54 protein-coding genes, 1 tRNA gene and 1 pseudogene (1 of these 56 running past the window's edge) are annotated in these 57671 nt (G+C 66.9%); 34 read left to right on the top strand and 22 right to left on the bottom strand.

Annotated features, from left to right (window positions below):
* Positions 1-166 precede the first annotated feature (166 nt).
* Positions 167-364: a Flp family type IVb pilin gene (locus WEE69_13530; GenBank protein MEX1146314.1), complete on the bottom strand. Its 198-nt coding sequence runs from the start codon at positions 362-364 to the stop codon at positions 167-169.
* A 33-nt stretch (positions 365-397) separates the two neighbouring features.
* Complete coding sequence (locus WEE69_13525) at positions 398-592, bottom strand: Flp family type IVb pilin (GenBank protein MEX1146313.1); 195 nt, start codon at positions 590-592, stop codon at positions 398-400.
* A gap of 277 nt (positions 593-869) precedes the next feature.
* Here WEE69_13525 and coaE point away from each other — a divergent pair, with 277 nt between their 5' ends.
* From coaE to WEE69_13475, 10 genes are all read left to right on the top strand, one after another.
* A complete protein-coding gene (gene coaE, locus WEE69_13520) occupies positions 870-1571 on the top strand; it encodes a dephospho-CoA kinase (GenBank protein MEX1146312.1) in 702 nt (233 codons plus the stop codon).
* Positions 1510-3528, top strand: a complete 2019-nt coding sequence (uvrB, locus tag WEE69_13515; protein MEX1146311.1) for an excinuclease ABC subunit UvrB — start codon at positions 1510-1512, stop codon at positions 3526-3528. Before coaE ends, uvrB begins: the two co-directional genes overlap by 62 nt.
* A gap of 45 nt (positions 3529-3573) precedes the next feature.
* Positions 3574-4590: a hypothetical protein gene (locus WEE69_13510; GenBank protein MEX1146310.1), complete on the top strand. Its 1017-nt coding sequence runs from the start codon at positions 3574-3576 to the stop codon at positions 4588-4590.
* Between the two features lie 129 nt (positions 4591-4719).
* The gene (uvrA, locus tag WEE69_13505; GenBank protein ID MEX1146309.1) at positions 4720-7575 is read left to right on the top strand and encodes an excinuclease ABC subunit UvrA; all 2856 of its coding nucleotides are present in this window, start codon (positions 4720-4722) and stop codon (positions 7573-7575) included.
* Positions 7576-7580: 5 nt separating this feature from the next.
* Positions 7581-8294 carry a class I SAM-dependent methyltransferase gene (locus tag WEE69_13500; GenBank protein ID MEX1146308.1) on the top strand — a complete coding sequence of 238 codons (714 nt, stop codon included), beginning with the start codon at positions 7581-7583 and terminating at the stop codon, positions 8292-8294.
* A 95-nt stretch (positions 8295-8389) separates the two neighbouring features.
* Positions 8390-10006 (top strand): hypothetical protein, encoded by a 1617-nt coding sequence (locus WEE69_13495; protein MEX1146307.1) that lies wholly within the window; start codon positions 8390-8392, stop codon positions 10004-10006.
* Positions 10007-10052: 46 nt separating this feature from the next.
* A complete protein-coding gene (locus WEE69_13490) occupies positions 10053-11369 on the top strand; it encodes a sugar transferase (GenBank protein MEX1146306.1) in 1317 nt (438 codons plus the stop codon).
* On the top strand, positions 11366-12682 hold the full coding sequence (locus WEE69_13485; GenBank protein ID MEX1146305.1) for a hypothetical protein: 1317 nt from the start codon (positions 11366-11368) through the stop codon (positions 12680-12682). The genes WEE69_13490 and WEE69_13485 overlap by 4 nt, the downstream gene beginning before the upstream one ends.
* Positions 12682-13437, top strand: coding sequence for a glycosyltransferase family 2 protein (locus WEE69_13480; GenBank protein MEX1146304.1), 756 nt, complete (start codon positions 12682-12684; stop codon positions 13435-13437). The genes WEE69_13485 and WEE69_13480 overlap by 1 nt, the downstream gene beginning before the upstream one ends.
* Positions 13434-14369 (top strand): glycosyltransferase, encoded by a 936-nt coding sequence (locus WEE69_13475; GenBank protein ID MEX1146303.1) that lies wholly within the window; start codon positions 13434-13436, stop codon positions 14367-14369. The genes WEE69_13480 and WEE69_13475 overlap by 4 nt, the downstream gene beginning before the upstream one ends.
* Here WEE69_13475 and nadA read toward each other — a convergent pair.
* A complete protein-coding gene (gene nadA, locus WEE69_13470) occupies positions 14366-15490 on the bottom strand; it encodes a quinolinate synthase NadA (GenBank protein ID MEX1146302.1) in 1125 nt (374 codons plus the stop codon). The genes WEE69_13475 and nadA overlap by 4 nt on opposite strands.
* A 278-nt stretch (positions 15491-15768) precedes the next feature.
* On the opposite strand from nadA, the gene uvrC reads away from it, so the two are divergent.
* The 12 genes from uvrC to WEE69_13410 all read left to right on the top strand — a co-directional run bounded on the left by uvrC (position 15769) and on the right by WEE69_13410 (position 28775).
* The gene (gene uvrC, locus WEE69_13465) at positions 15769-17634 is read left to right on the top strand and encodes an excinuclease ABC subunit UvrC (GenBank protein ID MEX1146301.1); all 1866 of its coding nucleotides are present in this window, start codon (positions 15769-15771) and stop codon (positions 17632-17634) included.
* Positions 17631-18503, top strand: a complete 873-nt coding sequence (gene rapZ / locus WEE69_13460; GenBank protein MEX1146300.1) for an RNase adapter RapZ — start codon at positions 17631-17633, stop codon at positions 18501-18503. Before uvrC ends, rapZ begins: the two co-directional genes overlap by 4 nt.
* Positions 18496-19572 carry a gluconeogenesis factor YvcK family protein gene (locus tag WEE69_13455; GenBank protein ID MEX1146299.1) on the top strand — a complete coding sequence of 359 codons (1077 nt, stop codon included), beginning with the start codon at positions 18496-18498 and terminating at the stop codon, positions 19570-19572. Before rapZ ends, WEE69_13455 begins: the two co-directional genes overlap by 8 nt.
* A gap of 25 nt (positions 19573-19597) precedes the next feature.
* A complete protein-coding gene (gene gap / locus WEE69_13450; GenBank protein MEX1146298.1) occupies positions 19598-20626 on the top strand; it encodes a type I glyceraldehyde-3-phosphate dehydrogenase in 1029 nt (342 codons plus the stop codon).
* 85 nt (positions 20627-20711) lie between these two features.
* A complete protein-coding gene (locus tag WEE69_13445; GenBank protein MEX1146297.1) occupies positions 20712-21893 on the top strand; it encodes a phosphoglycerate kinase in 1182 nt (393 codons plus the stop codon).
* Between the two features lie 40 nt (positions 21894-21933).
* Positions 21934-22683, top strand: a complete 750-nt coding sequence (tpiA, locus tag WEE69_13440; protein ID MEX1146296.1) for a triose-phosphate isomerase — start codon at positions 21934-21936, stop codon at positions 22681-22683.
* A 15-nt stretch (positions 22684-22698) separates the two neighbouring features.
* Positions 22699-22935 (top strand): preprotein translocase subunit SecG, encoded by a 237-nt coding sequence (gene secG / locus WEE69_13435; protein MEX1146295.1) that lies wholly within the window; start codon positions 22699-22701, stop codon positions 22933-22935.
* Between the two features lie 166 nt (positions 22936-23101).
* Positions 23102-24718, top strand: a complete 1617-nt coding sequence (locus WEE69_13430) for an ABC transporter substrate-binding protein (protein ID MEX1146294.1) — start codon at positions 23102-23104, stop codon at positions 24716-24718.
* 61 nt (positions 24719-24779) lie between these two features.
* On the top strand, positions 24780-25748 hold the full coding sequence (locus WEE69_13425; GenBank protein ID MEX1146293.1) for an ABC transporter permease: 969 nt from the start codon (positions 24780-24782) through the stop codon (positions 25746-25748).
* A complete protein-coding gene (locus WEE69_13420) occupies positions 25745-26770 on the top strand; it encodes an ABC transporter permease (GenBank protein MEX1146292.1) in 1026 nt (341 codons plus the stop codon). Before WEE69_13425 ends, WEE69_13420 begins: the two co-directional genes overlap by 4 nt.
* Positions 26767-27792, top strand: coding sequence for an ABC transporter ATP-binding protein (locus WEE69_13415; GenBank protein ID MEX1146291.1), 1026 nt, complete (start codon positions 26767-26769; stop codon positions 27790-27792). Before WEE69_13420 ends, WEE69_13415 begins: the two co-directional genes overlap by 4 nt.
* Entirely contained in the window at positions 27789-28775 is a 987-nt protein-coding gene (locus WEE69_13410) for an ABC transporter ATP-binding protein (GenBank protein MEX1146290.1), read from the top strand. Before WEE69_13415 ends, WEE69_13410 begins: the two co-directional genes overlap by 4 nt.
* On the opposite strand, the gene WEE69_13405 is transcribed toward WEE69_13410, so the two are convergent.
* A complete protein-coding gene (locus tag WEE69_13405; GenBank protein ID MEX1146289.1) occupies positions 28742-29533 on the bottom strand; it encodes a glycosyltransferase family 2 protein in 792 nt (263 codons plus the stop codon). The genes WEE69_13410 and WEE69_13405 overlap by 34 nt on opposite strands.
* A 58-nt stretch (positions 29534-29591) precedes the next feature.
* Here WEE69_13405 and WEE69_13400 point away from each other — a divergent pair.
* The 5 genes from WEE69_13400 to WEE69_13380 all read left to right on the top strand — a co-directional run bounded on the left by WEE69_13400 (position 29592) and on the right by WEE69_13380 (position 33134).
* Positions 29592-29675 (top strand) — tRNA-Leu (locus WEE69_13400).
* A 21-nt stretch (positions 29676-29696) separates the two neighbouring features.
* The gene (locus tag WEE69_13395; GenBank protein ID MEX1146288.1) at positions 29697-30731 is read left to right on the top strand and encodes a hypothetical protein; all 1035 of its coding nucleotides are present in this window, start codon (positions 29697-29699) and stop codon (positions 30729-30731) included.
* Positions 30732-31271: 540 nt separating this feature from the next.
* A complete protein-coding gene (locus WEE69_13390; GenBank protein ID MEX1146287.1) occupies positions 31272-31754 on the top strand; it encodes a L,D-transpeptidase in 483 nt (160 codons plus the stop codon).
* A 442-nt stretch (positions 31755-32196) separates the two neighbouring features.
* A complete protein-coding gene (locus tag WEE69_13385; GenBank protein ID MEX1146286.1) occupies positions 32197-32445 on the top strand; it encodes a hypothetical protein in 249 nt (82 codons plus the stop codon).
* 95 nt (positions 32446-32540) lie between these two features.
* Positions 32541-33134 carry a nucleotidyl transferase AbiEii/AbiGii toxin family protein gene (locus tag WEE69_13380; GenBank protein ID MEX1146285.1) on the top strand — a complete coding sequence of 198 codons (594 nt, stop codon included), beginning with the start codon at positions 32541-32543 and terminating at the stop codon, positions 33132-33134.
* 151 nt (positions 33135-33285) lie between these two features.
* On the opposite strand, the gene WEE69_13375 is transcribed toward WEE69_13380, so the two are convergent.
* The 7 genes and pseudogenes from WEE69_13375 to WEE69_13345 form a co-directional block, all read right to left on the bottom strand.
* Positions 33286-33588, bottom strand: coding sequence for a DUF2442 domain-containing protein (locus WEE69_13375; GenBank protein MEX1146284.1), 303 nt, complete (start codon positions 33586-33588; stop codon positions 33286-33288).
* A 12-nt stretch (positions 33589-33600) separates the two neighbouring features.
* Positions 33601-33798 (bottom strand): annotated as a pseudogene (locus tag WEE69_13370) (DUF4160 domain-containing protein).
* 65 nt (positions 33799-33863) lie between these two features.
* Entirely contained in the window at positions 33864-34382 is a 519-nt protein-coding gene (locus tag WEE69_13365; protein ID MEX1146283.1) for a hypothetical protein, read from the bottom strand.
* A 209-nt stretch (positions 34383-34591) separates the two neighbouring features.
* Positions 34592-34966: a Fic family protein gene (locus WEE69_13360; GenBank protein ID MEX1146282.1), complete on the bottom strand. Its 375-nt coding sequence runs from the start codon at positions 34964-34966 to the stop codon at positions 34592-34594.
* Positions 34963-35100 (bottom strand): hypothetical protein, encoded by a 138-nt coding sequence (locus tag WEE69_13355; GenBank protein MEX1146281.1) that lies wholly within the window; start codon positions 35098-35100, stop codon positions 34963-34965. Before WEE69_13355 ends, WEE69_13360 begins: the two co-directional genes overlap by 4 nt.
* A gap of 115 nt (positions 35101-35215) precedes the next feature.
* Positions 35216-35887 (bottom strand): class I SAM-dependent methyltransferase, encoded by a 672-nt coding sequence (locus WEE69_13350; GenBank protein ID MEX1146280.1) that lies wholly within the window; start codon positions 35885-35887, stop codon positions 35216-35218.
* 659 nt (positions 35888-36546) lie between these two features.
* Positions 36547-39912 carry an AAA family ATPase gene (locus WEE69_13345; protein ID MEX1146279.1) on the bottom strand — a complete coding sequence of 1122 codons (3366 nt, stop codon included), beginning with the start codon at positions 39910-39912 and terminating at the stop codon, positions 36547-36549.
* Between the two features lie 269 nt (positions 39913-40181).
* Here WEE69_13345 and WEE69_13340 point away from each other — a divergent pair, with 269 nt between their 5' ends.
* A complete protein-coding gene (locus tag WEE69_13340) occupies positions 40182-40982 on the top strand; it encodes a hypothetical protein (GenBank protein ID MEX1146278.1) in 801 nt (266 codons plus the stop codon).
* A 101-nt stretch (positions 40983-41083) separates the two neighbouring features.
* Here WEE69_13340 and WEE69_13335 read toward each other — a convergent pair whose 3' ends face one another.
* The 7 genes from WEE69_13335 to WEE69_13305 all read right to left on the bottom strand — a co-directional run bounded on the left by WEE69_13335 (position 41084) and on the right by WEE69_13305 (position 47922).
* Positions 41084-42508, bottom strand: coding sequence for a hypothetical protein (locus tag WEE69_13335; GenBank protein MEX1146277.1), 1425 nt, complete (start codon positions 42506-42508; stop codon positions 41084-41086).
* A gap of 162 nt (positions 42509-42670) precedes the next feature.
* A complete protein-coding gene (locus WEE69_13330) occupies positions 42671-43141 on the bottom strand; it encodes an SRPBCC family protein (protein MEX1146276.1) in 471 nt (156 codons plus the stop codon).
* Between the two features lie 122 nt (positions 43142-43263).
* Entirely contained in the window at positions 43264-44286 is a 1023-nt protein-coding gene (locus WEE69_13325) for a zinc-binding dehydrogenase (protein MEX1146275.1), read from the bottom strand.
* A gap of 128 nt (positions 44287-44414) precedes the next feature.
* Positions 44415-45446, bottom strand: coding sequence for a carboxypeptidase regulatory-like domain-containing protein (locus WEE69_13320; protein ID MEX1146274.1), 1032 nt, complete (start codon positions 45444-45446; stop codon positions 44415-44417).
* A 47-nt stretch (positions 45447-45493) separates the two neighbouring features.
* Complete coding sequence (locus WEE69_13315; GenBank protein MEX1146273.1) at positions 45494-45841, bottom strand: carboxymuconolactone decarboxylase family protein; 348 nt, start codon at positions 45839-45841, stop codon at positions 45494-45496.
* On the bottom strand, positions 45838-46746 hold the full coding sequence (locus WEE69_13310; protein ID MEX1146272.1) for an NAD(P)-dependent oxidoreductase: 909 nt from the start codon (positions 46744-46746) through the stop codon (positions 45838-45840). The genes WEE69_13315 and WEE69_13310 overlap by 4 nt, the downstream gene beginning before the upstream one ends.
* Positions 46747-46749: 3 nt before the next feature.
* Positions 46750-47922: an amidohydrolase family protein gene (locus WEE69_13305; GenBank protein ID MEX1146271.1), complete on the bottom strand. Its 1173-nt coding sequence runs from the start codon at positions 47920-47922 to the stop codon at positions 46750-46752.
* A gap of 100 nt (positions 47923-48022) precedes the next feature.
* Here WEE69_13305 and WEE69_13300 point away from each other — a divergent pair, with 100 nt between their 5' ends.
* A complete protein-coding gene (locus WEE69_13300) occupies positions 48023-48433 on the top strand; it encodes a nuclear transport factor 2 family protein (protein MEX1146270.1) in 411 nt (136 codons plus the stop codon).
* Between the two features lie 15 nt (positions 48434-48448).
* Here the strand turns inward: WEE69_13300 and WEE69_13295 are convergent, their stop codons facing one another.
* Entirely contained in the window at positions 48449-49981 is a 1533-nt protein-coding gene (locus WEE69_13295; protein MEX1146269.1) for an amidase, read from the bottom strand.
* 68 nt (positions 49982-50049) lie between these two features.
* Here WEE69_13295 and WEE69_13290 point away from each other — a divergent pair, with 68 nt between their 5' ends.
* From WEE69_13290 to WEE69_13275, 4 genes are all read left to right on the top strand, one after another.
* Complete coding sequence (locus WEE69_13290) at positions 50050-50454, top strand: nitroreductase family deazaflavin-dependent oxidoreductase (GenBank protein MEX1146268.1); 405 nt, start codon at positions 50050-50052, stop codon at positions 50452-50454.
* 173 nt (positions 50455-50627) lie between these two features.
* Positions 50628-51644: an aldo/keto reductase gene (locus tag WEE69_13285; protein ID MEX1146267.1), complete on the top strand. Its 1017-nt coding sequence runs from the start codon at positions 50628-50630 to the stop codon at positions 51642-51644.
* Between the two features lie 52 nt (positions 51645-51696).
* Complete coding sequence (locus tag WEE69_13280) at positions 51697-53646, top strand: ATP-dependent DNA helicase (protein MEX1146266.1); 1950 nt, start codon at positions 51697-51699, stop codon at positions 53644-53646.
* A 22-nt stretch (positions 53647-53668) separates the two neighbouring features.
* Positions 53669-54427 (top strand): aspartyl/asparaginyl beta-hydroxylase domain-containing protein, encoded by a 759-nt coding sequence (locus WEE69_13275; protein ID MEX1146265.1) that lies wholly within the window; start codon positions 53669-53671, stop codon positions 54425-54427.
* A gap of 15 nt (positions 54428-54442) precedes the next feature.
* On the opposite strand, the gene WEE69_13270 is transcribed toward WEE69_13275, so the two are convergent.
* Genes WEE69_13270 through WEE69_13260 form a run of 3 tightly spaced genes read right to left on the bottom strand, consistent with a single transcriptional unit; the run spans position 54443 to position 57558 of the window.
* The gene (locus WEE69_13270) at positions 54443-55645 is read right to left on the bottom strand and encodes a pyridoxal phosphate-dependent aminotransferase family protein (GenBank protein MEX1146264.1); all 1203 of its coding nucleotides are present in this window, start codon (positions 55643-55645) and stop codon (positions 54443-54445) included.
* The gene (locus tag WEE69_13265; GenBank protein ID MEX1146263.1) at positions 55642-56556 is read right to left on the bottom strand and encodes a hypothetical protein; all 915 of its coding nucleotides are present in this window, start codon (positions 56554-56556) and stop codon (positions 55642-55644) included. The genes WEE69_13270 and WEE69_13265 overlap by 4 nt, the downstream gene beginning before the upstream one ends.
* Positions 56557-56604: 48 nt before the next feature.
* A complete protein-coding gene (locus WEE69_13260) occupies positions 56605-57558 on the bottom strand; it encodes a lytic transglycosylase domain-containing protein (GenBank protein ID MEX1146262.1) in 954 nt (317 codons plus the stop codon).
* Positions 57559-57631: 73 nt separating this feature from the next.
* Between WEE69_13260 and WEE69_13255 the strand changes: the two genes are divergently transcribed.
* A protein-coding gene (locus WEE69_13255) for a poly-gamma-glutamate hydrolase family protein (GenBank protein ID MEX1146261.1) crosses the window boundary here: on the top strand, positions 57632-57671 show its start. It continues 560 nt past the right edge of the window; only the first 40 of its 600 coding nucleotides appear in the window; the start codon lies at positions 57632-57634; its stop codon lies off the right edge, out of view.

The following is a 57671-nucleotide window of genomic DNA, read 5'->3' as shown; positions in this document are numbered from 1 at the left end:
GGCGGCGACCATACCGTCACGGTCCCGCGGTGCTCCGTGTGGGTCGGCATGAGTCATCCTCGGCACCGCGCGTCCGCCTCGAGGCGTCACCACGCGACCGGTAGACGCGAAGAAGGCCGGGGGCTTGCGCCTCCGGCCTTCTTGCTGACTGCTCGTCGCAGCCGGGCTACGGGTTGGGCGTGTTGCTCAACCTGCTGCCGGCGTTGTCGAAGGATCCCGAGAGCTCGCCGCTCATGAACATCACTGCCGCAATCACGGCCAGTGCGATGAGGCTGACCAGGAGGATGTACTCCACCAGGTTGGCCCCGTGTTCATCGCGGGTGAGGCTCGCCGAGAGCCAGCTTCGGATCATGAACAGGTTCACGAGGAAACCCCTTTCGACCTAGGTCAGAAGGGGTCAGTTCCCGTTGCTGCTCAGCTTGCTGCCGGTCTCGTTGAACTTGTCGCTCACCTGACCACGCAGGAAGACGACAGCCGCGATTACGGCAAGGGCGATGAGAGCCACCAGGAGGATGTACTCCACCAGGTTGGCGCCCCGCTCGTCCTTCGTGAACCTGGACTGAAGCCAGGTCTTGAGCACGAAGAGGTTCATGATGCCCCTTTCGGGTGTTGGAGGCCGGTGCCCAGTTGAACCGACCAGGAGCAATATCGGCACTCTTTGTGGTCGCGCTTGAACACCCTCCGTGAACCTTTACCTGACCTCCCCTTTACCTTTCCGCTTCGATGGCTCGCTGTGGGCCGGGAACCAAGCCATCGGGCGACTCCGCAGACTCCGTCGCCTGGGTGCCGAGCGGCACAGCCCCTCGTCGCCCGGTCCCACGGGGGCTCGCTCGCTGACCGCCCTCCTGAAGGCCCGTAGCCTCACAGGCGTGCTGCTGGTGGGGCTGACGGGGGGGATCGGATCGGGCAAATCTACGGTCGCCGAGCTCCTGGTCGCCCGGGGCGCCTGGATCGTGGATGCCGACGCCGTGGCCCGAGCCGTGGTCGAGCCAGGGATGCCTGCCCTCGAGCAGCTCGTCGATCGCTTCGGCACCGAGATCCTCGATGCTGACGGCCGGCTCGATCGGCCGGCGCTCGGGCGGATCGCCTTCGCCGACGAGCAGTCGCGGAAGGACTTGGAGGGAATCACCCACCCGGCCATCAACGAGGAGTTCACGCGGCGCGTCCTGGAGGCGCCCAAAGGGTCGATCGTCGTGTGCGACGTGCCGCTCCTCGTGGAGTCCACGCAAGCTGGTTCTCGCGGTTACAGGGTCGTGCTGGTGGTCGAGGCGCCGCGCGAGGTGAAGCTTGCTCGGCTCGAAGCGCGTGGGATGCCCCGAGTCGATGCCCAAGCGCGGATGGAGGCGCAGGCCACCGATGAGGAGCGCCGCGAAGTCGCGACGCATCTGATCGACAATTCGGGCGACCGAGACCACCTCGAGCGCCAGGTCGACGCGATCTGGGCCGACCTCGTCCACAGGAACGCGGAGACCGGAAAGGAGCGTCGTACCCTGTCAGTACGATCATGGGGTGCCGCCTTTCGAGCTCGTCTCCGACTTCGCGCCCGCGGGGGACCAGCCGGAGGCGATTGACAAGCTCGTCGCCGGGCTCGAAGCAGGGGAGCGCTTTCAAACGCTGCTCGGCATCACCGGCTCAGGAAAGTCGTTCACGATCGCCGGAGTGATCGCGCGTGCGCAGCGTCCGACGCTCGTGCTCGCACCCAACAAGAGCCTCGCCGCGCAGCTCGCGAGCGAGTTCCGCGAGTTCTTCCCGAAGAACCGCGTCGAGTATTTCGTGTCGTACTACGACTATTACCAGCCCGAGGCATACATGCCGACGACTGACACGTACATCGAGAAGGACTCGTCGATCAACGACGAGATCGACCGGCTTCGTCACTCTGCGACCAGCGCACTCATGTCCCGCCGCGACGTGCTCATCGTTGCGTCGGTCTCCGCGATCTACGGCCTTGGTGCACCGGACGAGTACGAGCGCCAGTGCCTCATCCTCGACAAGGGTGAGCAACGAGAGCAACGCGCGATCCTCGGCCGGCTCGTCGAGCTGCAGTACGAGCGCAACGACTACGACTTCGCCCGCAACAAGTTCCGGGTGCGCGGCGACACCATCGAGGTGTTCCCTGCATATGAGGAGCGGGCGATCCGCATTCAGCTCTTCGGAGACGAGGTGGAGCGCATCGCCTCGGTCGACCCGTTCACCGGCGAAGTGGTCGAGGAGCTCGACCGACTCGTCATGTTCCCGGCATCGCACTACGTCACGTCGGAGCCGCGGATGCGCACCGCCATCGATGGGATCGAAGCCGAGCTCGCGCACCGGCTCGCCGTCCTGGAGAAGGAGGGCAAGCTGCTCGAAGCGCAGCGGCTGCGCATGCGCACCAACTACGACCTCGAGATGCTCCGCGAGGTGGGCTCGTGCTCGGGCATCGAGAACTACTCGCGCCACCTCGACGGTCGGGCAGCAGGCCAGATGCCCTTCACGTTGCTCGACTACTTCCCCGCCGACTTCCTCATGGTGCTCGACGAGTCGCACGTGGCGGTGCCGCAGCTGCACGGGCAGTACGAGGGCGACAAGTCGCGCAAGGACACACTCGTGGACCACGGGTTCCGCCTCCCATCGGCCCTCGACAACCGTCCCCTTCGCTTCAACGAGTTCACGGAGAAGGTCGGCCAGGTCGTGTTCCTGTCGGCCACGCCGAGCCCGTATGAGCTCGAGATCTCCGGGCAGGTGGTGGAGCAGATCGTGCGCCCCACCGGGCTCGTGGATCCCGAGGTGATCGTCAAGCCGACACGCGGACAGATCGACGATCTCGTCGCCGAGATTCGTGAGCGCGAGGAGCGAGGGCAGCGCGTCCTCGTCACCACGCTCACCAAGAAGATGTCCGAGGATCTCACCGATTATCTCCTCGAGCTCGACGTTCGCGTGCGCTATCTCCACAGCGAGGTCGACACCCTCGAGCGCGTCGAGATCCTGCGTTCGCTCCGACTCGGGGAGTTCGACGTGCTCGTCGGGATCAACCTGCTGCGTGAGGGCCTCGACCTGCCCGAGGTCTCGCTCGTCGCCATCCTCGATGCCGACAAGGAAGGGTTCCTGCGCTCCTCGACCTCGCTCATCCAGACGATGGGGCGTGCGGCGCGCCACGTCGACGGTCAGGTGATCATGTACGCCGACCAGGTCACCGACTCGATGCGGCACGCGATCTCGGAGACCAACCGACGCCGCAAGGCGCAGGTCGAGTACAACACCGAACACGGCATCGACCCGCAGTCGATCCGCAAGAGCGTCACCGACATCCTCGCGATGGTCCGCGCCCGTGACGGTGGCGACGATGGTGCTGCGTCGCGCGGCCGGGGGCGTCGACGTCGGTCTGCGGTCTTCGAGCTGACTGGCGTGCCGCCCGACGAGCTCGGCCGCCTCATCCAGTCACTCCAAGAGGAGATGCACGAAGCGTCCAAGGAGCTGCGCTTCGAAGAGGCGGCCCGCCTGCGCGACGAGATCACCGAGCTCAAGCGTGAGCTGAAAGCAGTCAGCTGACCGAGGTCACCGCCCGGCTCCCGCGCCGGTGGCACACTCTGCGCAATGGCGCGGCCTCGTCTCTTTCCACGCTTCTCGGTCCGTAGCGTCGATCTGGGTCGCTGCCTCGACACCTTTCTCGTGGTGGCCGTGGCGTCGGTGCTCGGGAACCGGATCTTCCTCATCATCACGGGGTATCCGCAGCTTGGCAACGGGACGCTGCACATCTCGCACGCCATCTGGGGCGCGCTGATGATGGCGATCGCGATCATCTCGGCCGTCACCTTCCTCGGGCCCGCGACCCGCAGCTTCGTAGCGTTCCTCGGCGGAGCCGGCTTCGGGTGGTTCATCGACGAGCTCGGCAAGTTCATCACCCGCGACGTGAACTACTTCTTCGAACCGACCTTCGCGCTCATGTACATCACGTTCGTGACCATGTATCTGGTGTTCCGCTCGTTGGAGCGTCGTAGGTACGGTCCCGACGAGGGTCTGCTCAACGGACTCGAAGCGCTCAAGTCGGCCGCGCTCGGCCAGCTGCGCGAGCCGCAACGCCGTGAGGCGATCGCGCTGTTTGACCGAACCGGCCCGACCGGTCCGATCGCCGACCAGGTGCGCGTGCTACTGGACGACGCCCCCGCGCTGCCGCCTCGACCTCCGTCGTGGCCAGCGCGTGTCGCGGCGGCGGTGCGGTCGCGCTATCTCTCTCTCGCCGGGCTTCGCTGGTTCCCGACCGCGATCAATTCGCTCTTCGTGGTGTTTGCCGTCATCGAGGTGACCGGCGTGGTCGAGCTCGGCCGCGACGGCCGGGGCATCGTGACGTTCGCCGAGTGGGTCACGGTCGTGAGCTCGGTCGCGGTCGCCGTGAACCTCGGCATCGGCGTGGTCGTCCTGCCCCGATCTCGTGTGGCCGCGTACCGGTGGTTCGACCGCGGCCTCCTCGTACACCTGTACGTGGTTCAGATCTTCGTGTTCGCGGAGAAGCAGCTCGCGGGGGCGATCAGCCTGGTCGTGACCCTCGCGGTCTGGGTGCTGCTCCGGAGCGCGATGCGAGCCGAGCGCGACGAGGCCGCGCTGGCCGCCTGAGCGGTCGGATCGGGAGCCGAACATCCGTTCGCCCGAGGGGTCCCTTGGGTACGCTCGCCGGATGGAGCAGTCGAGCGTCCCGCAGGGCGGCGGCGGGTATCCCGCCGCCGAGCGAGCGCGACCAGCGTGATGACAGAGCACGGTCTCGGGCACTCGATCACGATCCGAGGAGCCCGTGAGCACAACCTGAAGAACGTCGACCTGTCGCTGCCACGCGACCGGCTGATCGTATTCACCGGCATCTCCGGCTCAGGCAAGTCGTCGCTTGCGTTCGACACGATCTACGCAGAAGGCCAGCGCCGGTACGTCGAGTCGCTCTCGGCGTACGCCAGACAGTTCCTCGGGCAGATGGACAAGCCCGACGTCGACTTCATCGAGGGGCTCTCGCCGGCGATCTCGATCGATCAACGGTCGGCGTCACGTAACCCGCGGTCCACGGTCGGCACCATCACCGAGGTCTACGACTACCTCAGGTTGCTCTACGCGCGCATCGGCGTGCCGCACTGTCCAACCTGTGGCCGCGTCATCACGCGCCAGACGCCGCAGCAGATCGTCGATCGGGTGCTCGAGCTTCCCGACGACACCCGCTTCCAGGTCCTGGCACCGGTCGTGCGTGGCCGCAAGGGGGAGTACGAGGGCCTGCTCAAAGAGCTGGCATCGCAGGGCTTCACGCGCGCCCGCGTCGACGGAGAGCTCCATGAGCTCGGTGAGCAGCTGCGTCTCGCGCGTTACGAGCAGCACACGATCGAGGTCGTCGTGGACCGACTGGTCAACAAGGCGGGCATCGAGCGCCGCCTCACCGACTCGCTGGAGACGGCACTGCGCCTCGCGGAAGGTGTCGCCGAGGTCGAGATCGTGCCGCGAGCAGGCGAGGACGCGGCGGAGACGCTGACGTTCTCGGAACACCTCGCCTGCACGCACTGCGGTGTGTCGTTCGACGAGCTCGCACCGCGCAACTTCTCCTTCAACACCCCGTATGGGGCGTGCGAGCGCTGCGACGGCCTCGGCACGCGCTTCGAGGTGGACGCCGAGCTCGTCGTCCCCGACGACGACCTCTCGCTGGCCGACGGCGCGATCGCGCCATGGTCGGGGTTCCGCAGCCGCTACTTCGACCGGGTCCTCGAAGCAGTTGCCGAGGAGTTCGGTTTCGACACTGAGACACCCTGGAAGAAGCTCGGCAAGCGCGCTCGCAACGCCGTGCTCCTCGGTACGGGCGACCGCGCCGTGCACGTGACGTACCGGAACCGGTACGGACGACAACGCTCGTACCACACGGCCTTCGAAGGCGTGATTCCGTGGCTCGAGCGGCGTCACTCCGATGCCGAGAGCGACCGCCAGCGCGAGCAGATCGAGGGTTACATGCGCGAGGTGCCGTGCCCGGCGTGCCACGGCGCGCGTCTTCGGCCCGCGTCGCTCGCGGTGACGATCGCCGACAAGAGCATCTATGAAGTGGGTGAGCTCTCGATCTCGCGCGCCGCGGCGTTCCTCGGGTCGCTCGAGCTCTCGGAACGGGACCGGCTCATCGCTGAACGCGTGGTCAAGGAAGTCAACGAGCGACTCCGCTTCCTGCTCGATGTCGGGCTCGACTACCTCAACCTCAACCGCTCGTCCGCCACGCTCGCGGGTGGCGAAGCGCAACGGATCCGGCTTGCGTCCCAGGTCGGCAGTGGTCTGGTCGGCGTTCTGTACGTCCTCGACGAGCCGTCGATCGGGCTCCACCAGCGCGACAACCGCCGGCTCATTGACACCCTGATCCGTCTCCGAGACCTCGGGAACACCGTGATCGTCGTCGAGCACGACGAGGAGACGATCCGCGTCGCCGACCATGTGGTCGACATCGGCCCCGGAGCCGGCGAGCACGGTGGTGAGATCGTCGCATCTGGCCCGCTCGACATGGTCCTGGCGGAGCCGCGATCGCTGACCGGTCAGTATCTGACCGGAGCGCGCACCATTCCGGTTCCCGACCGGCGCCGACCACCCGGTGACGCTTGGCTCATCGTCCGCGACGCGCACGCGCACAACCTCCAGGGGATCGACGCGGGCTTCCCAGTGGGCTGCTTCGTCGCGGTCACGGGCGTGAGCGGAAGCGGCAAGTCAACGCTCGTGAACGACATCCTCTACCACGCGCTCATGCAGCGCATCTATCGGTCGAAGACGGTGCCGGGTCGGCACAAGACGCTTGAGGGTGCCGAACACCTCGACAAGGTCATCCTCATCGACCAGTCACCGATCGGCCGCACGCCTCGATCCAACCCGGCGACGTACACGAGCATGTTCGACAAGGTGCGCGCGCTGTTCGCGGCCACGCAGGAGGCCAAGGTACGCGGCTACCTGCCCGGCCGGTTCTCGTTCAATGTCAAGGGTGGTCGGTGTGATGCGTGCGCGGGTGACGGCACGATCAAGATCGAGATGCATTTTCTGCCGGACGTATACGTACCCTGTGAGGTATGCAAAGGCGCGCGTTACAACCGCGACACGCTCGACATCACGTTCAAGGGCAAGAATGTGGCCGAGGTCCTCGACATGTCGATCGAAGAGGCACTCGAGTTCTTCGCCAACCAACCCACGATTGCGCGCCACCTCGAGTGCCTCAACGCGGTGGGTCTCGGCTACGTGAGGCTCGGCCAGCCTGCACCCACGTTGTCGGGTGGTGAGGCTCAGCGCGTGAAGCTCGCGTCCGAGCTCGGCAAGCGCGCCACGGGTCGAACCATCTACATGCTTGACGAGCCCACCACCGGTCTGCACTTCGAAGACGTGCGTCGGTTGCTCGGCGTGCTCCAGCGTCTCGTCGACCTGGGCAACACGGTGCTCGTGATCGAGCACAACCTCGACGTGATCAAGTCGGCCGACTGGATCGTCGACCTCGGCCCCGAGGGCGGCGACGCCGGTGGGCTGGTGGTCGCCGAAGGCCCGCCCGAGCACGTCGCGAAGACCCCCGAGAGCCACACGGGCCGCTTCCTCGCGCCCCTCTTCGACCTCGACTGACCCGAGTGAGCGAGTGGGAGGAGCATGCGGGGTGGTGGCAGCACCACTTCACGGACGGCGCCGATCCCGAGTACGAGGAGCAGATCCTCCCGATCGCGGATGAGTACCTCTCGGCGGCGACGCGTGTGCTCGACATCGGATGTGGCGAGGGACAGCTCGCACGGCGTGCCGTCGCTCATGGCGCCTGGACGGTCGGCATCGATCCCACGGCCGCACAGCTTGTGACCGCGGGCGAACGCGGGGGAGGTGTGGAGTACGTCCGTGGCTCCGCCGAGGTGCTGCCCTTCGGGTCGGGGAGCTTCGATGCGGTCGTGATCTGCCTCACGCTCGAGCACCTCGATCCGTTCGAGCCGGCGGTCCACGAGGTGGCCCGGGTCCTGGCGCCCGGCGGCGCATTCGCCTGCTTCCTGAACCACCCGCTGCTCCAGGCCCCGGGGAGCGGCTGGATCGACGACCACATCCTCGAGGAGCAGTACTGGCGGATCGGGCCGTATCTCCGTGATGACGTGGCCATGGAGGAGGTCGCCCCCGGCGTGAGGTTGCCCTTCATGCACCGCCCGTTGAGCCGATACATCAACGTGATGTCGGAGTGCGGGCTCCTCGTCGAGCGCATGGACGAGCCGCCGCCCCCGTCGGGTTTCCTCGCCCAGGCGCCCGAATATCCGGAAGCGGCGACCATCCCACGACTGCTGTCGATACGCGCCCGCAAGCTGTCGTGAGCGTCGCGGCGCCGCCGCGCTGTGAGGCCGCCTCGCTTGCTCCGTCTCGGGCAAGCGGACGCTCGAGCTCGACCTTGCGCGTGGTCGGTGCAGTGTTGGCACTGCTGTGCATCTACGGCGCGCTCTCCCTGCTGAACGACCACCGAGGGACCCTCGGAACCGACACCGGCGGAAAGCTTGCGACCCTTCGAGCAATGGAGGCGCGCGGGAACCTCGACCCCGATCTCGGTTACTGGGCCGAGCGGTACGACCGCGACGGGAGCTTGCACGCGCTCTTCTCCACCGAGCGCGTCGGAGACCGGTGGGTGAATATCACGACGCTTCCGATGTTGTACGCGGCGTATCCCCTGTACGAAGTGGGCGGCCTGCACGCGATCTTGCTGCTGCCCATGCTCGGTGCAGTGCTCACAGCCCTCGGTGCACGTGCGCTCGCCCGTCGCCTCGGCGGCGGTGACGGATGGTGGGCCTTCTGGGCCGTTGGTTTGGCGACGCCCATCGCGGTGTACGCGCTCGACTTTTGGGAGCACGCACTCGGCGCGGGTTTGATCCTGTGGGGAGCGGTGATGCTCCTCGACGTCTACGAGTCGCGGGCCGGGTGGCGCGGCGGTCTCACCGCCGGGACCCTGTTCGGGCTAGCCGCAACGATGCGCACCGAGGCACTGGTGTACGTCGTAGTCCTCACGCTGCTGGTGGCATTGACCCGTGGACCCGGCGGTCACCCGCGATCTGTTCGGCGAGTCGCGTCGATCGGGACCCCGGTGGCCACGGGTCTCGTCGGAGTCCTCGTCGCGAACCAGGTGCTCGAGCGCCTCACGCTCGACACTGGCCTGCGCGCCGCGCGCGCGGGTGGCACGGCGACGCAAGCGGCCGGCGATCTCGGTGTTCGTGTGCACGAGGCAGTGACGACCACGATCGGTCTCAGCCGCTTCTCGCGTCCGCTCGACTGGATCCTCGGCGCGGCAATCGTGATTGCGCTCGCGCTCGTCACGCGCGCCCTTCTTCAGACCGGTGATCGTGCGCGACGGGTCGCAATGGTCGCTGTGGCAATCGCCGCTGTGCTGTACGCGGTGCGATTCGCCGACGGTGTTGGCTTCGTCCCCGGCCTGCTGACGGCGTCACCGTTGGCTGTGGCTGGACTGGCGCTGTGTGGGCGAGAGCCCGGCACGCAGCGGCTTGCGTTGGCCGCGGTCGCGCCACTTCCACTCGTGTGGCTCGTCCAGTTCTCGGGTGGTGCCGGTCCACAATGGGGTGGGCGGTACGTGCTCAGCACGGGGTTGCTGCTCGCTGTCGTTGGCGTGGTTGGCGCGCGCCACGCCGGGCGGGTCGCGGCAGCTGTCGTCGTTGTTGTCGGACTCGCGGTGACGGGGTGCGGCGTGGCCTGGCTCTCGGTCCGCTCACATGCCGTGGCCGACGCGATGCAGCAGCTGGTCGCCCGCCACGACGAAGCCGTGCTCTCGCAGGAGGCGCACCTGCTGCGCGAGGGCGGCGCCTTCTACGAGGGCGATCTCCAGTGGCTCACCGCGACCAACGACCAGCAGATGAACGAGGCGATCCGTGTGTTGCGGAGGGCCGATGTCACCCAGGTGGCGGTCATCACCCCCCGGGGAGGGCGCCGGCCCAACGCCCTCGGTCCCTTCCAGCGAAAAGGCTCCGAGGTGCTCGAGCTGCTTCCTGGCGTGGAGTTCTCTGTCACGACCTACCGGCACGCCTAGGCGCGAGCCCCTCAGCCTGGGGCCCCGAGAGGCCGATACCTCCTGGGTGCGCCGGCTCGCATCGCTCTCACTCGCCGCCGGCACGGCGGTCTGTGTCCTCGGCCTGAGTCGAGCCCACGCGGCCGCTCACGGCTATCCGTGGAGTGACTCCAGTCGACTTGGCTGGTCGGTCGTGTTCCTGGGCGCGCTCGTGCTCGCCGCGTACGGACTCGGTCTGCCGGACGTCAACCGTCCCCGTCGCGCAGCTCTGGCCGCGGCTGCGGGCGCCACCACTGCCGCGATCGCGGTCGTCTCCCTCGCGCAGCTCCTGGGTGGCGCCGCGCTGTTGCCCCGGGCCGTCCTCTTCGGCTCGGTCGTGATCCTCATTCCCTTCTACGTGCTGTGCACCCGGCTCGCGCACGACGCGTTCACACGCGACGAGGAGCGCGACCGAGTGTTGCTCGTCGCCGCCAACGAAGATGTCGAAGGACTGCGCTCCGAGCTCGAACGAGCACCGGAACGGCCGGCTCTGCTCGTCGCTGCGCTCACGCCGGATCAGGCGCGATCAGTCGAGACGCCTGAGCGCTTGCTGCTCACCGTCGCCGAGAGTGAGGGCGCCAACGTCGTCGTTTTGGACCGCGAGGCGCAGGGTGACGACGAGATCGTCGCGCAGGCGGCCCAGCTCCACGAGCGCGGCATTCGGATCCGCACCCTGTCCCTGTTCTACGAGCAGTGGTTGGGCAAGCTCCCGGTCAGCGAGCTCGAGCGGGTGTCGTTGCTCTTCGACATCGGCGAGGTGCACGCACCCACGTACGTGCGAGTCAAGCGGTTCCTCGATCTCGTCCTCGCGAGCTTGGGCCTTGTCCTGCTCGTGGTCGTGTCGCCGATCGTTGTGGTCGGCAACGCCATCGCCAGTCGTGGCCCACTGTTCTTCCGGCAGCCGCGCGTCGGGCGGGCTGGCCTCGAGTTCGAGATCCTCAAGTTCCGCACGATGTCCCCGCACGGCGCGGAGGGTGACCCGACGACCGAGTCGGACCCTCGTGTCACGCTGTTCGGTCGTCTTCTTCGGAGGACCCACCTGGACGAGCTGCCGCAGGTGATGAACATTCTGCGCGGGGAGCTCTCGGTCGTGGGTCCACGACCGGAGCAGCCACACCTCGCGGCTCGGCTCGCCGCGAAGATCCCGTTCTACAACGTCCGGCACCTGGTGCGCCCGGGCCTCACCGGTTGGGCCCAGGTGAAGTACCACTACGGCGCCGACGATCTCGACGCGATCGAGAAGCTCCAGTACGAGGTGTACTACCTGCGCCGGCAGGGGATCGCGATCGATCTTCGGATCGTCGCCCGCACCTTGCGGTCGGTGGTCGCGCGCGACGGTCGATGACAGCGACCACAGAAGCCGCACGGCCGCAGCCGTTCAGTTCGTATCTGCGCGCGACGGCGCGCGCGATCGCAGGCCGGCAAGGCGGTGCGTTCTTGCTCGTGGCCGCGGTGATGACGCTTCCCGGGGTGGCGGCTGCCGGTGTGGTCACTCGGTTCACGTGGGCGTACATCGGGATGCTCACCTTGACGTCGCTGCTCGGACTCGGCGTCGAACGTCTCGGGATGCTCCTCGTTGCCCAACGCGGTACGGCGGCACCGGCGCGTGCCTTGCGGCCGCTCTTCGTGATCCGAGTCGCGCTTGCCCCGGTTGCCGGCCTCGCTGCTTGGGTGCTGTTCGAGTTCGTGCACGTTCGATTGCCCGTCGCTGCTGTGGTCCTGACCGTGGTGTGGGTCGTCGCCGCACAGCTCGCGGTGGTTGCCGCGTCTGGGTTGCGAACACTCGGCAATATCAGCGCCGAACCGTTCGTCACCGCCGTCGTTCGCGCGTCACAAGCCGCGATTCTGATCGGGTTCGGTGCGGCCGGCTTCGATGCGGAAACGCTGGTCGCCGCCCTCGCGTTGGTCGAGCTCGCCGGCGCGGCGGCGCTCGTGCGGGCGCTCGGACCAGGCTGGCGGGGCGAGGCACCCGCGCGGCCGAGCTCGCCCCTCGGTGGATGGAAACGTGCCGCGACGTTCGCCGGAATCGAGACCGTGGGTCTCTGCTACCTGCGCGCCGATCTGCTGTTGGTGGGCCATGTCCTCGGTGCAGCCAGCGGCGCGACGTACGGCCTGCTGTACCGCGTGATCGACGGTGCCAGCGGCGCCGCGGGCACCGCGAGCCTCGGCCTCTTCGCCGCGGCGGCGAGCGATCGTGATGGGGGAGACGCGCCGGATGGCGCGCGAGCGAGATCTCTCGCGGTCTTGCCGGTGCTCGCCGCGGCGCTCGCCGGGATCGTCGTGGTCTTCGCCGGCCTGTTGGGGAGCGCGATCCCGCGACTGGGTGGCGAGACGCAGACACTGCGCCTGCTCGTTGCCGCCACGCCGCTCCTGGTGTGGAACGGCCTCGAGTTGCACGTTCGGACCGCGCGGGGTCGGCATGCGGGCGTGCTCAGGATCGGGGCGGCGGCTTTCGCGGTCAACGTCGGGCTGTGCATCTGGCTGGTCAGCGCACACGGTCTCCTCGGCGCGGCGATAGCACTCCTCGCAACCGAGGTCCTTCAGACCGCCCTGCTCGTTGCCGGCGCTCGAGCCATCGAGCGCGACGTCGTACGGCCCAGCGCGGCGGTCGCCGCGCTCGCAACGGCCGCCCTGGTGACGCTCGCCGCGGTGATGTGATGATGCCGCGGATCGACGTGATCGTCCTCACCTGGAATGACGGTGAGCTGCTCGAGCGCGCAATCGATTCAGCATTGGCATCCCAAGGCGTCGAGGTCCGTGTACTCGTGATCGACAACGGTTCGGACGCTCCGGTCTCACTCGATCACGACTCGCGCGTGGAGGTTGTGCGCAACGAACACAACCGCGGCGTCGCCGGAGGCCGCAATCAGGGCATCCTCGCAAGTGGCGCGGACTTGATCTGCCTGCTCGACAGCGACGCCCAACTCGAACCGACCTGCCTGCAATCGCTGTCCGCCGCGGCTGCGGACCCCGGCGTCGGGATCGCCGTGCCGGTGTTCGGCGGCCAAGCTCCCGAACAGACCGCCGGTCGGGCACCGAGTCTCGGCCGCAAGATCTTGCGCCTCTGCAATCTCCGGAACGACTACGCGCCGGCCATTCGAAGCGACCCGTCGATGTGGGACGTCGACTTCGGCATCGGCGCATGTCAGCTGATTCGGCGGTCCACCTTTGACGCGGTGGGCGGGCTGGACGAGTCCTATCTGTTCGGTCCCGAGGACGTCGACTTCTGTCTACGCGCACGCCGTTCCGGCTGGAGAGTCGTGCAAGTAGCGCTCGCGCGGTGCCACCACCCTCCCCGGCGCCGGCACCGTCGTCTCTTCACGCGCCGCGGCGTGGCTCACGCCCGCGCGGTATGCCGCCACCTCTGGCGTCACCGCGGTACTGCCCGCGCGCTGCGAGGCGCATCCGCATGACCAGCACGCTCGCGCCCGCGAGTGTCGACGCAGTTGTCGACGTCGTCGTCGTGGCATACCGCAGCGCCGACGTGATCGACCGCTGTCTTGGCGCCGCGTGCCGGATCCACGGAGTGGGTCAGGTGATCGTCGTCGATCATGGTGACGACGAGAGTGGTGCCATCGCCACCCTCGCGGGTGCAACCGTCCTGGCCCACCCGGACAATCCGGGGTTCGGCGCCGGCCAGAACCGCGGCTTCGAGCGCGGAACCAGTCGGTATGTGCTCGTGCTCAATCCCGACGCCGCGCCGCGTGCGGAAGGCATCGCCGCTGGTGTTCGGTACCTCGATGCACATCCCGAGGTCGCGATCGTCCAGGGCGTCGTGCGTGACTCGGTGACGAGCGAACCCGATCGGAGCCAGGGTCGCGAGCTGGGAGTGCTGCATCTCCTCGGACGAGCGACTGGCGCGCGGCGCCTCGCTCGCTGGTCGATCGCACGATGGGTTGCGGCACGGATCGGAGCCTTGCGTGACCACGTGGAGCGAATCCCGATGTCACCGACCGGTGTGGAAGCCCTGGCGGCGACCGCCTGGCTCGCACGACGTGACGCACTCGCGAACGTCGGGGGGTTCGACGAGGAGTACTTCCTGTACGGTGAGGATCTCGATCTCTGCCGTCGGCTGCGCGGCGCCGGATGGAAGATCGTCGCGCTGCCCCACGAATGGGCGATGCACGATCAGGGCAGCTCCGCGGCCTCGAGCTTCGAGCGCGAGCTGACGTGGTGGCGCGGCACGCTGCGATTTGCGGGACTCTGGTGGACGACACCGCAACGGTTCGGCGCGTTGGTGGTCGCGTTCATCCGCGGGGCAGGGTTGGCGCTCCAAAACCCTCGTGCAGTTCGAAGGATCTGGCGGTCGACCGTCGGCGCCGCGCTCGGCGCTAGGACGCGTTAGTCGACCTTGCTCGGCTCCACGGGCGCGCCTTTGATGTCGAGCATGCGTTGGAGCGCAACCCGTGCTGACTCGGCGGTGCGGTCGTCGACGACGATCTGATTCACCACCTCGCCACGCGCGAGGGATTCCAAGCACCACGCCAGGTGTGGTCCGTCGATGCGGAACATCGTGGAGCACGGGCAGACGAGCGGGTCGAGTGACACCACCGTCTTGTCGGGATGTTCCGACGCGAGCCGCTGGATCATGTGGATCTCGGTGCCGATCGCCATCGCCGAGCCGGTCGGCGCGGCATCGACCCACTCCATGATGCGCTCGGTGGAGCCGACGCGATCGGCCAGCTCCGCAACCTCGTGCCGGCATTCAGGGTGCACGATCACTTCGCCATCTGGGTGCTCCGCGCGGAACGCGGCCACGTGCTCGGGCAGGAACCGCTGGTGCACCGTGCAGTGACCCTTCCAAAGCAGGAAGGTTGCCTCCTTCACGTCTCGGTCGGTCATGCCACCGAGGTCACGATGCGGGTTCCATACGCGCATGTGGGACTCGTCGTAGCCCATCGTGAACCCGGTGTTGCGACCGAGGTGCTGGTCGGGGAAGAACAGCACCTTGTCGCCCCGCTCGAAGGCCCATTCGAGGATCGCCTGCGCGTTCGACGACGTGCACACCGCGCCACCGTGGTCACCCACGAATGCCTTCAACGCCGCGGAGGAGTTCATGTACGTGATGGGAACGACGCGACTGATGTCGGTGACCGACGCGATCTCCTCCCAGGCCTCTTCGACCTGGTCGATGTCGGCCATGTCGGCCATCGAGCAGCCTGCGTTCAGGTCGGGCAGCACAACTCGCTGATGGTCACCCGTGAGGATGTCGGCCGCCTCGGCCATGAAGTGCACACCGCAGAACACGATGTCGGTGGCGTGGTCGTTCTCCGCCGCCCACTGGGCGAGCTTGAACGAGTCGCCGCGCAGGTCGGCCCACTTGATGACCTCGGGGCGCTGGTAGTGGTGCCCGAGGATCAGCAGCCGATCGCCCAGCGAGTCCTTGGCTGCGCCGATCCACTCATCGAGCTGATCGGGCGTCGCGTGGGTGTAGCGGTCCGGCAGTTGGACCTGGAGTCGCAGCATGATGTCGAGCCCCTTTGTGGGGCGGCTCCGGTATTGGCCGGCGGGGACAGCCTGGTCGCCACACCGCGGGGTTGTCGGCCCCGAAGCCGATCTTGTGGCCGGTTCTTCCAGGCCGGCCTCTTCCACTGTACCGCTCGCTCGGCGGCACGATACCTGCACCATTGGTCGATTCCGCAGGCTTCGTCTCCTGCGGCGTCCGACGGCACAGCCGCACGGACGCCACCGCCGCCCTTCGGGACGCTCGCCAGCTACGGGTCGTCGCGGGGGACAATGGGGGTGTGCTGCGCCCACCGCCCGCGACGATCCCCGACGGGCCGGGCTCGTACCAGTTCAAGGACGCCCAGGGCCGCGTCCTTTACGTGGGTAAGGCCAGCAGCCTGCGGAACAGGCTCGCGAACTATTTCGCCGCGCCCGACACGCTGCTGTCCCGCACGCGCCAGATGGTGACCGCAGCCGAGACGGTCGAGTGGATCGAGGTCCGCAACGAGGTCGAGGCGCTGTTCCTCGAGTACAACCTGATCAAACGGCACCACCCGCGCTTCAACATCCGCTACAAGGACGACAAGTCATATCCGTACCTCGCGGTGACGCTCGACGAGGAATGGCCGCGGGCCATGGTGCTCCGAGGGGCCAAGCGGAAGGGCGTCCGCTACTTCGGTCCGTATGCGCACGCCTATGCGATCCGCGAGACGCTCGATCTCTTGCTGCGCACATTCCCGATCCGCACCTGCACCAAGCCGAAGTTCGACCGCCACCACCGGCTCGGGCGCCCGTGCCTCTATGCACACATCGAGAAGTGCGCAGCGCCGTGCGTTGGTGAGGTCTCCAAGACCGACTACGACGATCTCGTTAAGGAGCTGCTCGGCTTCCTAGACGGTGACACCGCCGCGGTCCTCGATCGCCTCGACAAGGCGATGCACGAATCGGCCGACTCGCTCGAGTTCGAGCGGGCGGCTCGAGTTCGAGATCAGATCACGTCGGTGCGCAAGGCCATCGAGCGCCAACAGATGGTGGCACCCAAGGAAGAGGACTTCGACGCGATCGCGCTGGCCGAGGACCCACTCGAGGCGGCGGTGCAGGTGTTCCTGGTCCGTCGGGGCCGCGTGGTCGGGCGCAAGGGCCTGGTCGTCGACAAGGTCGAGGACCTCGACACTCCCGCGTTGATCGGGCGACTGCTCGAGCAGTTGTACGCGGACGCCCCCGCCGAGGACGTGCCGCGCGAGGTGCTCGTGCCGGTGGAGCCGGAGAACATTCAGCTGTACGAGGCCTTCCTCACCAAGGCACGCGGCGCGCCAGTGCGCGTGCGAGTTCCGCGACGGGGCGCGAAGCGCGAGTTGCTGAGCACAGTCACTCGGAACGCGGAGGAGGCATTCGTTCAGCACCGCCTCCGTCGCGCGAGCGATCACAACGCACGCGCGCGTGCGCTCACGGCACTGCAAGCCGCGCTCGACCTGCCGGACGCACCCCTGCGCATCGAGTGCTTCGACATCTCGAACCTGCAAGGAACCGAGATCGTCGGCTCGATGGTCGTCATGGAGGATGGCCTCGCCAAGCGCTCGGACTACCGCCACTTCAAGGTCCGGTCGCAAGAGGGCCAAGACGACTTCGCGGCGATGGAGGAGGTACTCACCCGACGCTTCCAGCGCTACCTCGAAGACCGCGAGGAGGGGGCTCGGCGAGGTCGCCGGTTCGCGTACCCTCCGAACCTGCTGCTCGTAGACGGCGGGCGCGGTCAGCTCAACGTGGCGATCCGCGTGCTCGAAGAGCTGGGCCTCGAAGATGTCTCGGTGGCCGCGCTCGCCAAGCGGTTCGAAGAGGTGTACCTACCCGACCGGGACGAACCGGTGCGCATCGCGCGCGACTCCGAAGCGCTCTTCCTGCTCCAGCAGGTGCGTGACGAGGCGCACCGGTCCGCGATCACGTATCACCGGAAGCTCCGCGCGAAGACCGTGACCCGCTCGGTCCTGGACGACGTGCCGGGCCTCGGCCCGACGCGCCGCACCCGACTCCTGCGAGAGTTCGGGTCCGTGAAGAAGCTGCGTCTCGTTGAGCTCGATGCTCTCAAGGCCTTGTCGTGGCTGCCCGAGGCCGTCGCCACGGCCGTCTACGAGCAGCTGCACTCGCAGGAAGGGCCGGCACGGTGACGGAGCATCCGCTCGAAGTCATGATCGTCACCGGGATGTCGGGTGCGGGCCGCTCATCGGTCGCGGACAGTCTCGAGGACGTCGGGTTCTTCGTGATCGACAACGTGCCGCCGGCGCTCATCCCCAAGGTCGCCGAGCTGGCGCGTGAGGGGGATCGCCCCACTCTCTATGCGCTCGTGGTGGACGTTCGTTCGGGTGCATTCATGGAAGAGCTTGCCGCCGCGCTCTCGGAGCTGCGCGAGTCGGGCGTGCGCACGCGCGTGCTGTTCCTCGATGCCAGCGACGAGACCCTCGTCCGCCGGTTCGAAGCGTCGCGTCGTCCCCATCCGCTGGCCGGCCCGGACCGGATGTCCGAGGGCATCGCGCGAGAGCGCGAGCTGCTCGAAGAGCTCAAGGGCCAAGCCGACCTGGTACTCGACACTTCGAACTTCAACGTGCACGAGCTCCGAGAGCGCGTACGGGAGCTCTTCACCGAGGACGAGCACGCCGGGGCTCCACTCCAGGCCAGCGTGGTGTCGTTCGGGTACAAGCACGGTGTGCCTCTCGACGTGGACCTGGTGTTCGACTGCCGCTTTCTGCCAAATCCGCATTGGGTGGAGCGACTCCGCCCGCTCCCGGGCACCGATGCCAAGGTGCGGCGCTACGTGCTCCAGCAGCCCGAGGCGAAGGCATTCCTCGAGGAGCTCGCGCGCCTCTTCGAGCTGCTGCTCCCGGCCTACGCGCGTGAGGGCAAGGCGTACCTCTCGATCGGAGTCGGCTGCACCGGCGGCCGCCACCGGGGGGTCGTCATCGCAACCGAGCTGGCGAAGGTGCTCGACAAGCTCGGCTTCCCCGCTCGCGTCCATCATCGGGATCTCGACCGTGGCTGAACCTGAGGCGAGCGATCGCGGCGCAGGTACCCTGCGCCGCAGCGAGGCGGGGCCCGAGCGGCCCGCCGCCGCAGGCGGCAAGAGCGGGAAAGTCGTCGCACTCGGTGGCGGGCACGGACTCGCCGTTGCGCTGCGTGCCATCCGTCAGTACGCCGACGCGACCACCGCGGTCGTGAGCGTGGCCGATGACGGCGGCTCGTCGGGCCGTCTCCGCCGCGACCTCGATGTGCCCGCGCCCGGTGACGTACGCAAATGCCTCGTGGCACTCGCCGCGCCGGGAAACAGATGGGCCGACGCGTTCGAGCACCGGTTCGTGAGCGGCGACCTCGACGGGCACGCGCTCGGCAACCTCGTGCTCGTCGGCCTCGCGGAGACGCTCTCCGACTTCGCCGCGGCAATCGATGAAGCTGGGCGCCTGCTCGAGGTCGTCGGCCGCGTCTTGCCTGCGACGACCGACCCTGTGGTGCTCAAGGCCCAGGTCGACAGCGAGTCGGCCGGCGGCCGGTCAGTAGAGGGCCAGGTCGCGGTCATGAACGTCTCCGGTCGGATCCGCCACGTCGAGCTCGTTCCTGCCGATGCGCCTGCTCATCCCGATGCCGTGGCGGCCATCGCCGATGCCGACCAGGTCGTGCTGGCGCCGGGGTCGCTCTTCACCAGCTTGCTGCCGGTGCTCGCCGTGCCCGCGCTGCGGGACGCGGTCGCGTCCACACAGGCGCAGGTCGTCCAGGTGTGCAACCTCCGGTCGCAGCTGCCGGAGACCGAAGGTCTGGATGCCGCCGACCACTTGCGTGCGGTGCTGGAGCACGGGGCTCGGGTCGACGCGTTCCTGTACGGTCCGACGGCGCTCGCATGCGACGAGGGCGAGATCCAGGAGTTGGGCGCGCGTCCCGTCGCCGCCGAGGTGACGGTGCCCCGAGGTGTGGCGCACGATCCCGCGAGATTGGCGACGGCGCTCCGCGATCTGCTGGAGGCGAACGTCCGCGGCGCAGGTACCCTGCGCCGCAGTGAGCCGGGGCCCAAGCGACCCGGCGCCGAAGGCGCCGAGAGCGGAGAACTGGAGTCCAGATGAACGACAGTCTGAGAGGATGGATCACATGACGGTTCGCGTCGGCATCAACGGCTTCGGCCGCATCGGCCGGTCCTTCTACCGGGCGATCCTCGATCGCGGCGCGGGCGCCGGCGTCGAGCTGGTCGCGGTCAACGACCCGATGGGCGACAGCGCGACGATGGCGTTCCTCCTCAAGCACGACTCGGTGGGCGGACGGTTGGCCCACGAGATCAAGGCGACCGACAACGGCTTCTCGGTCGATGGGCAGGAGGTGCGCAAGCTCGAGGTCATGGACCCCGGCGAGATCCCATGGGGCGCCAACGGCGTCGACGTGGTCATCGAATCCACCGGGCTGTTCACGGCGCGTGAGAAGGCGGCTGAACACCTGAAGGGCGGTGCGAAGCGCGTCATCATCTCCGCGCCAAGTGGCGACGCCGACGCCACGATCTGCATGGGCGTCAACGACGCAGTGTTCGACGCCGACAAGCACCAGGTCATCTCGAACGCCTCGTGCACCACCAACTGCCTGGCACCCATGGCCAAGGTTCTCAACGACAGCTTCGGCATCGAGCGCGGCTTCATGACGACGGTGCACGCGTACACGAGCGACCAATCGCTCCAAGACCTCGCGCAGACAAGCCGTTCGGGAGCACCCGACCTCCGGCGGATGCGAGCCGCGAACCTGTCGATCATCCCGAGCAGCACCGGCGCGGCCAAGGCGATCGGGCTCGTGCTTCCTGAGCTCCAGGGCATCCTCGACGGCACGGCACTCCGTGTGCCCACGCCTGTCGGCTCCATCACCGACCTGTCAGCGGAGCTCAAGAAGTCCGCGAGCATCGACGAGGTCAACGCGGCATTTGCCGAAGCGGCCAACGACGTGTCATACCGGCAGGTGCTCGAGTACACGGAAGAGCCGTTGGTCTCGGCTGACATCGTCGGGAACCCCGCTTCGTGCATCTTCTCCGCGCGCGACACCATGGCGAACGCGAGCATGGTCAAGGTGCTTGGCTGGTACGACAACGAATGGGGCTACTCGAACCGCCTGGTAGACCTGGCCGCGTTCATCGGCGCCTGACAATCGCCCGACCGAGCCCGGTGGAGCAGCCGAGCGTCCCGCAGGGCGGACGCAGGTACCCTGCGGCCGAGCGAGCGCGACCAGAATGATGGAGCTGCCGCGGCTGGAAGACTTGCCGCTCCAAGAGGGATCACGTGTCCTCGTGCGCGTGGACTTCAACGTGCCTCTGCGTGATGGGCGAGTCGAAGACGACCTTCGCATCGCGGCGGCTCGGCCGACGATCGAGTGGCTGGTGGAGCGCAAGGCGCGCGTCATCGCGTGCGGGCACCTCGGGCGACCGAAGGGCACACCCGATCCCCAGTTCTCGATGGCCCCGGTCGCGGCCCGGCTGGGCGAGGTGCTCGGAGTTGATGTGCCGGTCGCACCCGGTGTCGTCGGGCCGGCGGTCGAAGCGGCCGTCGAGCAGCTGGAACCCGGTCGGGTGCTCATGCTCGAGAACCTGCGCTTCGACCCCGGCGAAACCGGGAACGACCCCGCGTTCGCGGCAGCGCTTGCGGACCTCGCCGACTGCTATGTGAACGAGGCGTTCGGCGCATCGCATCGCGCGCACGCATCGATCGTGGGACCGCCAAAGACCCGACCCTCCGGTGCTGGTCGGCTGCTGGAGCAGGAGGTCCACGAGCTCGGCCGCCTGCTGGAACAACCCGCGCGGCCTTTCGTCGCAATTCTTGGTGGCGCGAAGGTCAGCGACAAGCTCGGGGTGATCCGCGCCTTGCTCGAGCGGTGCGACGCAGTGCTCGTCGGCGGTGCGATGGCGTTTCCGTTCCTGGTCGCCGAGGGCGGCCGCGTGGGCGAGTCGCGCGTCGAGCACGAGATGGTGGAGGAGTGTCGCGACCTGTTGACGACTGGTCGCGTGCACGTCCCGGTGGATGTCGTGGTGGCGCAGGAGATCGATGACCACGCAGCGACGCGCATCGTGAGCGCCGGTGCGATCCCCGACGGGTGGATGGGGCTCGACATCGGTCCTGAGACGGCCGCGCTCTTCGCCGACCGGCTCGCTGATGCGAGAACCGTCCTGTGGAACGGTCCGATGGGTGTCTTCGAGGTGGCTCCCTTCGCCGCCGGCACGCGAGCGCTCGCTGACGCCGTCGCCGCGTGTCGCGGCTTCACCGTCGTCGGCGGCGGTGACAGCGCGGCTGCCGTGCGAGAGATGGGCCTGGCTGGTGAGATCGACCACGTCAGCACCGGCGGGGGAGCGTCGCTGGAGCTCCTCGAGCACGGAGACCTCCCGGGGTTGCGCGCGTTGCGCGAAGGTCTCGGCGGATGAGAGAAGGTGTGACACCGTGAATACAGACCGCAAGCCCGTGATGGCGGCCAACTGGAAGATGCACCACGACCACCTGGTCGCCATCCAGGTCGTTCAGAAGCTCTCGTACCGTCTCGAGTCGTCCGACTACGACGGCTGCGACATCGTGATCTGTCCGCCGTTCACCGCAATCCGCTCGATCCAGAACCTGCTCGAAGGCGACCGTATCCCGATGTTGCTGGGTGCACAGAGCTGTCACTGGGACGAACAAGGCGCCTACACCGGTGAGGTGGCGCCGCCCATGTTGGCCAAGCTGAACGTCTCGTATGTGATCGTCGGCCACTCCGAGCGACGGCAGCTCTTCGGCGAGTCCGACGAGTGGGTCAACAAGAAGGCGAAGGCCATCCTCAAGCACGAGATGATCCCGATCGTGTGCGTCGGCGAGACGCTCGAAGAGCGCGAGCGGGGCGAGACGGATGGCCGCGTGTCCGCGCAGACTCGGGCCGCGTTCACCGGCATCAAGGCGCCCGAAGCCGAGCGGTGCGTGGTCGCGTACGAGCCGATCTGGGCCATCGGCACCGGGCGCAACGCCACACCCGACGACGCCAATACCACGATCCGGACGATCCGGCTCGTGCTGCGCGAGCTCTACGGTGCGACCGCAGACGCCATGCGGATCCAGTACGGCGGCAGCGTGAAGCCTGGCAACATCGCGGATCTCATGTCGATGCCGGAGATCGACGGCGCACTGGTGGGGGGTGCGTCACTCGACCCGGACGACTTCGGCCGTATCGTCCGGTACCGGGTGTAGAGGTAAAGTGCTCGGGTGCTCGACACCGTTCTCATCGTGATCGACGTCTTGATGGCGGTCGTGCTCGTGTTCCTGATCCTGCTGCACTCAGGGCGAGGCGGTGGTCTGTCCGACATGTTCGGCGGTGGCCAGCTCGGCGGTTCGATGGCGGGCTCCACGGTCGTGGAGCGCAACCTCGACCGCCTCACGATCATCACCGCGGTCATCTTCGCCTTCACCACGCTGATCCTCGCGTTGCGCCTCCAACCCTGACCCGGGCGTGGACAGGCGCGCGCCGCGCTCGCGCCATGCGTGAAATCGCGACCACGCTGTGGTATCTATGAGGCGACCATTGGCGTGGAACACTGGGGGTTCTGTAGTGAACGCACATCGTCATTCGCGCGGAGTTGTCGCGACCCTCGCGGCCGTCGGTCTCCTCGTGGGAGCACTCGCTCTCAGCCCCGCGAGCGCGTCCACCGGCGAGGCGCGCGTTCGCCAAGCCGATGACGAAGGCACGATCCGGATCGCGGCCGAGGAAGAGCCGTTCTGCGCGGACTGGATCTCCACGTGCGCGGCCCTGGCGTGGGGCAACTGGGCGCTCGGCAACCTCACGATGCCGCAGGCCCTCAACGTCGACACAGACGGGAACTACGTGCCCGGCGACATGCTCGTCGACTTCCCCACGCTCGTCCCCGGACCACCGATGACGGTGACATATCGCATCAAGGAGGAGGCGGTCTGGAGCGACGGCACCCCCATCACCTCCACCGACTTCGAATACACCTGGGATCAGATCGTCAACGGCAAGAACATCTACGACTCCACGGGGTACGTGCTCATCGAGAGCATCGACACCACCGACCCGAAGGTCGCCGTGGTCACGTTCACCGATCCGTTCGCGGCGTGGCGCGATCTCTTCGGTGGCTTCTACTTCCTGCTGCCGAGCCACCTGTTGGACGGCGAGAACCGTCACAAGATCATGAAGGACGGCTACGACTTCTCCGGCGGGGCATGGCAGCTCGAAGGTGGATCGGATGGGTGGGAGAAGGGCCGTTCGATCACACTCGTTCCCAACGAGGCGTTCTGGGGGATCCAGCCCACGATCCAGAAGGTGATCTTCCAGTTCATCCCCGACAGCGCGGCGGAACTGGAGGCGATCACGTCTGGTCAGGTGGTCGCCGCGTATCCCTTGCCCATCGAAGGGGCCGTCGACACCGTCGAGGCGTCTGACACCCTCGACTACCAGCTCAACTTCGGGAACCAGTTCGAGGCGTTCTGGATCAACGCCAGCAAGTTCCCCCTCGACAGCGAGGCGGTACGTCAGGCTGTCGCGTACGCCACTGACCGCGAGGCCATCGTCGAGGCGATCGTGGTGCCGGCGATCAACGAAGGGCAGGTGCTCGACAGCTTCATTGTGCCAACCTTCGACACGTTCCACGAGCCCTCGTTTGCGCAATATCGCCGCGACCTCGACACCGTCGACGAGCTCATGACCGGCGACGGGTGGGAGAAGAACGGCGACGGCATCTGGGAGAAGAACGGTCGTACGGCGTCGTTCGTGTTGAACACGACCACCGGCAACGCACAACGGGAGCTGACCGAGCAGCTGTGGCAGAGCCAGCTCACCGAAGCCGGCTTCGACATGACGTTCAAGAACATCGACGCCGGCCCGTTCTTCGGTGCCCGGTTGCCGTCCGGCAAGTACCAGGTGGGCCTGTACGCATCCGTGGGCACGCCTGACCCAGGGCTCTGCCTGCTCTTCTGCTCGGAGAACATCCCGGCCAAGAGCAACAAGTTCGCCGGTCAGAACTGGACGCGAACCGATGATCCCGAGATCGACGAGACGTTGAAGGCGGTCGACGTGACGCTCGATGATGCCGTGCGCATCGAGGCCGCGCTCAGCGGACAAGACGCGATGGCCAGGTACGTCGTCGGGATCCCGTTGTTCCAGACACCCACGATGTTCATCTATGACACCACTCGACTCGGCGGGCGTCTCGAAGACAACACCGTGATGGGCCCGTTCTTCACCATGAACGAGTGGATTCTGCTCTAGCGGCGAAGAGGCTCGGCGCGACCCGCGCGCCGAGCCTCGCCGTGCTTCGCGGCGGCATTCGATGCTGAAGTACGTGCTGCGGCGCGTCGGCGCGTCGGCACTCGTACTCCTTATAGCCACGGCCGTCGTATTCGTGCTCGTACGCGAGTTCGGGCCCGACCCGGCCGAAGCTCGGTGTCGGAGCTCCCGGAACAAGGTGGCGTGTGAGCAAAGCGCCCGTGTCGCGCTCGGCTTGAACGATCCGCTGCACGAGCAGTACTTCAACTTCATGGGCGACTTCCTCCAGGGTGACTGGGGGAACAGTCAGCGCAGCGACCGGTCGGTCGCGGCATCCATCAGTGACGATCTCTGGGACACGGCGCAGCTTGCGTTCTGGGGGGTGTTGGTCTCGGTCGGCCTCGCCGTCACCATCGGCGGATACTCGGCGCGGAAGCCGTACTCCAAGGGCGACTCGTTGTTCACGGGCATCGCGTTCGCAGGCATCTCGATGCCCACGTTCTGGTTCGGCCTGATCACGATCCACTACCTCACTGGTGAGCTCAAGGACGTGCTCGGCACGAGTGAACCGATCTTCTATTCGATCCCGAACCCGGTGGGGAGTGGCGTCGTCGAGTACGCCCGCGAGCTGACGCTGCCGGTGCTCGTGCTCTCGGTCCAGCTCGTTGCCGGGTGGAGCCGATATCAGCGTTCGTCGATGCTCGACGAGCTGCACCACGACTACATCCGCACCGCGCGCGCCAAGGGCCTCTCAGAACGCCGCGTCGTCTGGAAGCACGGTCTGCGGAACTCGCTGAGTCCGCTGGTCACCGTGATCGCACTCGACTTCGGGGGCCTGTTCGGCGGTTTGATCATCACCGAGACGGTCTTCGCGCGGCACGGCATGGGGAGGCTCTTGGTCGACGCCGCGGTGAGTGGCGACACGCAGGTGCTCATCCCGTGGATGTTCGTGACCGGCGCGATCATCATCCTCTTCAACTTGCTGGCGGACGTGCTGTACGCCGTGCTCGACCCCAGGGTTCGGGTCGCGTGAGTCCGGAGCGGGACAACCTCCAGCGGCTTCGGGAAGCCGGCACCGCCGGCGCCGGAGTCGTGGGGTCAGCCGTGTTGCTCGACGAGGCCGTGGAGACCGGCGATGCCTTCGTCAGCGAAGTGCCGATCCGGTCGCACTCTCGTGTCGTCGTTCGTCGGTTCCTGCGTCACCGGATCGCCGTCGCCGCGCTCGCGCTCCTCGTGCTCCTCATCGGGCTGGCGGTGTTCGTCAACGTGTACTCCGCGCACGAGGCCAACCCGATCCCACTGACTCCGGAGATCCTCGAGGGCTCACGGGAATCGCCCACGTGGGACAACATCTTCGGCACTGACAAGCTCGGCCGTGACATGTATGCCCGCACGATGATCGGGCTCCAGAAGTCGCTCCAGATCGGCCTAGGCGTCGCGCTCGCGTCCGTGTTGATCGGAGTGACGATCGGCGCGCTGGCGGGCTTCTACCGCGGCTGGATCGACACACTGCTGATGCGCTTCACCGACCTGTTCTTGGTTCTGCCTGCCCTCGCGGTGCTGTTGATCCTGGCGGCCAACCCGGAACCTTCGTTCTTCGGGTTGTTCGACTTTCCTCCGGCAAACACGGTGACCGGCATGATCATCGTGATCAGCCTGTTGGGGTGGATGCCGATGGCTCGCATCGTGCGTGGTGAGTTCTTGTCGCTCCGCGAGAAGGAGTTCGTGGAGGCTGCGCGCGCCGCGGGCGCGTCGGGTCCACGCATCATCGTGCGGCACTTGCTGCCGAACGCAATGGGGCCGATCGTGGTGTTCGGCACGCTCGAGGTCGGACTGGCGATTCTCACCGAGGCCACGCTTTCGTTCCTCGGTCTTGGGATACAGCTCCCGTCGATCTCGCTCGGCAACCTCATCGCCGATGCCGAAGGCGCGGTCGGCACCGACCTCGCGTACCTGGTGATCTTCCCGGGACTCGTCCTCTTCCTCGTCGTGCTCTGCGTGAACTTCATCGGTGACGGGCTGCGAGACGCGCTCGACCCGCGAGCCGTCCGATGACGTCGACGACGACCACGACCGGCGCGCTGGAGATCGACGATCTCGTCGTCGAGTTCGCGACCGAAGATGGAACGGTCCACGCGGTCAACGGCGTCTCGCTGCGCGTGCAGCCCGGCGAGACGCTGGCCGTCGTGGGGGAGTCCGGCTCTGGGAAGAGCGTGACCGCGCTCTCGATCATGGGCCTCATCAGGAAGCCCGGTCAGATTGTCAGCGGCACCATCCAGTTCGATGGATGCGATCTGCGCACCATCACCGAACGCAACTATCAGCAGCTACGCGGCGGTGATCTCGCGATGATCTTCCAGGATCCACTCTCGTCGATGAACCCGTCCTTCCGTGTCGGATCGCAGATCGCCGAGGCGATCCGCGCGCACTCCGACGTGAGTAAGGACGACGCGTGGGCGCGGGCCATCGAGCTCCTCGCGCAAGTGGGGATCCCGCAACCCGAGCAACGGGCGCGCGACTACCCGCACCAGTTCTCGGGTGGGATGCGCCAGCGAGCGATGATCGCCATGGCGATGGCCAACGCACCCAAGCTCCTGATCGCCGATGAGCCGACGACGGCGCTCGACGTCACGATCCAAGCGCAGGTGCTCGAGGTGCTGAAGGCGGCGCAGCGGGAGACCGACGCGGCGATGGTGCTCATCACCCATGACCTCGGGATCGTCGCCGGGCTCGCGGACCGTGTCGTCGTGATGTACGCGGGTCGAGTCGTCGAGGAGGGAACGCTCGACGAGATCTTCTACGACCCGCGTCATCCGTACACGATTGGCCTCCTGGGCTCGATTCCGCGCCTTGGTGGCGAACGCGGGCAGAGGTTGCGCACGATTCCGGGGACACCGCCGGGTCTCTTCTCGCTCGCGGCCGGATGCGCCTTCGCGCCGAGGTGCCCGTACGTGATCGACCGGTGCGGAGTCGAGCGTCCTGACCTCCTCCACGTCGACAACGGCGGACCGCGACGGTCGGCGTGCTTCCGCATCGAGGAGCTGCCCGAGCTGCGCGGGGGAGAAGCACCGTCATGACCACTCCAGTGCTCGAGGTAGAGCGGTTGGTCAAGCACTTTCCGGTGCAACACCGCTACTTCGGTGGCGAGCAGGGCGTCGTGCACGCCGTCGACGACGTCAGCTTCACGCTCGAGCCCAGGGAGACGCTCGGCCTCGTCGGCGAGTCGGGCTGCGGGAAGTCCACGACCGGCCGGCTCGTGCTGCGTCTGCTCGATCCAACGTCGGGGTCCGTGCGGTTCGACGGGCAAGACGTGGGATCGTTGCGCGGCGCGGACCTGCGCGCGTGGCGGCGCCGCGCCCAGATCGTCTTCCAGGATCCCTACGCCGCGCTCAACCCGCGCATGCGCATCTTCGACGTGCTGGCCGAGCCGCTGCAGATCCAGGGGCGGGGGTCAGAAGCCAATGATCATGTGCCCGAGCTCCTGCGCATGGTCGGACTCGACCCGGGGTACGCGAATCGGTATCCCCACGAGTTCTCCGGTGGTCAACGACAACGCATCGGCATCGCGCGCGCATTGGCGTTGGAGCCGGAAGTCGTGGTGCTCGACGAGCCGGTGTCCGCGCTCGACGTGTCGATCCAGGCCCAGATCCTCAACCTCTTGGCGGAGCTGCAAGAGCGACTGTCCCTTGCGTTCCTGTTCATCGCGCACGACCTCGCCGTCGTCCGCCACATCTCGGACCGAATCGCAGTCATGTACCTGGGCAAGATCGTGGAGTCGGGCCCGGCCGAAGCCATCTACGCACACGCAGCTCACCCGTACACACAAGCGCTGCTGTCCGCGGTCCCGGAGCCCGATCCGCGTCGGGAGCGCGCCCGGCGACGGATCGTGCTCGAAGGCGACCTCCCGAGCCCCGTCGACCCTCCGAGCGGGTGTCGTTTCCGGACGCGCTGCTGGAAGGCACAAGACATCTGTGCGCAAGAGGAGCCCGCGCTGGTCGACCGAGGCCAGGGGCACCCGAGCGCGTGTCACTTTGCCGAAGAGGCCCCGCCCCTTTCCTGAGTGCCGACGCGCCGCGACGAGGTGGGATGCAGCCGCCGGATCTCCGGTGCGAGACGTCGCATCTCTCGCAAGATCCCGCGAATGGTGCGCCAAGAGGACAGAGTCGACGTGCCCCGTACGCGTGGGTAGTACTCCAGTCCGATCTGGGTGATGCGGTACCCGACGCGATGAGCCCGGGCGAGCATCTCCGCGTCGATGAACGAGCCTTCGCTGCGCAGCGTCATCGAGTCGAGGACGGGCTTGCGGAAGAGCTTTGCGGCGAAGTTGACGTCGCGAACCCTCAAGCCCAGCACGAGGCGAACGAGCAGGTTGTAGGCACCAGACAGGGCTTTGCGGCGCAATCCCTCACCTTCGCGTTCGATGCGCCAGGCGCTCAGCACGTCGGCGTGCTGCGCGTCGATGACCTCGAGCATTCGTCCGAGCTCCGCGAGGTCGATCGGCAGATCGGCGTCGGTGTAGAGCACGACGTCACCCGACGCGACGGCGAATCCCGAGCGGATGGACGCGCCAAGCCCACGGTTCCGTTCGTGATGCACGACGGCGACGCGCTCGTTCCCTGCGGCGATCTCGTCCGCCAGCGCCTGGGTTCGATCGGTCGACGCGTCGTCGACCAGGACGAGCTCGTAGTCCTTGATGACGCCGTCGCGCACGAGCGCGCCACCCGCGGCTTCGGCTGCTGTGACGAGCGCGCGCAGACCTTCCTCCTCGTTCCACATCGGGACGACGATGCTCAACCACTCGTGCGTCGCCGCTGGCATCCGTCTCCTTCGTCGGGGAGTTCACGGTACCCGGGTCGCTACAATGCAACGCTCGAACGTCGGAGTGGCGGAATTGGCAGACGCGCTAGCTTGAGGGGCTAGTGCCCGCAAGGGCGTGGGGGTTCAAGTCCCCCCTCCGACACTGGCCACTATCGTGCCTCGTGTGAAGAGGGGGATGGTGGCAGTTGTCGTGACGGCAGCCGCGCTCCTGGTTTCGGCGCTACCGGCGGCGGGCAAGACGACCGTGAAGGTCAAGGACAAAGTCGTCACGATCAAAGTGCCGATCGATTGCGTGGGGTGCAAGGGCAAGAAGGCCCCCGACGGGAGTGACGTCGCGAAGTACTGGAAGAAGACCGCTGAGGACGCCTGGAACGCCGCGTTCGCCAAGCACCCCTATTGCAGCAAGTACAAGTTCAAGCTCGACATCAAGATCAAGGCACGTGGAGACGACTTCCAGTTCACGGAGGGTCGGCACCGCATCCTGGCCGGGTTGCCCGGCAGCGGCTTGGCGCAGACGGGCTGGGATGGCGTGTTCGAGAGCACACCCGGCGGCGACCCGGGGCAGCGAACACCGGATGGGACCCGCTACTTCGAGAACGACGGCGACGGCTCCATGGGGGCGGACGCGACGCCGACGGTGATCATCCATGAGTTCGGTCACGTGATCGGTCTCGGCGACGACCGCGATGACAACGGGGATGTGGTGACGGGCCGGGACCGGACCGTGATGGCTGGCGGGTCAACCAACAGCGACGGGACGAGGAACACGCAGAACTCGCGTTTGAAGTTCGACCAGCAGCTGATCGACCGCATCGGCAACCAGCTCGCCAAACTCGGCAAGATCAAGTGCGGCGAGGTCTGGGAAGGCACGTTCACCGGGACCGAGATGGGTGGGGAGTGCACGTTGGAGGTCGAGGGCACGCTCAGCCTGGTCGTGGCGAAGGACGGCACCGTGACGGGAGAGGGCGAACGGACGGATACGGAGGTCGGTTGCCCTACCACAGGTCCGGTGATCACTACGGTCTCGATCTCGGGACGAGCGACGGACCGGGCGTTCGAGATCTTCGGCTTCACTGCCGTGGACGGAGGTCCGTTCCGAATCCCGAAGTCCGGAACCCGAGCACGACGAGACTCGTTCGTGACCGTCCAAAGCGACCCAGACATCTACAGCGTCCAACTGCATTGCGTGTCCTGCTGAAGCCGCACCGCCAGCGAAGCCTCCGTGCAGCTGGCGGAGCGTGAACTGGTTGCTGGCGTCAGCCAGCCAGCGAGACCGTCATAGTGAGCGGGGGAGTTGCCTCAAGCCGCGAGTCCCCCCTCCGACACGCATTCTGCGCTACGCGGAATCTCCACCGCGCGTTCCATGCTTCGGGTGGCCGGGTCGTAGGTTGCGGTGACTCCGAGCGCTTCGTAGAACGCGGCTCGGTCTGTTTGGTCTGCTTCGGCAAGGACAGCAGCCATGCTCCCGAAGCGCTCGACGACCGCGAGGACGTCGCCGGCGCTCATAGGCGAAGGAGCGTTCGTACGTCGATGCGATGTGCATACGCGCACGCTGGTGGTGGTGGTCGTCGCTCTAGCGTCGGCGCCAACTCCCGTGATTGCAAGCCCGAACGACCGGCTGAGACACTTGGGCCGCAGGTCCCCCTCGGGGGACAGTCTGTAACGGTGCTGTGCGGGTAGGCGCTGGTCCTCGGGGTTGGCCTCACCCTTTGCCGCAGGTCGCACCCGAGAGCGGCGCATGCACCCGCTTCGCAAGCCGAACGGAACGTCGGGCTGGGTGCGGGCCTCCCACGTCACCGTGTCGACCACGACCTATTCGATCACGGTCAGCCTCAGCCAACGCACCCTCGTCCTGCTCAATGCGGGGCAACCCGTGCTGAGCACGAGGGTCATTATCGGTGCTTCGGAAAGCCCGACACCCACCGGGCGCTTCTACCTGACCGATCCTGTCAACTGCAACGAAGAGCTGGTCCCGGGATACCCCGTCGGCCAGTGCAGCGGCGCGTACGGCGCCTTTGCGATCGGCACCTCAGGTCTGTCCGAGGCGCTGGACTCCTTCGACGGCACGATCCCGCAGATCGCGATCCACGGGACGAGCCTCCCTGACTCGGAGATGGGCAAGGACCTCTCAAATGGCTGCGTGCGCATGCCGAACTCCGTCATCCTCGAGATCGCCAAGATCACGCCGTTGCTCGGCACCCCAGTCACCATCACTGCCTGACGCTGCGCCGCGGTGGGTCGGGCGCTTGGGCGGTTGGCCTGGAGCGTCGCGATCACGTCATATGACTTCAGACTCTCAACCTTGGAATGAGGATGAGGGGGCCTGTGACCTCGACCAGCGGCATTCAGTTGCGTCGGAGGCCCGATCGTCGCCGCGGCCGTTATGCTCGACTGGAAGTCAGGCAGGAGAATCGAGCGCTTTAGGCAGCGAGATCCATGCTCGTCGTGAGGCGTATCGCGTAGCGCTGGGCGGCAAGTCCCCCTCCGACACGGCTGTTGAGGCAACTACGTCGGTGAGGCGCTTCGCGCGCGCCGCGCTGTCTGCGGCATGGGACAATGTGCACATGAGCGCGCAGGTGCGATCAGGTTCGATAGGTCCGGCGCCTCGAGGCGTGTGGAGTGCTCGGTGGCGGCCGGTGGAGGTCCCCCACGATTTGAGTGATTTGGCGGCGATCACTGGTCGAATCCGCCTGCCGGTTGACATCGCGTGGAGTGGGCAGTCGGAGTATGACCTCGGGGTACGCCGGCAGCTGTGCCGCGTGTACGAGCAGGTGTTGCGCGAGGGAACGTCGGATCAGGTGCGCCGGTATGTGCGAGCAAGCACGCTGGTTGAGGTCTGGGATGAGCTTGTGCTGCCCGAGTACGTCCGAGCCGCATGGGAACCTTGGATCGCCGCGCGTCAAGGCGCGTAGCGGGTGCCGCTGAGCCATCTCCAGCAGAGCGTTGCCCGCACGATCGCCGAGCTCTCTGAAGCCGAGGGATTTGCGCTTGCGGGTGCGGTGCGCTGGTGGTGCTCGGGCTCGTTGATCGACCGACTCGGGATCTCGACTACTTCGGGACAACTGCTGATGCGGTTGATCGTTTGCGGCCGGCTTTGGAGCGCGCCCTGCACGAAGCTGGCCTCAGGGTCGAGGTGCGTCGTGCTGTACCTGGTTTCGTGGAGTTTGAGATCGCGGATGCGAGCGAGGGCACGTCGTTGGATCTCTCCTGGGACACGCGCTTGCACGCGCCGCAACAGACCACCTTTGGTACCGTCCTTGCGCGCGACGAGCTCGCGGCCGATAAGACGCTCGCGTTGTTCGGTCGGGGAGAGGCTCGCGACTTCGTAGACGTGCACCAGCTACGCGCTCACTACAGCCGAGAAGATCTGTACCGACTCGCCCAGGACAAAGACCGAGGATTCGACCTGCGCATGTTCGGTGGTGCAATCGCGAGAATCGACCGCCACGACCGAGCCGACTTTCCCGTCGACGACCACACCTACGCGGCATTGCGTGACGAGTTCGATGATTGGGTCGAGTCGATCGTGGCCTCGCTCGAAGTGTCGGGGCCAACGCATGATCTCGATTCCGAGATCGAACCTCCCGGCTTGGATCTCTAACCCCCGCCGCGGCCCACGGCGGCGCGATTGCCCAAGGGCGATTCACGACGCCAGCGACACCGACCGGGTAAGACGTGGGGTCAAGCGGTGTGTCCCCCCTCCGACACTGATGTGATCGCACGCGAAATCGAACGCGTGTCGCTAGGAACGATCACCCCGTCGGTCTGAGGTGGTGTTCGTGCAGGAGTTCATAACCGCAACCTGACTCTGGCACTGCGTCGCCGTGCAAGACATCGGGGTCGAGGTCGACGCCGTTCGGCCAGCAAATGGTGCCGCTGATCTGATCGACGGTCACCTGAGCAAAGTATGCGGGATCGTGGAGAGCTTCGAATACGCCACCGCGATCGACAACCTGTCGGAAGTCGAGATCTCGGACGAGCCGGTCGTCGAAGGTCAACCGAAGGCGGTGATCGCCGAGCGGTTCAACAGCGACGATGCGCGGTAAGTGCGTCATGGCGCTCCAAGGCTACCGAAGGCCGTCGATAGGAAGCAGGGTGTTCGGCACCTGCGCCCGATCCCAGTCGGCGAATAGCTCCGTACGGTGAAGCGTTGCCCACTCTGTGACGAGGCGTGCTGCCGTGGTCGGCAGATGACCGGCGAGCACAGTGCCGTCGGCAATCCTGATCTGGGCTTCGTGTCCTGAATAGAACGCGTGAAAGTGGGGCGGAGCGTGGTCCTACCAGTACATGTAGATGGCGATTCCGTAGAACTCGGAGATTCGAGGCACTGTCAGATCCTCGAGGTCGCCCGATTGCGCTGCTTCGTTTGCGTCCACTGCTCGCGGATGGCGCGGCGCTCCGCATGTTCCTTTGCATCGGCTCCCCACCAGTCGCCCGGGATGATCTGCTCGCATGGCATTCGCGATCGGTCCCGCAGCGCGTGCGCAACCTGTGAGACCGAGCGAAAGGTGAGTCCATCGACGAGCAGCCAGTCGCGAGGCGGGATCCCGCTCGCGACCCAGCCGTGCCATCGGCCGATGTCGCCCTCGGATGGGATCGTGCCTCTACCTGGGCGACATGAGACGACGAAAGCGTGAAGATCGGCGAGCGGGAAGGGGCCATCGGGCTCGTCGCGCCAGTAGACCCATCCCGCACGAACGAAGCCATCGGTGAGTGCGTACACGCCTGCGACGACGGGGACGGCGCACGACCCAAAGACCGACTCCCAGACATACTGAACCGCGTGCGCACCGTTGAAGACCCCTCGGCAGCGCCGACACTGACAGACCCGGGACCCTTCTTTGGGCATGCACTGATGATCCACGTCGCGTGAGACAGTGACCGGCTTGCTTCACGTCGCTGGTCAGCCCGAATGTCACGCGCCGAGTCGGTCGTCTGTGCTTGTGTCACGCGGCCAGCGAGACGGTGAGTACGAGAAGGGGAGTTGCCTCAAGCCGCAAGTCGCCCCTCCGACACGTGGGGGTTCAAGTCGGGTTGTGGACAATCCGACGTGACCTCTCAAGCTCGGTGACGGAGCAATTCGATCACTTCATGTTCGACGTCCTCGCCGCGTGCCGCTCGAACTAGGAGAGCACCGAGCTCTCGGTCGTCGGGTCGGATGAGGTCGTCCGGATCGCGGTCCGTGTTGATGGTCAGGAACCACCGCGCGATCAACACCGCGGTCCGCTTGTTCCCTTCGAAGAATCCCTGAGCAGAGGTGATCTCGAAGAGAAGCGTCGCCGCAGCATCGACTGACTCCTTGATCGCACGAGCACGTTCGAGCGCGCTGGCTACGAGGTCGAGATCATCATCGTCTGCGCTGGGTGATGCCTCGTCAGGCTCGCGTACGAGCTCGTTGCACGCGATGACTTCGTCGAGGGTGGGGAACCTCAATGATCCCGGAGGAACTCGAGGAGCGCGGCGCAATGCTCAAGGTCGCGTTCGATGATCGCTCGAAACGCTGGGTCCACCCGATCCAAATGCGGTCGACGAATCGGATCCACCACCGGCGATGCGCCGCTGCTCATGTCCTCAAGGCTACCTGTGGGGCGACTTCAGGCGGCGAACTCGACAAGCCGGGTCAATCGGACCGCGTAGCGCTGAGCGTCAAGTCCCTCCTCCGACACCGAACCGAGCGTCTCGTCAAGCCTCTGGAACGCGCATCGTCACGCGCGCGAGTCGGCGGGGCAGGTCGCCTTCGACGAACTCGGCCACCTCGACCAGTTCGAACGCGGAGGCCAACTTGTCGATGAGTGCCCGGTCGAAGAAATGGACGATGAACCCGCCATGCTCGTACATGTCTTCGCCGCGTGGGATGCCGGTGCCGCAATGGGCGTCCGCCGTCGTACGGGCGGTGTAGACGACCAGCCCGCCTGGCCGCACGACGCGCCGGACTTCTGCTGACAGGCGCTCCAATTCGGGTGTGGTCAGCGCCATACAGAACAGCATGTGCGAATAGCAGGCATCGACCTCGTCGTCCGCGAAGGGCATCGCTTCGCGTACGTCGTGGTGCTCAACCGTCACCCGCTCGGCGACGCCTGCCTCCTCCGTCTTTGCCCGGATCGCCTCGACGGCCTCGGATGCGTAGTCGAGAGCGTGGACGTGGAAGCCCCGCTCGGCGAAGTAGAGGGTGTCGCGCCCCTGTCCGGCACCGAGCTCCACGACGGCGGTGATGCCGTTGTTTGCGAAGAGATCGGCAGCCGCGACCGCTGACTCGCTGGGATCGGTACCGTACATATCGCTGTTGGCCGCAAACGTCGCCACCCAGTGATCCTGCTGGGCCGACAGCAACGCCTCGTCGACTGAGTGCTGCATAGTCTACAGCATGCCTCGTGGGGTCAAGCGGTGTGTCCCCCCTCCGACACGGCTTGAGGCAACCAAACTCGGGGCAGTCCCTTCATTCAACGACGTGGTCAATCGACGCCCTCACCCTCAGAACTCCTGACGATGACACGGCGCGCGGCCACGACCATAGGCCCGTCGACGCGGGCCGAGGCCCTGATGACCTCGGGGGCCGCGTCATATGTGGAACTCGAACAGTTCACGCGAGTGCTGTTTCGAGCTGCCGCCGATGTGAGCCTGACCCCGGGAGCACATCGAGTGGCGAAAGAGGAGTACGCAGGTCACATGACGACGAAGATTCGTTGCTTGCACGCTCCGCTCCGGTCGAGATCGGCGCTCCTTGTGAAGGCTGAAAAGGGTAATCGGATCAAACAGGCGGGCTACGCGCCTGGGTCGTCGTGGCATCTCCGCCACTGGGCGGGGATGGACGAGGAGCGGCTCGTCGACCAGGAATGGTCTGCAAACAGCTACGACGAGAACGATGGGACGCTCAGCGTGGCCGGTGTGCCAATTGCAACGGCGTATGACCCGACGCTCAGGCTGCTGGTTGCTCCGTGGATCGCGAGTGGTATGTCACACAGTGAGGAGCCGGCTCAAGGCCCTCACTAGGAACTCTCATCAGCTGCACGAAATCAGGGCATCGAGGCCGCGAGCTCATTCGCACAACGCACGACGCCCGCGCACCCATAGGTTGCGGCCGTCGTCACCGCGTCGTCCAGCAGCTCCCGAGCGCGGCGCAGGTCGGCATCGGTCGCTCGCGTGCTGAGCAGCCGGGCCCACTCGACCTGGTTGCGGGCCTGAAGGAATGGCGCACCGAGTGCGCGCGCCTGTACGTCGGCCCGTTGGAACAGATTGTCGGCGTCGTCGTGGAGGTCGAGCACCACGGCGAGCCGGGCGAGGTACATCCCGACCGTGCCCGTGAAGGTCGCGCCGCTCATGACACCCTGGGGCTCGTATGGCGTAAGCCGCTCGAAGAGGAGGCCCGCGGCGGAGGTGTCGCCGAGCCATGCCGCGGTCTCTCCCCAGCACGCCGTGTTCGTGAGCCAGATGTAGTCGTACGCCGCGTGATGGAAGTTGGCGCCGCGCGCTGTTGCGAGCAACGGCCGGGATTCCTCGATGCGCCCGCACTCGCAGAGGATCTGCGCGTAGACGGCCTGGAACGCAGGTATATCGGGGTTCTCGGCGGCGGCCTGTTCGATCAGGGGCAGCATCTCCTCGGTGCGGCCCTGGTGCCAACGAATGTTGAGCAGGGTGGCGCCGTACACGGTCAGGGCGTCGGGCTGCCCGCTGTCCGCGCCGATCTTCAGCGCGTCGGTGGCCAGGCGCTCGGCTTCGTCTGCGTCGCCGGCCAGCAGGACCTGCCAGCATCGCTCGTAGGTCACGAGCCAGCTGAGGTAGGGCTGGCCGATGTCGGCCGCGAGCGACTCCATCAGCTCCATCGCCGTGTCGATGCCCGCGCGGTCTGCGCTGGACGCCATGGCAAAGAGACGGATCTGGGCAGCACCGAACCGAGCGACCGGATCGCCGACCCGCTCCGCGAGCATCAGCGCTTCCTCGGACGCCGCGACACTTCGGGCGAAGCCATCGGGCACCCAGAGCGGAACGAACGTCAGGTTGAGGACCCGCAGGAGCGCGGCGTCGTCCTCGAGGCGGCGGACCATCGACTCCGCGTCGGCCGCCAGCACCCGCCGCCGATCGAGGTCCCCGCTGAAAGTGAGCTCTGACGCAAGCGTCGCGAGCAGCCACGCGCGCGCCCGGCTGTCACCTCCGCCCAGCGCGTTCAACGCCTGCTCGAGCGTCGCGATCCGTTCGGCGTCGATCGCCCCGGTGTTGCTCGCCCACCCGCCCCGCTGATTGGCCAACGCGGCGATGACGAGGCGATCCGTGTCGCCGAGGCGCGTCGCCTCCGCGGCTGCGTCGAGCAAGGTCTCGCGGTACCCGGGATCACCCGCCTGGCGTTGCGCGTCGCCCAAGCCGATGGCGACCTCGAGGCGCTGGTGGTCACCGTGGTCCGGTTCAGCGTCGAGGAGCTCCAACGCTTGACGGAACCAGCGGATCGCCTCGTCAGGCGCGAGAGCGTCGAGCGCGTGCTCTCCCGCCCGGTGGGCGTAGCCGGCTGCCTTGTCGGCCTCGGCCGGCGTGCCCGCCGAGATCCAGTGATACGCCAGCTCGCCGATGCGGTCACCGGGGTCGTCGCCCCACTCAGCTTCGAGAAGCTCGCCGATCCGGCGGTGGGCACGGGCGCGCCGACTCGCCGACAGCGCGTCGTAGAGGGTGTGCTGGAACAAAGCGTGCGTGAACGTGAACCGCTCCGATCGGCCGTGTACCTCGGACACGACCGCCGCCGCCGCCGCCTGTTCGAGCGTGTCGAGAACGTCGTCCTCGTCGCGTTCGGCGGCGCGCGCCAACAGGCCGAGGTCGAAGTCGCGCCCGATGACCGACGCGACCGTCAGAGTGCGGTGAGCGTCGTCGCCGAGTCGCCGCACACGCTGGTCCACCACCTCGCGCACACTCTCGGGCAGCCAGATCGACGAGAAGTCGACCTTCGCCACCCAACGCCCGTCCTCCTGGCGAATGACGCCACTCTCCGCGAGATGCCGGAGCACCTCGGCAACGAAGAAGGGATTGCCACCCGTCTCGCGCCTGACCAGTCGGGCGAGCTCGATGCCGTCGTCACCCATCTCGTGGCCTGCGATGGCCTCCAACAGCTCGACCACTCCGATGTCGTCGAGGCCGGCGACGTCGATCCGTTCGATGCCGGGTTCTCGGTACAGCGAGGCGAGCGCCGCCGCGAGCGGGTGGTCGTCGGCGACGTCGGTGTCGCGGTACGTCGCCGTCACGAGCACCCGCAGCGCGGCGGCGTCGGCACCGACCACATGGTGGAGCAGTTGAAGCGACGGGAGGTCGGCCCAGTGCAGGTCGTCGAGTACGAGCACCACCGGAGCCGCATTCGAGACGCGCTCGAGCAGGTCGACCACCGCGCCGAACACGAGGTAGCGCTCCGCCTCAGGATCGCTGGACACCGGCGGAGTCGCACCCACCCTGTGCCCGAGCTCGGGGACGAGACGGACGAGCACACCGCCGCGCGCTGCGACATGTGCGCTCAGCAGCTCCTCGGGGGCATGGCGAACGAGATGGGCGAGCGCTTCGATCCACGGCTGGTACGGGATGCCGAGGTCCTCGTCGCAGCGCCCATAGAGCACGACCGCGCCTTCGCGGCGCGCCGAGCCCGCGATCTCCGTCGTCAACGCGGTCTTCCCGATCCCGGGCTCGCCGCTGACCAGCACAACCCGACGGCGACCCTCAGCCCGCACTGCCCGTAGTGCGCCATCCAGCACTGCCCGCTCGCGCACCCGCCCTACGAACGCACCGCCCGGCTCGAGCCGGTGTGGCAGCGGCACCAGCTGCAGCTCGAGGCCCCACGCAGCTACCGGCTCCTCCCGCGGTGCCGGGCTCTCGGCGAGCGGTTCCCACGGGACGCGGTGCGCGGTCAACGGCTCGGCCAAGCCCTTGAGCTCGAAGGCGCCGACGCTCTCGAACGAGTATGTGCCCCGCGACCCCACCAGGGAACGCACCAGATCACTCACCCAGATCTCACCCACGGTCGCGACGGCCTCCAGCCGAGCGGCCTCGACGACCGGTGTGCCGTGGCAGTCGCCCGCGACGACTTGCACATCACCAGCCGAGCACCCGATCCGGATCGCGAGATGGCGGGGCTGGTCAACCCCGCGGTTGTGATACTCAGCCGCCTGATGGATCGCGACCGCCGCAGCCACCGCGTCTGAGGCCGCGGAGAACACGGCCATCAACCCGTCGCCTGTTCCCTTGACCACCCTGCCGTCATGCATGGTGACCGCAGCGCGCGAGAGCCGATCACAAGCGGCGGTGAGGTGGTCGGCCGCGTCGTCACCCAACGCGACCCGCTGTGCCGTCGAGCCCGCCAGATCGACGAACAGCACCGTCGCCGTCACCACGCGACCTGTGCCGCCCCCAGGCATGCCAGCATCATGACAGCCCCTCGCCGCCCCGGAACAGAGTGCTCCCGACTCTGTGAAGTGTGAGGGTGGAGTGCTCGCGAGGGCCGCTGTCCGCTTCAGCCGTAGCGCGTGGCGCTGAGCGACACGTCCCCTCTCCGACCACGATCAGTTACACACAGCGACGTGTCGCCCCTCCGATACTTGGTCGAGGGAAGCGATCAGCGCACCTCACACGCAATTCACACGTGACGGGGCGTACGTTCGCTTCACGAGCGAACGGAGGTCAGCAGATGTCCAAGCGCACACGCATCGCATCGGTCACCGTCGCATTGCTTCTCGCCGTCATCTCAAGCGGGAGCGCTCGTGCGGCTGCTCCGCGAAATGATGGTCTTCCCGAGGGCAGCGAGCCATTCGATCTCGACCCCGCGAGTTTCACGGTGGAGATCGACAACCCCTATTGGCCGATGGAGCCGAGCACGCGATGGACCTATCGGGAGACCGACGCCGAGGGGAACGTGCTCAAGGTCATCGTCACGGTGACGAGCGAGACGAAGAAGATCGCCAACGGCGTCACCGCTCGTGTGGTGCGCGACACCGTGACCGACAACGGCGCGGTGGTGGAAGACACCTTCGACTGGTACGCCCAAGACACCGAGGGGAACATCTGGTACTTGGGCGAGGACACCGCCGAGTTCGAGAAGGGCAAGATCACGTCGAGAGACGGATCGTTCGAGGCCGGGGTCGACGGCGCGCTCGCCGGGGTCGCGGTGCCGGCGGACCCCGTCGACGACCTGCGGTACCGCCAGGAGTACTACGCCGGTGAAGCGGAGGACCAGGGCGAGGTGCTCAGCGTCGACGAGCAGGTCGAAGTCAAGGCGGGGCACTACGAGCACGTACTGATGACCAAGGACACGAACCCGATCGAACCCAAAGTGCTGGAGTTCAAGCTCTATGCCCCCGACGTCGGACCCGCCCTCGCCATCGCGGTGTCGGGGAGCTCGGATCGCGAAGAGCTCGTCAAGATGACGAAGGTCAGCGCGCGGGCGGCGCGGGCAGCCGGCACGGTGCCCCTGGGGACGAAGTATCCGTAGAGGGTCGTCGCAGCTGGAAGCGGCCGTCTCGCAAACGGACTGGTGATGATCAGCCATGACCCGAACATTGACAACTACACGGTTCTCGGCGCCGATGCAGGTCAGCTTTCCGTCATGACGGTGTCACCGAGCTGGACTCGGAGCGCGCCGAGGTTCTCGATCGCCCGATCGGAGTTCTCGAGATACGACCCGATCGCCTGGGCGACACCAGGCTCTCCGGCATGGTCCAGCAGGCCTGATGCGACGTTGAGCCGTGAGCGCTCGATCCAGTCGCGCACATCAGGAGTCTGGTCCCACCTGCGTTGAGCGATCATCCCGACGTGTCGCGCTCGGATCCAATCCGCGGCCTCGCTCGGATACGGGTTGGTCGGGGTCATCAAGTTCTGCAAGTCGACTTCATCGCGAATCGCTTCGAGATACCCGATCAAAGCAGCGTTGAACGTCGGGCTTCCCTCGCGCATCGGTTGGATGGTGACTCGGTGTGGCTCGAAGATCGGTCGAGGCGACGGCCTGGGGAGTCCTTCGGCAGTGCAGTCGACGTAGAGCGGATCCGCGTTGGTCCCAACGTCACCGCCTTCAAGAAGGATCCGGCGCGTGTCTATGTGCCGAACGTGTCCGGCGCGGATGACGTTCTCGATGCTCCGGAGCTGTTCGAGCTCGCTGTCGCTCAGGATGGCCATGCGATACATCGTTGGCTCGATCGAAGCGTCGAGCCGCTTCAGCCCGCCGGCCTCTTCCAGTCGACCGAACAGGTCCGGGATCGACGTCGCCGACGCAGCCGCCTCGACTGCTGCGGCCCAAGCGATGATGAAGCTTCCGACCTTCTCGCGCGGCTGGAACGTCGCCCGGTCGATGACCCAGGCGTCACGGGGCTTGATCCACGCGATCTCGTCCGGGTCGACGCCGTGCTCGAGCAGCCAGCTGCACGCGTCCATCCCTGTTTTCCCTGCGCCGATGACGACGTAGCCGCCGGCGGGGTGGTCACTCCGGACCAGGTCGTTCACCGGGATGCAGCACACACCGTCGTCCACGTCGAAGCTCGGCGTGTGTGTCGCCGGGATCGAGCTCTCGAGGTAGCGCGCATCCACAACTTTGCGCCTCACGGTGATCTCCCGTTCGGCGCCGGTGAGCCGGCAGACGACGCGGGCGCGCCTGGAGTCGTCCTCGACGCAGCTGGTCATGGGGAGGAACTCGACCTGGCCGGACGGGAGCAGCCGTTCGTGCAGGACCGCTTGGAAGTAGTGGCAGATCTCGGCTGACGTCGCGCGCTCGTAGAAGCCGGCGTTGGGTCCGAGGTCGTCGATCCGGTCCTGCCCGAGCTTCCGCGAGTTAACGCCGTAGAAGGCGGAAGGCTGATGAAGCTGGACGAACGGGTACGCGTCGTTCCAATGTCCGCCCGGACTGTAGCGACGGTCGACCATCAAGACGGTCGTGTCCGAGTCGGAGATGAGGGCATCGGTGAATGCCAAGCCGGCGGCACCTGCACCTATGACGAGGTAGTCAACCTCGAGCGACCCGCCAGGCATGTCGCGAATGGTATCCGTGCGAGTTCGCGGCGCGGCTTTGCGCCCGAGCCCCTCGGAACGACGACTGGCGCCCCGCTCGCACCCAAGCCACGTCCAGGTGTTGCCAGCCGAACGTGCCAGCGTTCTTTCGAGCCCCGTCTCTCTCGTGCTCCCGGTCCCGCCCTAGTCGTTGGGAGAGGGAGGCATGGCGCGGAGGTAGCTGGTGAGAGCGTCTGCCTGGTTCGCGAGAGCCCGTGCGAACAAGCGGGCCGCGAGGGCGACGAGTGGCCGGCCGATGATGCTGACTTCGTGAAACGTGATCGACCACGTGTAGTTCGTTCCGCCATCCGCACGTGGCTCGAAGCGGTGCTGGGCCGTCATGCGGGCCGGCCACGTCACCACGCTCCGATACTCCGCGAGCAGGGGTGGCTCCCATCGCACGGTCTCGCTGGTGCCCCGAATGGGCAGCACGCCAAGACGTCCGCGGATCGTGAAGCGTGTGCCTACCCCGATCGGTTCTGTATCGGGGCGCCACTCCCGCACGGCGGGGTCGATCAGAGGTCCCGTCTCGGGGGAGTTCACCGCCGCGAAGACCACACTCGGGGGGCTCGGGATCACCGTGGTCTTGTCGACGACCGTCGTCCGATCCACCATCGGTCGAGATCCTTCCACGTCGAGTCGTGTTCGCGGCTGGGCGGTTCCGAGACGAACCGCCGCGAGATCGACCTCTCCGACCAGCCGTCCGCGAACGTGAGGCGAAGTCGGTACTCGCCGAGTCAGCGAGAGAGATCGGTGATCACCGCGCGGCCGAGGTAGCTGGCCGCCTCGAGCTCCTCGAAGATTGCGGGGAGTTCCGTCAACGCCCCTACCCGCGAGATGTGGCTCTGCACGCGGCCTGCCGCGGCGAGGTCCACGAGCTCGCGCATGTCCTGCACGGTGCCGACCGCGGAGTAGATGAGCGTCGGATCGCGCATGAAGAACTCGAGTGGGTTCAGCTCGAGGTTGCCGTCGCTCCGCGGGGGGAGCCCGACGGCGACGAAGAGCCCGCCGCGCCGCAGGAGCTTCAAGCCGGTGTGGAAGCCCGCCAACCTCGCGGAGAACACGAGCGCTGCGTCGACCCCGCCGAGCTCGCGTTGCACGACCTCGACGGCCTCGTCTGGTTCGAAGGCGAGCTCTGCGCCGAGCGACCGGGCGAAGTCGAGGCGCTCGGCGCCGAGATCGACGCCGACCACTCGGTAGCCGAACAGAGTCGCGAGCTGGACCGCGTAGTGCCCGAGGCCGCCGGCGGCGCCGATGACGGCCACTGACTGTCCCGGGTGCACACCGTGCTTCGACAACTTCTTCACGGCGCCGTAGGCCGTGAGACCACCGCACGCGAGCGGAGCTTCCTGGTCGGCGATCTCGTCTTGGACAATCACGAGCGATTTGGCCCACACGCAGATGTGCTCGGCGAACGTGCCCAGGATCTGTTTCGCGTCCGCGCAGTGCCGCGGCTCCCCGCGGAGGCAGTACTCACACGCGCCGCACCAATAGCCCCCCATCCCTCCGAGTCCGAGGATCACTCGCTCGCCGACCTGAGCGAATCGTTCGGCGCCCGGGCCGAGCGCCTCGACGATGCCGATCGCCTCGTGACCGAGGCCACTGCTGCGACCGGTCGCCAAGTGTTGGCGGACGATGTGCAGATCGGAGTGACACACACCCGACGCCGAGATGCGGATGAGCGCTTCCTCCGCGCCCGGCTCGGGCACGGGGGCATCCATGATCTGCAACGCACCGTCCTCGAGGCGTGCTGCCTTCATCACCCGACTCCTTTCGTTGTGCCGGGCCGAAACCGGTGTTGCGGCCGGCCGCACCCGGCTGCACCGAGAAGTAGGCGCGACCGAATGCCGTTCGACTCCGACAGGTAGGTCCAAACAGAAGAGACCGGTCACCTGATCCGCAGGGATTGCAACGGCTTGTTCGACAAGATGTAGCCGAGGCACTCGCCGTCGCTGTTCACCACGACCCAGGGATGGGTGATGAACGTCGGCTGCTCGATGCTCTGCCCTTCGCTCAAGGTGATGTAGAGGACACGCGCCCCGCTGTAGTCGAGCCAGAAGACGTCGGCGGTCCCAGAGGCATCCATCACGAATCGGATGGTGCTCTCGGCGATGCCGTCGACGGACCGGATTGCTCGACCCGGTGGGACGCACGATGCCGTGTCCTCTTGCATCGTGTAGTCATCGATTGTCACGCCTTCGCGTGGACCGGGAAAACTCACGGAGATCGACGACGTCGAATACTTCGGCGAGCGTGAGCAGTCCGAGAACTCGAGCAACACCTCGAAGCCTTCGGTCGCGGTGTCGGGGTCCCGGGGGAGCACGCCCTGGAGCTCGAACCGCCCAGCGTCGTTCGTGCGCTGAATGGCCGACTGTGGGGATGCGAGGTCGAAACGGGTCTGGACGCACATGTCTTTCAGGGGTCTTCCCGCCGGATCGACCACGCGACCGGTGACCGTGGCGCCAGGGGACATCGCGGCATCGATCTCGGTCGTCGGGAGGCCGACCAGGATGCGGACCAGCTCCGCGTACGGGGAGATCGGACCGGGCGTGACCAGCGGCGGTTGGACCGGTGCGAGGCCGAGCTTGTCGCGGAACGTCGATGGCGCGAACTCTTGGGTCTTGGGCTTGTTGTCCTTGCAGCTCAGGAACACGACGAGGTACTGACCGGGCTTCATGTTCTCGAGCTGGTACTCCCCGGCGCTGTTGGTCGTCGTCTTGTACTGCCGCCTCGATGACGTCTGTCGCCCGTCCGACTCCAGCGTGAAGGTTGCTTGCACGCACATGCCGGCAATGGGAGCGCCGGTTGACTCGTTCACGACCGTGCCACTCATGGAACCCAGCTCGCCCTTGACCCCGGCGTGCCCGACGGTCGGCACCATGAGGATCATCAAGCCGATCCCGATTGCGATGCGCCGCATCTTCGCCCCCAGCAGCTGTCGGCTTCTTCCGCGTTGACCAAGCAAGTTCATTGTTCGGCGTCGCGGGCGGCGAAGACCTCGGCCGCGATCTGGCACGCGTTGTTGGCTACCGGCCATCCGTAATAGAAGGCGAGGTGCGTGATCAGCTCGCCCACCTCCTCGCGGGTCACGCCGTTGTCGAGCGCGCGTCCGAGGTGGAACCGCAGCTCGTCAGTGCGGAACTTGCCGATCAGGACGGTGAGCGTCGCGAGGCTGCGATCACGGGGAGACAAGCCGGGGCGCTCCCAGATGTCGCCGAACAGCACCGTGCCCGAGAGCTCGACGAGGTACGGCGCGACCTGTTGCATGGGGGTCGCCGCGACCGCCGCCGCAGCCCTCTCCGATGCCTCACTCATGGGTGGTCCTCCTCATGATCGTGGCCGTGGCCGTGGTTCGGGAGCTCGACGTTGGCGTCGTGTTCCAGCACGCTCACGTAGTCGACGATGTCCGCGTCGGGCCCGATCGCGTCGAGGATGGCGTGCATGGTCTGGTGCGCGGCCGCCAATGTCCGGACCGGGACGTCCTCTTCCTTGGCGACGCCGATCCCGACGTCGTAGTCCTTGCACGACATGCCGAGCGAGAAGCCGAACTGCCTGCGGCCGTCGGGACCCGTGAGGAACGACTTCCACGTGCCCAACCCGAGCACGTCCATCATCTGCTCGGCGTCGAGGCCGGCGGCGCGCCCGACGAGCAGCGCCTCGATCTCGAGGAGCATCTTTCCCTGGTTCGAGAGGTTGAGCACCGTCTTCATCGCATGCCCAGTCCCCGGCGGACCGCAATGCCAGATGGTCTGACCGAGCAGCTCGAGGATCGGCTTCGCCGCTGAGAAATTGTCGTCGCTCGCGCCAACCATGATGTTGAGGGCTCCGCTGGCTGCACCGTGAACGCCACCACTCACACCGGCATCGACGTACGCGAGGCCGCGGGTCGCGCAGTGCGCGGCGATGTCACGGGAGTGGCTCGGTGCACCGCTCGTCGTGTCGATGATCACGGTCCCAGGCTGCGCGGTCGTGGCTACGCCGTCGTCTTCCAGGAGAGCGATCTGGACGTCGTCGGAGCGGGGGAGCGAGCAGATGATCGTGTCGGCGCGCGACGCGAGGTCGCGAGGGGAAGTAGCCACCTCCGCGCCGTCGGCTTTGAGGGCGGCCAGCGCTTCGGTGGCGGTATCGAAGACGGCCGCGTCATGGCCAAGACCGTGGAGTCGCCGCCACATCGCTCCACCCATGCGTCCGACGCCGATGATCCCGAGCTTGCGGTCCATCGCTCAGGCCTCGTAGTCCAAGGGGAAGTCGTACAGGCGGCAGAAGTTGTCCCAGAGGACCTTGCGTTGGGATTCCTCCGACAGCGGCAGCTTGAAGAAGTACGGGAGCGAGCTCGGGTACTTGCAGTCGGCGTGTGGGTAATCGGTGGAGAACAAGAGGTTGTCGTCGCCGAACCAGTCGACGAAGTACTTGCACGTGTCCTCGTCCACCTCCACCGAGAGGAAGCAGCTCCGGCGCAGGTACTCCGACGGTTTCATCGTGAGCTCGGGCGCTTCGAGGTGCCCGAGCCACTCGTAGTGCTCGTCGAGTCGGTGCATGAGCCATGGCGCCCACGAGCAGTTGCCCTCGAGGAGGCCGACGCGCAGCGCGGGAAAGCGTTCGAGCACCCCACCGCCGGTGAAGCTCACGGCGACGGCCATGATGCCGAGCGGCTGGTTGAACACGTGCCAGAGCATGAGTCGGTCGAACACCTCGAGCGAGTAGTCGGGGCGCAGGTACGTCTGTCCGCCGCCGTGGAAGCAGATCGGCACGTTCAAGCGTTCGCACTCCGCCCACAATGGGTCGTACGCGGGGTGGTGCCACGGCCGCAGGTTCACGTGACCGGGGTTGAGAAAGGCCGCCTTGAAGTCGTACTCCTCGACGCAGCGGCGGATCTCCGCCACCGCGGCGTCGACGTCGTGCGCGGTCACCATCGCCGCGCCGTACATGCGTCGAGGGTCGGCCTGGCAGAATTCGTGGAGCCAGTCGTTGTACGCCCGGGCGATCGCGGCCGCATACTCTGGCTCGAGCCCATCGGTGGGGCCCAAGACGTTCACCGAATCGATGGCCAGCGCGAACAATCCCCGGCTCGGGAAGAGCACGGTGACGTCGAGGTGCTCATTGTCCATTGCCTCGAGCTGCGACTGGGAATCCCAGCCGCGCGCCTCGGCGTGCGCGAACGCGCTCTCATGTTCGGGTCGCCACACGTCCCCGGGCTCCTGCACGTCACGTGGACGGATGACGCCGCCGCGCAGGACCACCCGAGACTTGATCCGCAGTCGCATGTCTCGTGGGATCTCGTCGAGCCCGACCGGCGCGGCATGGGAGTACCGCTCGTCGATGTACCGCGGCCACAGGTCAGGCGGCTCGAGCACGTGCATGTCGCTGTCGGCAACCTTGAAGCCGTTGTACGACATGCTGTGAGCCTAGGAGCAGCCGAGCATCCCCGAGGGGGCGGGCTCGGGTACCCCGAGCCCGAGCGGGCGCGACCAGGATTGAGGGGGGGAAGGGGACGGCATGACCGAGACCGAGACCAGCCGGCAGCTCGTACTCGACTACTTCGCAGCGATGCGGGCCGCAGACCACGCGGGCCTCGCGCGCGTGCTCGCCGACGACGTGGAGTGGGTGCCGCCGCAGAGCGCCCCGTTGGAGGGTCGCCCCTACCTCGGACGCGAGACCGTGGTGGCTGCCATGGACCGAGAGGGTTCGAGGTTCTTCGACCTCACGACCGGTCGGGCCGACGCGTTCAAGATCGTTGCCGAAGGAGACACGGTCGTGGTGCTGTACCGCTTCGCGTGCACCACCCGCGCCGGACGCGACTACTCGAACGAGTATGTGTTCGTATTCACGTGCGCGGCGAACGGGATCGTGCGCATCGATGAGCACAACGACACGCTCCGATTCCATCGAATCGTCATGGAGTCGTAGCTCGTTCTCACGCGCTCAGATCGGTGCGACGGTGTCGAGCGCGAGGGCATCCTCGATGACGGCCACGGCCTGCAGGACGGCGATGTCGCCGTGCTGGGGACCAACCACCTGGAGTCCGACGGGCAGACCGTTGGCGGTGAAACCCGCGCACACCGTGCCCGCGGGTGATCGGGTCATATTGAACGGCTGCGTGAGTCGGCTCCAGTCGAGCACGTGCTCACCGTCGATCGTGCCCAACGGCACGTCGAGCGTGCCGAGACCTTCCAGCCAGCCCGTGAGTCGCTCGAGGTCGAGGCCGCTCGTGAGTCGCTCGATGTCGACATCGCCCTCGGTCAGGAATCGGGCCATGAGGTCGCCGACCGTGGTCGGCATCGACGCGAGCGGCATCACTCCGCAGGTCGTCGGGCAGAGCAGCAAGTCCACCTGTTCGAACACGTCGACGAGTTGACCGTTCAGGCGGTGACACGCGTCCTCGGCCTCGACCAGGTCGATCGCGGAGATGGTCGCCGCAGCCATCTCCGCGGCGATGACGACCAGTGGATCGAGCTTGGACCACCACGGCGTATCCCGGAACGGTTCGATGGTGCGGCGCGTGTACGTGGAGACGAGCGCGCCGATCGACGGACCAGGGTCCTCGGCGAACACCGATGGGATCTCGACGACCTCGGTGCCGGCCGCGGCCAGCTTGTGCATCGCCGCTTCGCACGTTGCGCGGATCTCGCGGTCGACGCGGGCGTAGCCGAGTGTCGGCGACCATCCGACGCGACGCGGTGGTGTCGGTGTGGGCACTGCTTCGAACCACGAGACCGAATCGCGTGGCAAGGACCGCTGGTCGCGCGGGTCCGGTCCAACGGCGATGTCGAGGGCATAGGCCACGTCACGGATGCGTCGAGCCATCACGCCGCGTGTGGTGAGGTTGTGCCAGCCAGGTGGACCGGCGTCGCCACTCGGTACGCGCCCGAGCGACGGCTTGAGCCCCGAGAGCGCGGTCACCGACGACGGGATCCGGATCGACCCACCGCCGTCGGAACCGGTCGCGAGCGGCACCATGCCCGCAGCGAGCGCGGCCGACGTGCCTCCCGACGAGCCGCCCGGCGTGCGTTCGAGGTCCCACGGGTTGCGGGTGATCCCGAAGGTCGGGTTGTCGGTCTGGGGCTTCAGCCCGAACTCGGGCGTGTTCGTCTTCCCGACGACGACGGCACCCGCCTCCTTCAGGCGTCGCACCAGGGTTGAATCGCGGGTCGCGGGCGCGTCGTTCGCGTGCGTGGCAGATCCCGACGACGTGATGAAGCCGGCTGCGTCTTCGAGGTCTTTGACGCCGATCGGGATGCCGGCGAGCGGACCGACGTCGTCCCCGGAGCCGACCCGCCGATCGATGTCGTCCGCGGCGGTGAGGGCAGCGTCGGCGTTGATCGCCACGAAGGCGTTCACCGCCGGGTTGGCGTGCTCGATGCGAGCCAATGCGTGCTCGACGAGTTCGCGGGATGAAACGCGCCGATCCCGCACCGCGGCTGCGAGATCGGGAAGCGACTCGGTGCGGAAGTCCACGGTCCAGGAGGTTACGCCGGGTCTGGAATACTCCGTCGACCCCTGACGTGTGAGGCGACATGGCTGACATGAACGACTTCAATCAACAGATCATCGACGAGTTCCGTGCCAACGGCGGCAAGGTCGGTGGCCCTTTCAAGGGGGCACACCTTCTGCTTTTGCACACCACCGGCGCCAAGAGCGGTCAAGAGCGCGTGGCTCCGTTGGCGTACCGGAAAGAGGGCGATGGGCTCGCGGTCTTCGGCAGCAAGGCCGGTGCCCACACGCACCCCGACTGGTACCACAACGTGCTCGCGAACCCCGACGTAACCGTGGAAGTCGGCACTGAGGAGTTCAGCGCGCGGGCGCGGGTCGCCGAGGGCGAAGAGCGCGATCGCATCTGGGAAGCACAGAAGCGCGACATCCCGTACGTCGCCGAGTACGAGCAGAAGACCGATCGTCAAATCCCGGTCATCGTCCTCGAGCGTTCTTGAGCGTCAGATCGCGCGCGTCTGCTCGTCGAGCTGTTCGTTGGCGATCCCGATGTTCATCGCCATCGTGAGCCCCCACCGCAGGATGCGAACGCGCGCCGGCGGACGGACGGCCATCAGCCCACCGTAGGCCTCGTACCTGGCTGCATTGTGAGCCGCGCCCCGGAGCCGCGAGGATGGCAACCCACCGCGACCAGGAGGATCTTGTGGAGCTGCGCCAGCTCGGACAGACCGGCATCAGCGTCTCGGAGCTCTGTCTCGGAGCGATGACGTTCGGGCGTGAGGCCGACGAGGCGACGAGCCACGCGATGGTCGACCGCTTCCTCGACGCTGGTGGCAACTTCATCGATACGGCGAACGTCTACTCCGACGGCGTCTCCGAAGAGATCACCGGACGAGCGCTCGCGGGCAAGCGGGATCGGGTGATCCTCGCCACCAAGGTGCGCTTCCAGGCCGGGCCCGGCCCGAACGACGTCGGCCTCTCCCGTCGCCACATCCGTCGTGCCGTCGAGAACTCGCTGCGCAGACTCGGGACCGACTGGATCGATCTGTATCAGGTCCACTGCTGGGACAACCGGGCGCCGCTCGACGAGACCCTGTCGACGCTCGATGACCTCGTACATGAAGGGAAGGTCTGTTACGTCGGCGCGAGCAACTACACGGCGTGGCAGCTCGCGAAGGCCTTGGGCCTCTCCGAAGGCAAGGGGTGGACGCCCTTCGTGTCCCTCCAGCCGGAGTACTCGTTGATCACCCGCGACATCGAACGCGAGCTCTTGCCGCTCTGCCGCTCCGAGAACCTCGCCGTCCTGCCGTGGAGCCCGCTCGCCGGCGGCATCCTCACCGGCAAGTACGAGAGAGATGCCGAGCTCCCAGCGGGGACGCGTGGTGGCGAGACCGAAGAGCCCATCACCTTCACGTACCGGCTCGACGAGCGAGCGTGGGGGATCGTGGACGCGGTTCGCAAGGTCGCGGAGGAGACCGGCAAGACCGCGGCTCAAGTCGCGCTCAACTGGGTCACCAATCGCCCCGGCATCACCGCCCCGATCATCGGGACGAGGAACGTCGAGCAGCTCGAGGCCAACATCGGTGCCGTCGGTTGGCAATTGGACGAGGAGCACTGGAAGGCGCTCACGTGGGCCAGCGCCTTCCCGCGCGGTTACCCCTACGATTTCATCGAGTACGCTGGCCACTGATCGAACCGGCAGCTCGTGAGATGACCTCGCTCGGGCTGCCTACCCTGCATTCGTGCCCAGCAAGTCATCCGACGCGCTCGATGTGCTCGACCGCGCCGTTCGTGCGCTCGGAGGCGAAGAACGTCCGGGGCAGCGCCGTCTCGCCGAGGCAGTCTTCGAGGCGATCACCGACGGTCACCACCTCGTTGCCGAAGCACCCACCGGATCGGGCAAGAGCCTGGCGTACCTTTCGCCCGCGCTGGCGTCGGGGCGACGCACGGTGGTCGCGACCGCCACGCTCGCGCTGCAAGACCAGCTCTGGCACAAGGATCTGCCGCATCTCGAGGAGCATTCCGGCGTGCCCTTCACGCGCGCGCTGCTCAAGGGTCGCAGCAACTATCTCTGCCTCGCCAAGATGGCCGCGGCGCGCGGCGACCGTGCGCTGTTCGACGAGCGACCGTCGGAGCAGTTCCAACGCGATCTCAAGGCACTGGAGCGCTTCAGTTCTGACTCGGCGACGGGCGCGGTCGATGACCTTCCCGAGGGGATCGACCCGGCGTCGTGGCGGTTGGTGACGTGCGCCGCCAACGAGTGCCCGGGCGCGACGCGCTGCGAGCAGGGGGCCGAATGCTTCGCCGAGCTGGCTCGCCTCCAGGCCGAAGACGTCGACGTGCTTGTCGTCAACCACGCCCTGTACTGCGCGCACCTCGCGGCCGACGGCCATCTCCTCCCAGAGCACGACGTGGTGGTCTTCGACGAGGCTCACGCGCTCGACCGCACGGCAACGGGTGCTCTCGGCTTTGAGCTGTCGGCGGGCGGGTTGCACCAGCTCGCCGCCCGGTTGCGCAGGGTGGACACGCCTGCGGCAGCCGTGGACGCGATCAACACGTCGGCTGAGCGCGTGAGCGATGCACTCGATCAGCTCGAGGGACGAGTCGACACCACCGACGGGCGGATCGCCGAGGTGCTCGCGGGATTGGCGGAGCAGCTCGCGACCGCGATGCGCGGGATCGACCGTGAGCGCGGCGGCGCCATCGCGGCCCAAGCGTTTCGACTGGCGAGCACGCGCCTCGATGCAGTGCGTGAGCTTCAGGCGCCGGAAGACGGCGAGGTGGTGTGGGTCGAGGGTGTCGAGCGACGCGTACTGCGGCTCGCGCCGATCACCATCGGGCCCCGCCTTGCGCCGGTGCTTTTCGAGAAGGTGGCCACGGTGCTCGTCTCGGCCACGCTCGGTCCCGGGACGCGGTTCGAGCCGCTGGCGCGCGGATTGGGACTGGACCCCGCGGCTCCGATCGGGGGAGCGGGCGCAGATGAGGATGACACTGGCCTTGGCGACGACGGTCCGGGCCTGGGTTACGTGGCCCTGCAGGTGGAGTCGCCATTCGATCACCGCAACCAGGCGATGCTGTATGTGCCGCGACATCTCCCCGACGTACGCGAGGCGGCTTGGGACGACGCAGCCGGCGCAGAGCTGTGCACCCTCGTCGAAGCCGCAGGCGGTCGCGCGCTCGTTCTCTGCACCTCGTGGCGGGTGGTGCGCACCTTCTCGGAGTTCTTGCGGGCACAGACGTCACACGACGTACTCGTTCAGGGCGACGAGCCGGCGGCCCGCTTGATCGAGCAGTTCGCCGCGGAAGAGACGTCATGCCTCGTCGCCACCCGCGCGTTCTGGATGGGGCTCGACATACCGGGTCCGTCGTGCGTGCTCGTGGTGATCGATCGGCTGCCGTTCGCTCGCCCCGACGAACCCTTGGAGCAGGCCCGGCGCGAGCTCGTGGAGCGAACCGGGGGCAACGGCTTTCTCGACGTGGATCTCCCGGCGACCGCGCTCGTTCTCGCGCAGGGTTCCGGGCGGCTCGTGCGCACGCGTGACGATCGCGGGGTCGTGGCCGTGCTCGATCGGCGGCTGGCAACGGCGCGATACCGCAACGTCCTGCTCGATGCCCTCCCGCCCATGCGCAGGGTCGTCGATGGTGAGACCGCCCACCGCTTCCTCGCGGAGAGTGCGCGGCCGGTAGCCTGACCTGCCGTCGGGAAGGGGATCGATGCCCATCCAGGGTTTTCGCGCACGTGCCGTCGACGTGGCCAACCGCATCGGAGAGAAGTTCCTGCGCTGGGTCGACGGATACTTCGGACGTCGCTCATTGGTGGGGGATCACACCTTCTTCGACCAGTCCGACTTCCCGTGGATCGCCGATGTCGAGGCCGACGTTCCAGCCATCCGTAAAGAGCTCGACGAGGTGCTCCAGTACCACGACGCGCTGCCGAACTTCCAGGACATCTCTACCGACCAGTACTCGATCACCGACGACGATCGCTGGAAGACGTTCTTCTTCTACGCCTACGGCTACAAGGCTGGAGACAACGCCGATCGGTGCCCGGCGACGGCGAGCGCGCTGGCAAAGATCCCGGGGATGACGTCGGGCATGTTCTCGATCCTGTCGCCAGGGAAGCACATTCCCGCGCACGGCGGTCCCTATAAAGGGGTGTTGCGGTACCACCTCGCGCTCATGGTCCCCGGTGCACCTGGGAGCTGCCGCATCCGGGTGGGTAACGATGTGCGCCCGTGGGTCGAGGGTAAGAGCCTGGTCTTCGACGACACGTTCGAGCACGAAGCTTGGAACGACAGTGACGGCACGCGAGTAGTGCTGTTCGTTGACTTCAAGCGACCCTTGAAAGGGTTCGCGAGGATCTTCAACGAGATCGTCCTCAAGCTCATCGGCTTCTCGCCGTTCATCCAAGACGCTCGTGCGCGCCACAGCGCGTGGGAGAAGCGCTTCGAGAACGTGCGGAACGCGGCGTAGATCTTTCTTCGGGCGCTACAGCTGGTCGTGGTCGGCCATCACCTTTGACAGCGTGTCTGCTGCCTCTTCGAGCAGCTCGGTGTCGTGGTCGACCATCAGGCTGAGGCGGATGAGCCCCATCTCTTTGGTGACCGCCGGGGGAATGACCGGGTTCACGAACACGCCGTGGTCGAGAAGATCGAGCGCGAGCAAGACGGTGTCGACTTCGCTGTCCTTGCGGAGCGGGATCGTGACGATCGCGCTCTCCGCCGGATTCGTCGGCACGCCGCGCGTCGCAAGCATCCCGAGGAAATCCGAGACTCCTGTGCGAAGCCGCGCGGGACGGTCGGGCTCCGCCCGCAGGATTCGCAATGCCGCGAGTGCTGCCGCGACCGAGCCGGGCGTGTTCGACGCCGTGAAGATCAACATGTCGGACGTGAGCTGGAGCAGCTCGACGGCCTCGTGCGAGCCGATGAGCGCGCCACCACATGAGCCGAGCGTCTTGGAGAACGTGATGGTGACGAGGTCGACGGCGTCGAGGACTCCGTACTGCTCCGCGGCGCCCCGTCCGAGCTCACCGAGCACACCGAGCCCATGGGCCTCGTCGTCGAGAATGAACGCATTGGGCACGTTCCGGCACAGCTCGACCATCGCCGCCAACGGCGCGGTGTCACCACCCATCGAGTAGACGCCGTCGATGATGATTCCCTTCCCTGCCTCGTCGGGCAAGGACTGGAGCACCTTCTCGAGATGGGCAAGGTCGTTGTGCCGGAAGCGCTTCATGCTCGCGCCGGCCAGCTTCACGCCGGTGAGCAGGGAGTTGTGGATCTCCTTGTCGACGACGGCAAAGTCACGCCGAGTCAGATACCCGGCGATTGCGCTCATGTTGGCGACGTAGCCGGTGGCGAACACAAGGGCTGCCTCGCGGCCGTAGAAGTCGGCCAGCTCTCCCTCGAGCTCGCGGTGCAGCGTCAGCGTGCCATTGAGCAGTCGGCTGCCGGTGACGCCGCTCCCGAAGTGTCGTGTCGCCGCCAGCGTGGCTTCGATCACTTTGGGGTGGTACGAGAGGCTGAGGTAGTTGTTTGACCCGAAGTTGATCGCCTCGCGACCTTCGATCGTGATGCGCGGGGTCGACGCCGACTCGACCGACTTGTAATAGGGCCAGTAGCCCGATGCCTTCGCAAGCCGATACTGCTCGATGCGCGGGAACGCGTCGAGACGATCGGAGAAGTAGCTCAAGGCGATAAGTCTACGGTCGTCGGCGTGGTCTCGACCGGGGCCGCATCGGGCTCGGCCACCGATCCCGCCGCGCGGGCCTCCATGACCACCCCGTTCGCCCCGGGATCCTCGAGGACCTGGCGGATGCGCCGACACGTGAACCATGCGGCGAGACCGTCCTCGACGCGCTCGTCGAAGGTGTACTTGATCTGCATGACGCGGCGCCGATCAGGGCCGCTGGTCGGGCTCCCCGGTTCGGCGATCGGTCGTCCGACCGACGCGAAGATCGAGGCCGTGCCGTATTCGTACAAATGGTGGTACACGGCGGGCATGCCGAGACTCGCCATGTTGGCGAAGAACGCGGAGGTGTACATCGGGTCCTTCTCGATGTACCTCCGAGGGAGCAGTCCGAGATTGTCGGCGCCGCGCACGCACGCCATCAAGAAGCGTCGCAAGAACCCGGGAAACTTCATGAGCAAGCCCAGCTCGCGGTCGACCGTGCTCAGCTCGCCGGAGAGAGCCTTCGCCTGCTCGGCGTGCATCCCTTCGACCATCTCGCCGAACGACTCGTCGAAATCGAACCTTCGCTTGACCACCACGAACGGGGCGCCGGTCTCGAGCCTGCGCTTGACGGCATAGGAGAACCAGATGCCGTCACGGTTGTACAAACGGCCGCCGGCCACGAACCTGTGCACAGTGGGGTTCCTCTCGAGCGCGTCTTTGAGCGCCCACACCACCATGTGGAATGCGTCGATGCGCAACCTCGGGTTGGCCTGGTTCCAGGCGCTCACGAACGCGTCGGTCTTCGCGATCGGAATCTCGTGCGAGAGGTACACGGCCGCTTCGTTGCGGCCGCGCATGAGGTAGGGCATCACTCGTCGGGTGTTCGCAACGTTGCGTGCCAGCACGCCGTCGACTCGCCGCCGCCACATGGCGGCCCAGGTTACCTGCCGGTAGGCGGCCGTTCCCGATGCCGACCGTCAGACCGCGCTCCACCCTTCCGGCAACAGGAAGGTGCCGTCGGCGCTCACGTAGAAGACCTGCCAGTGGTAGTAACCGTCGTACGCGCCCGGGTCCGCCATCATCACGCTCGCGTACGCCTTGATCGCCGCGACGTAGCGCTCGTCGTGGTTGTACGAGAACAGTGCGCCGTCGATGTCGGTGGCGGCGTTGCTCGCCTCCAGGTAGCGCCCGGCAGCAAGGATCGCATCATGGTTGCTGTTGATGTCGCCGCCCTGCCCGAACGCGGCCCAGCTCTCCGGGATGAACTGCATCGGTCCCTGCGCGCCCGCGCTGCTGAGGCCGTGGATGCGCCCCATGCGCGTCTCGACGAAGTGGATGGCCGCCAGGTACTGCCACGGGATGCCGTAGGCCGCCTCGGCTTCGTCGTAGTAGCTGCGTAAGGTCGCGGCGGGCTCGGGCACCAGGATCTGCCATTGCGGAAGCCCGGCGGGTGCGGGCGCGGAACCGGTGAGCCCGCTCAGCGCGTTCCCGGCGTCGATGTTCGCCTGCACGTGCGGCTGCAGGTCCGCGGGGACCTCGCCGACCACGTTGTCCACCCACGCCGGGTGTGAGGACAGCGCCCGATACGCGAGCTGCTGCGCGCGTCCGAGCTTGAGGAGACGCGTCAGGTCACGGTTCGAACTTCGGAGGCGACGCTCGATGCGGGCGATCGCCTCTGCGGCAGCGTTCGCGGTCTTCGGCCCCTTGAGCTGGTCGGTCGGGATCGGGTTGGTCGAAGCCGCGGTCGTGGCGGTGGTCGCGGCCGTCGTCGTCGGCGAAGCTTCCGGAGCGGTTGTCGCCGTGGTGGCGGTGGTCGCGGTCGATGTCGTCGTGGTCGCCGTGGCCTCACGCTGTGCGAGCTGCCCGCCGCCGCCAGTGCATCCGACCAGGCCGAGCGCGAGCGCGCCTACCACCGCCACGATGCATCGCACCCCGCGAGGATGCCAGGCTGGCTCGCTGTGCGGCGAGCGGAGCGAGGGTTCCGAGACATCTAGGGTCGAGCGTGTGTTCGCCGAGCTCCTGGCATCTCCCGGTGTCGAAGAGC

This window comes from Acidimicrobiia bacterium, from assembly GCA_040881685.1.
GTDB lineage: Bacteria > Actinomycetota > Acidimicrobiia > IMCC26256 > PALSA-555 > SHVJ01.
The sequence above is the reverse complement of the archived record's forward strand: the minus strand, read 5'-3'. Positions and strand labels throughout refer to the sequence as shown.

Coding starts and splice junctions, on each gene's coding strand:
- WEE69_13525 (MEX1146313.1), bottom strand. CDS start 592: ATGAACCTCTTCGTGCTCAAGACCTGGCTTCAGTCCAGGTTCACGAAG.
- WEE69_13510 (MEX1146310.1), top strand. CDS start 3,574: ATGGCGCGGCCTCGTCTCTTTCCACGCTTCTCGGTCCGTAGCGTCGAT.
- uvrA (MEX1146309.1), top strand. CDS start 4,720: ATGACAGAGCACGGTCTCGGGCACTCGATCACGATCCGAGGAGCCCGT.
- WEE69_13485 (MEX1146305.1), top strand. CDS start 11,366: ATGACAGCGACCACAGAAGCCGCACGGCCGCAGCCGTTCAGTTCGTAT.
- WEE69_13480 (MEX1146304.1), top strand. CDS start 12,682: ATGATGCCGCGGATCGACGTGATCGTCCTCACCTGGAATGACGGTGAG.
- WEE69_13475 (MEX1146303.1), top strand. CDS start 13,434: ATGACCAGCACGCTCGCGCCCGCGAGTGTCGACGCAGTTGTCGACGTC.
- nadA (MEX1146302.1), bottom strand. CDS start 15,490: ATGCTGCGACTCCAGGTCCAACTGCCGGACCGCTACACCCACGCGACG.
- gap (MEX1146298.1), top strand. CDS start 19,598: ATGACGGTTCGCGTCGGCATCAACGGCTTCGGCCGCATCGGCCGGTCC.
- WEE69_13445 (MEX1146297.1), top strand. CDS start 20,712: ATGATGGAGCTGCCGCGGCTGGAAGACTTGCCGCTCCAAGAGGGATCA.
- tpiA (MEX1146296.1), top strand. CDS start 21,934: ATGGCGGCCAACTGGAAGATGCACCACGACCACCTGGTCGCCATCCAG.
- WEE69_13425 (MEX1146293.1), top strand. CDS start 24,780: ATGCTGAAGTACGTGCTGCGGCGCGTCGGCGCGTCGGCACTCGTACTC.
- WEE69_13415 (MEX1146291.1), top strand. CDS start 26,767: ATGACGTCGACGACGACCACGACCGGCGCGCTGGAGATCGACGATCTC.
- WEE69_13410 (MEX1146290.1), top strand. CDS start 27,789: ATGACCACTCCAGTGCTCGAGGTAGAGCGGTTGGTCAAGCACTTTCCG.
- WEE69_13405 (MEX1146289.1), bottom strand. CDS start 29,533: ATGCCAGCGGCGACGCACGAGTGGTTGAGCATCGTCGTCCCGATGTGG.
- WEE69_13390 (MEX1146287.1), top strand. CDS start 31,272: ATGCACCCGCTTCGCAAGCCGAACGGAACGTCGGGCTGGGTGCGGGCC.
- WEE69_13375 (MEX1146284.1), bottom strand. CDS start 33,588: ATGACGCACTTACCGCGCATCGTCGCTGTTGAACCGCTCGGCGATCAC.
- WEE69_13365 (MEX1146283.1), bottom strand. CDS start 34,382: ATGCCCAAAGAAGGGTCCCGGGTCTGTCAGTGTCGGCGCTGCCGAGGG.
- WEE69_13355 (MEX1146281.1), bottom strand. CDS start 35,100: ATGAGCAGCGGCGCATCGCCGGTGGTGGATCCGATTCGTCGACCGCAT.
- WEE69_13350 (MEX1146280.1), bottom strand. CDS start 35,887: ATGCAGCACTCAGTCGACGAGGCGTTGCTGTCGGCCCAGCAGGATCAC.
- WEE69_13345 (MEX1146279.1), bottom strand. CDS start 39,912: ATGCCTGGGGGCGGCACAGGTCGCGTGGTGACGGCGACGGTGCTGTTC.
- WEE69_13340 (MEX1146278.1), top strand. CDS start 40,182: ATGTCCAAGCGCACACGCATCGCATCGGTCACCGTCGCATTGCTTCTC.
- WEE69_13335 (MEX1146277.1), bottom strand. CDS start 42,508: ATGCCTGGCGGGTCGCTCGAGGTTGACTACCTCGTCATAGGTGCAGGT.
- WEE69_13330 (MEX1146276.1), bottom strand. CDS start 43,141: ATGGTGGATCGGACGACGGTCGTCGACAAGACCACGGTGATCCCGAGC.
- WEE69_13325 (MEX1146275.1), bottom strand. CDS start 44,286: ATGAAGGCAGCACGCCTCGAGGACGGTGCGTTGCAGATCATGGATGCC.
- WEE69_13320 (MEX1146274.1), bottom strand. CDS start 45,446: ATGCGGCGCATCGCAATCGGGATCGGCTTGATGATCCTCATGGTGCCG.
- WEE69_13315 (MEX1146273.1), bottom strand. CDS start 45,841: ATGAGTGAGGCATCGGAGAGGGCTGCGGCGGCGGTCGCGGCGACCCCC.
- WEE69_13310 (MEX1146272.1), bottom strand. CDS start 46,746: ATGGACCGCAAGCTCGGGATCATCGGCGTCGGACGCATGGGTGGAGCG.
- WEE69_13305 (MEX1146271.1), bottom strand. CDS start 47,922: ATGTCGTACAACGGCTTCAAGGTTGCCGACAGCGACATGCACGTGCTC.
- WEE69_13300 (MEX1146270.1), top strand. CDS start 48,023: ATGACCGAGACCGAGACCAGCCGGCAGCTCGTACTCGACTACTTCGCA.
- WEE69_13290 (MEX1146268.1), top strand. CDS start 50,050: ATGAACGACTTCAATCAACAGATCATCGACGAGTTCCGTGCCAACGGC.
- WEE69_13285 (MEX1146267.1), top strand. CDS start 50,628: ATGGCAACCCACCGCGACCAGGAGGATCTTGTGGAGCTGCGCCAGCTC.
- WEE69_13275 (MEX1146265.1), top strand. CDS start 53,669: ATGCCCATCCAGGGTTTTCGCGCACGTGCCGTCGACGTGGCCAACCGC.
- WEE69_13265 (MEX1146263.1), bottom strand. CDS start 56,556: ATGTGGCGGCGGCGAGTCGACGGCGTGCTGGCACGCAACGTTGCGAAC.